Raw genomic sequence first — 57,671 nt, 5'->3', positions numbered from 1 at the left:
GTCGGTCTTGACCATGATCGGTGCGACCGCACTGACTAGCACGGCCTTTTTGACCCGCCCGGGCTTGGCGCGCGCGACATAGCGGGCGACCTCGCCACCGCCGGTCGAATGGCCGACATGAACGGCATCGTGCAGATCCAGCGCGTCGGTCAGCGCGATGACATCCGCGACATAGGTGTCCATGTCGTGACCGCCCGCGGACTGAGTCGAGCGGCCATGCCCGCGGCGGTCATGCGCGATGACACGATAGCCCTTCTGGACGAAGAACATCATCTGCGCGTCCCAGTCATCCGAACTGAGCGGCCAGCCGTGGTGGAACATGACGACGGGCGCGTCCGTGTTGCCCCAGTCCTTGTAGAAGATTTCGGTCTTGTCGACGGCGGTGACGAACGGCATTCGATTTCTCCTCGGGCTTGGTCGGGTACGCGGCACGCTACAGAGTGAAGGTGACAATCAGGCGGCGTCGACGAGGACGATCTCTGTATCCTTGTTAGCGGTCATACGCAGCACGGCCTAGTCGGCAACGGCGGCGCCCTCTCGCCGATCGAGGCGGGCGAAGTTGACCTTGATCAACCCGATCGCCGGTATCAAGTCGCTACGCTGGTCGGCGCCGACCGGATATTCGGCGATCGCCTTTGGCAGGGCCTGCACCGCGTCGGAATGCGCCGCCTCGCGCGCATCGCGACACCGAAGCAATAGACGTGGGCGAGGCAGAATTCGTCGGTCGCGAATTTGGGAAGCACGCAGACGTCGGCGGCCGTCAGGCTCGGTCCCCGCCGGGCAGCTGTTCAATGTCGGGCGAATGTGCATGATTGGCCATGACCGCAGCGCATCGGCAACGCCTTGTTCGCTACCTGGGCATTTGGGCCGCGTGGCTGGCGGTCGCGGTGGTGACTGCGTTCCAGACCTATGCCGCGGGTTTTGCGGGCGGCCCCAAACTCGCGCTGGGGCAGGCATTGGTCAATGGGCTGATCTGGTATTCGGCTTGGGCAGCACTGACGCCCGGGGTTGTGAGCGTGGCGCGAGCGTTCGCCGACGAGCGGCGGCTGGGCAGGCTGCTGGTCAGCCATCTGGCCTTCGGGCTGCTCTTCGCGGTGCTGCACGCGGCGCTCTACAGCGTGGTGAACGCGATGATCTATGTCCGCGCGCCCTGGGCGCCGTGGAGCAATGGGCTGCTGATCACGAAGCTGGCGACCAGCATCCACGTCCATCTGATGATCTACGCGCTGCTCGTCGCGATCGTGCTCGGCGCGCGCGCCTATCGGACGATGCGCGATCGCGAAGTCGCGGCGGCGCGGCTGGAGGCGCAGCTCGCAGAGGCGGAAACGGCGGCGCTGCGCGCGCAGTTGCAGCCGCACTTCCTGTTCAACACGCTCAACGCCATTTCCGCGCTGGTGCCCGACGATCCGATCGTCGCCCAGCGGCTGATCGCGCGGCTGGGCGATCTGCTGCGGCTGTCGATCGATCAGCGCAGGTCGCAGCACAGCGCGCTTGCCGATGAACTCGACTTTACCGACACCTATCTGGCGATCGAGGAAGCCCGGTTGGGCGAGCGACTGCGGATCGTCCGCGCCATCGCGCCTGGGTTGGAGACCGTCCAGGTGCCGGCGCTGCTGCTGCAGCCGCTGGTCGAGAACGCGGTGCGCCACGGGATTGCGCCATTGATCGAAGGTGGCACGCTGACGATCGAGGCGAAGCCCGCGGGTGACATGCTGCGGATCAGCATCGCCGACAACGGCAAGGGCGCGGGCGCGATCCGCGAGGGCGTCGGGCTCGGCAACGCACGCCTCAGGTTGCGCCACCTCTACGGCGAGCTCCAGTCGCTCGAGATCGACACAGCGCCGGGCGAAGGTTTCCGCGTCACCATCCTGGTGCCGCAGTGATCCGGACCCTCATTGTCGATGATGAGCCGCTGGCACGCCGCGCCGTGCGCCAGTCGCTGGCCGGGTTCGGCGATTTCGACGTGCTCGGCGAGGCTGGGCACGGGGCTGAAGCGGTTGCGGCAATCGGCACGCTGCGGCCCGATCTGGTGTTCCTCGACGTCCAGATGCCCGAGATGGACGGCTTCGGCGTGATCGAGGCGATCGGCGTGGATGCGATGCCGCTGACCGTTTTCGTGACGGCGTTCGATGCCTATGCGGTGCGCGCCTTCGAGGCGGAGGCGCTCGATTACCTGCTCAAGCCGTTCGACGACCAGCGCTTTGCCCGCGTTATCGAGCGGGTGCGGCGACACATCGACACGGGCGACGGCCAGCGCGACGGGATGCGATCGCTGCTCGGCGGGCAGGGCCGGCTAGTCGCGCGCGGCAATGGCGCGGCGCAACTGGTTCGGCTCGACGAGATCGACTGGATCAGTGCGGCGGGCGACTATGCCGAAGTCCATGCCGGCGGACGCAGCTTGCTGATCAAGAATCATTGACGTCGCTCGAGGCGCGGCTGCCCCATGCCGCGTTCGCGCGCATCCATCGCGCCGCGATCGTCCGGCTCGACCGATTGGTCGAAGTCCGGCCCGGCACCCATGGCGACGGCTCGGTGCGGCTGGCGTGCGGCGCGGAGCTCCGGTTCAGCCGTCGATATCGCGAACCGATCGACGTCTACCTTACCCGCTGATCCCGCTTGGCGATCCGCCGGACCCGCCCGGCGAAAATCCATTGCCGGCAAACCCCGTTCCGGGCCCGTATGCCGCTCAACCAAAACAGGGGGTGGGCATGGGTTTGCAGCACAGGGCATATGTACTTTTCAGGTTTCCGACGGCGGTATTCGCACTGGCGATCCTGTTCCACGCAAGCCCTTCAACGGCGCAACTCGCCAACCCCCGGGCCATGATCAAGCTTCACGCCGAAGGTCGCCAGTCCCCGCGTGCGACGATCGCCGACATGGCGTGGATCGAGGGCCACTGGATCGGCGACATGCCCGATGGCCCGGTCGAGCATGTGCTTCTCAGTCCTCGCTTTGGGCAGCTTCCGGGCTTCGTCCGCGCGCTCGCTCCCCAGAACCTGGCCTTTTACGAGATCGGCGTGTTCGCCGAGATTGGACATTCGCTCACGCTTCGGGTCAAGCACTTCACGCCGGAACTCGCCGGTTGGGAAGCGCAGGCGGCTTATATCGACCGTCCGCTGCTCGATCGCGATGCGACCAGCTTCTACTTCGACGGCGCGACTTTCTCGCGAACCGGGCCGGATAGCTTCACGGTTTATTTCCTCAATCGCTCGGAGGGCCAGGAACGCGAGACACTCGTGATTCCCTTCAGGCGTACATCAGGCCCCGCGCGGCGAAGCGATGGAGCACCGTCATGAGCGCGCTGTGCAAGCTTTACGCCGTAGCCTGTTGCTTGCTGGCGCTGTTCGTCGCTCCGGCGATGGCGCAGCCGCAGGGCCGGCTGGTTGTCAGCACGCTGCAATCGACCAGCTTCGCCGGCAGCAAGATCGGCATATCGCCAGTCCGCAACCTCACGGTCTATCTGCCGCCGCGCTACGCCGAGCCGGGCAAGCGATTTCCCGTCCTCTATTTCCTCAACTATTTCTTCGAAGATCACCGTGAACCCTTCGCTAGCCACGGCGCAAAGGCGCTGCTGGATAAGGCGATGGCGGTGGGGGTGATCGGCGACGTCATCGTCGTGACCGCGGACTTCACGACCCCCGCGGGCAGCTCATGGTATGTGAATTCGCCGGCGACGGGCAATTGGGAGGATTTCATGGTGCGCGAGCTGGTGCCGCACATCGATGCCACCTACCGCACGCTCGCCACCCGGGATTCGCGCGGGATCGCGGGGGACGGTCCGGGGGCGTATGGCGCGATCCGTTTCGGCATGCGCCATCCCGAAATGTTCGGCGCGGTCTATGGCATGCAACCGGTGGCGAGTGGCCCCAATATCCTACCGACGCACAGCCGCCCGAACTTCGAACGCATGGCCCGCGCGACATCGCTCGACGATCTGCGGGACGACGGCTTCTCGCTGATCTTCACGTCGATCTATCAGGCCTTCGCGCCGAACCCGAACCGACCGCCGCTGTTCTTCGATCCACCGGCGCGGCGCGTCGACGGGCGCATCGTAGTGGACAGCGACCGTACGGCGCGTCTTAAACAGGGATTCGCGCTGACGGCCTTGCTCCCCGCTTATGCCGACAATCTCAAATCGCTGCGGGGCTTCAAGTTCGACTGGGGGCGTCAGGACACGCTGGTCGATCATGTCTATGGCGCGCAGGCCTTTTCCAATCTCCTCGCCGAATATGGCGTGCCGCACGAAGCCGAGGAACATGGCGGCGGCTTTCGCGACCGGCATTGGGGCGATCAGGGGCGTTTCTACACCGATCTTCTGCCTTTCTTCGCGCGAGCTCTGCTGTTCGGGCCGCCCGTAACTCCTGTCGAACGCGTCAACGCCGCACAAGCAAAGCTGCGCGAGACGATACTCGCCAACGATGTCGATGCGCGCGCCGCGCTTTACCGCGCCGACGCGTTGAGCATGCCTGAATATCAACCCGTGCTGCATGGCACCCGCCAGATTGCCGCCTATCACCGCGCGATGCGCGAACGGCGGCAGGTGATCAGCTATGTGCCGGTCACGAGCGAAGTCTTCGACCTGGGCAACACACTGGTCGAGATCGGAACCTTCACGATCCGCTGGTCCGACCGCACCGATGAGGAGCGGGGAAAATACGCGCATGTCTGGGGCGTCGAGCGCGACGGCAGCCTCAGCCTCAAGGCCGACACCTGGGGCTATTTCCGCCCGCTGGCCGATCCCGCGGGCTTCTTCACCGCGATCCCGGAGCCGTCGTCCTCGCCCATCCCGCTAGCCGCAGGCGATCGGGCCATGGGCGACTTCCTACGGGCGCATAACGACCGCGACGCCGAGGCAGTGCGGACCAAGGATGTCGAGGCGAAACTCGTGGATTACACCGACGACGCCATCTTCATGCCCTTCGCCGAAACGCCCAAACGCGGCATGGCCGAGATCCGCCCCTATCTGACCGCCTATACCGCAGCGGGAAGCGGCGCGACCTTCCGCGACGTGCGGGTCTGGACCCTGGCGTTTGAAAATCACGGTGCGTGGGTGATCGAATATCCCAAATTCCGCGTCGAGTGGACCGCGGGGGGCCAGTCGGGCACCGTCACGGGCGGCGGCATCCGGTTGTGGCAGCGTCAGGCTGGCGGCTCGCTCAAGCTGCATCGCCAGATCGGAACACACGACTATGTCGTCCCGTCCCGTTGAGGCCGCCCCCCGCTCGGTCCGGATAGGAAGCAGGCATTCCGCTATCAGCCTGACATCGGAGCTCTTCGTTCGAGGCGAGCATCTACGAGCGTCGCGAGTTTCCCAGATCACGACGGGGCAAGGCTCAATAAACGTGGTTTGCTCAAAGAGATTACGGCATCGCGTATTCCAGCAATTGTGCACCGCTATCGGCGAACTAACCGGGCAGGAACGGATGTCCGACAATTGGGCGCGGACACGCCGCCTGGAATGTCCCGAAGGCGGTCGTCCTGGCCGTTGTTCAGGCGGGCACTCCTTGTGCTGCCGGCAGAGCAGTGATGTCAGATGATCCCGACCAGAGATTGACGCCGCCATCGTCGGCCGCGCTGTCGATCGCGGTGAGTTCGTCGGCGGAGAAATCGAGCGTCTTTAGCGAGTTCAGGGAATCGTCGAGCTGGTCGACCGTGCGGGCGCCGATCAGCGCCGACGTGACGCGCGGGTCGCGCAAGACCCACGCGATCGCCATCTGGGCCAGGGTTTGTCCGCGCTCACCCGCGATATCGTTCAAGGTACGGATGGCAGCAAGGTTCCGATCCGTGAGCAAGGCCTGCGACAGCGATCCGTCACGGGTGGCTCGTGCATCCTGCGGGACGCCCTGGAGGTATTTGTTCGTCAGCATGCCCTGCGCCAAGGGTGAGAAGGCAATGCAGCCGACGCCCAGTTCCTCCAGCGTCGCCAGCAGATCGCGCTCGATCCATCGGTTAAGAATCGAATAGCTGGGCTGGTGGATGAACAGCGGCACCTTTTCCGCGGCCAGGATCTCGGCCGCACGGCGGGTCAGCCCCGGCTCGTAGGAGGAGATGCCGACATACAGTGCCTTGCCCTGTCGATGGAGCTGCACCAGCGCGCCCATCGTCTCCTCGAGCGGAGTCGCGGCGTCCACCCGGTGCGAATAGAAGATATCGACATAGTCGAGGCCCATTCGCTTGAGGCTCTGGTCGCAACTTGCAATCAGGTATTTTTTGGATGAACCGACATCGCCATACGGTCCGGGCCACATGTCCCAACCCGCCTTGGTCGAGATGATGAGTTCGTCGCGATGGGCCGCGAAATCGGAGGCGAGGACGCGACCGAAATTCTCTTCGGCCGAGCCATAGGGCGGGCCGTAATTGTTGGCGAGATCGAAGTGGGTCACGCCACGATCGAATGCCCGCCGCAGGATGGCTCGCCCCGTCTCGAACACATCCTGTCCGCCGAAGTTCTGCCACAGCCCCAGGCTGATTGCCGGGAGCCTCAGCCCGCTTCGGCCGGTGCGTCGATAGGGCATGCCGCTGTCATACCGGAGCGGGGACGCGACGTACGGACGGGGAAACGACATTGGTGACTCCTTGTAAACGTCTTCGATGCGCAACGCGCTAACCGTTTCGGCGCAGCGTGCATCACTCTTCTGAACTGCCTCGATCGCGTTGGGCAGGTGCGCGATGCAGTGCTGCAGTTACGCACTTAAGCTGCGCTAACGCTGGCCTAGATCAGCCATTCGAAAGCACGTTTCAATCGTGCCGCACCATTGGTGTCGAACGGCCGACCATGAGCGAAGATCACCCGGTCAGGCTCGAGCGCCACAATTGCTCGCACCGCCTTTCTAGCGTCCGCGCCGCCTAGCCGTACTGGTAGCCGAAGGTACCGTGCGGTCGTGCCGTCCGTGGCGGCGGAAGCCTGCATCAATAGCCGCGTGACAGGCGGCAGCTTGTCCGGATCGAGGTTTTCGATGAGGTCGACGAGCACGAGCGTCCTGGTCTGCCGGTGGAAGAACCAAATCTCGTTGAAGCCAGCGCCCGCCGGCACCATGCCTTGATCAAGTGTGTCCGACCATTCCGCCGGGGCCGTTCCACCGAGTTCGGCATCGAACCGCACCGACGATGCGCGGACCTGTGCCCGGTCCCGCAGCCCTGGCGCAGCCCAGGTGGTCGCATCCGGGTAGGCCCGTTGCCAATCGGCAATGTATGCCCAGTGCGCGATGTTGGGGGCAACGAGATGCCGTACCCGGCCCAGCGCTTCGACCGCCTTGGCCAGCGCGGCCGAATAGGGGGTCGGCGAATGCAGCAGCAGATCGCCGTTTTCGAGGCGGACGATCGTCATGCGCACGGGCAGCGCTATCCCCATCGCGCTTATTGGTCCGCTGTCGACGATCCAGACACCCTCGGCAAAGACTTTCGGGACATCCAGTGGCGGGTAGGTCGCGCGATGCCGGGCTTGGGTATCGTCCCGGCATCGATGACTGTCCGCCAACGCCCAAAATCCAAGGGCGGCAACGCCGACGACACCCGCCGCGCCGGCGATCCGACGCCGTCTGCGCGCTTTCGAGGACGCCTGGTCGGCAAAGAAGCGTCGCATATCCGCCAGCAGGAGCCCGGGCTGTTCGAGCGCCGCGAAATGGCCGCCTGCCTCCATCTCGTTCCAGTGGACGATGTTGTAGGTCTTGCGTGCCTGTGAGCGCGGGGGCGGCGGGAAGACGGGATCGGGGAAGGCTGCGACGCCGGTCGGCACCTTGATACGGCTGCCTGCCGGAAGTTCGCCCGAACCCTCCAGCATGCGGCCGCGATACATCCAGGTGGAGGTGATGAAGGACCCCTCGACGAGGTACAGCATGATGTTGGTGAGGAGCGTATCTTCGTCGAACGCCTGCCAGAGATCGGGCCGACCCTGTTCATCACGCGGCACGTCTGCCCAAGCGCCGAACTTCTCCAGAATCCAGGCGGCAACGCCGACGGGGCTGTCCGACATGGCAATGCCGAGCGTCTGCGGACGCGTGCCTTGTTCGTGCGCGTAGCCGGTCTCCTCTTTCGCCAGCGTGGCCCGTCGGGCCGCCCAAGCGAGTTCGTCAGGCGTCTTCGGCGATATGTCCGCCGCCTGAAGGAGAACCATGTTGAGGTGCAGCGCGGCCACGGCTTCGGGATGATCGTGCGCCATCCAGCTCCCAATCGCCGCGCCCCAGTCACCACCTTGCACCAGATAGCGCGCATCACCGAAAAGCTCGGTCATCAGACCGTGCATCAACTCGCCCGTCCGGCGCGGTCCGATCGGCGCGGCAGGGCGCCCGGAAAAGGCGTAGCCCGGAAGCGAGGGCACGACGACGTCATGGCCGTCGGCGACCAATGGCGCGATGAGCGCCTCGAATTCCATGAACGAGCCCGGCCAGCCATGGAGCAGGAGCAGGGGTGCGCGCGACCCATCGCCCCGCGCATGAATGAAGTGAAGCTTTTCGCCCAGCACCTCCGTCGTGAACTGCGGTAAAGCATTCAGCCGACGTTCCTGCGCGCGCCAGTCGAACCGCATGCGCCAATGGTCCACGAGCCGCTTGAGGTCCGCAAGCCCGACCCCTGACGTCCAGCTCCCGGCGTCCGGCAGCGCACCCCAGTCGAACGATGCGACCTTGGCGTTGATGCCGGCGAGCCGCTCGTCGGGTACTGCAATCGTAAAGGGCTTTGCCATCTCGTGTCCTTGCGTTCCAAGGGCGCGCGCCCTGTCTCGAGCAACACCAACGCACGCACCTGCGTCGCGTTCAAATCGGCCGGCATTCAATAGCGAGAGTACCTCTCGAAGCTCGAGTCCGATACGGTAAGATAGGTTCTGCGGCGCTCGTGGGACACCGCAGCGCCTTAGAAACGTTGAGGGGCTATGCATGATGACAGGCCAGCCCCTCCGACGCGACAGCGTCCTCCCGCCGACGCTGTGCGGCCAAGCCCCCCGAGCATGGTCCAATGAGCGCGAACCACCCACTGGCGGGACACCGGGTGGTGATCACCGGTGCATCGAGCGGTATCGGCGCGGCGACGGCGGTGGCCTTCGCGGCGGCGGGCGCACGGGTCGTCCTGGGTGCCCGCGGCAGGGAAGGGCTGGACGACGTCGCTAGCCGCTGTGCCGCGGTGGGCGGAATTGCGATCGTCCGATCCGTCGACTGTACCGATGCAGCCGCGGTGGCGGCATTCGCTGCCGAGGCCCGCGACCTGCTCGGTGGCATCGACCTGTGGTTCAGCTGCGAGGGCGTCGGCGTGCTCGGCCGGTACGAGGACGTGCCGATCGCAGACCATGCGCGCGTCGTCGACGTGAACCTCGTCGCTCACATGAATGATGTGCACGCGGTGCTGCCGATCTTCCTGGCGCAGGATCGCGGCACCTGGGTCAACATGATATCGGCCGGCGGCTTCGTCGCCACGCCGTATGCGGCGGCCTATTCGGCGAGCAAGTTCGGGTTGCGCGGGTTCAGTGCGGCACTCCGCGGCGAGGTGTCGAAGCGCCCGCACATCCATATATGCGACGTCTGTCCGACCTTCGTCGACACGCCCGGCGTCGACCATGCCGGCAACTATACGGGCGCACGGCTCTCGTTGCCGCCGGGTTCGCTCGCACCCGAGACGGTAGCGAAGGCGGTCGTGGGGCTCGCGACGCGACCCCGCAATCTCACCGCAGTCGGCGCGCCGGCGATCGCCTTCAAGCTGGGGGAGTTCGCGGCACCGAACCTGCTGGCGGCGATCCTGAGCGGCTTCCTCGACACCTGGTCAGCGCGCGCACCCGACGGCGACGACAGCGACGGGGTATTGTTCGAGCCCGGCGTTCCCGCCGGTCCGGATGGCGGGCGGCGCGATCCGCATCGGGGGCGCAAGGTCGCGGCTGCGACGTCCGGTATCGCGGTCCTCGGCCTTGCGGGTATCGGCATCTGGCTCGGTCGTCGCCGGTGAGCGACAACGACCGCGATCCTTCACGCGCGCCCGGCCAGGAGAGCGTGTGGCGCTTTCCCCGCCCGGCCGTTGCCGAAGCGAGCGAGCGGTGGATCCGCATCGAGCATCGCGGCGTCCTGGTGGCCGATACGCGCCGGGCTGTTCGCACGCTTGAGACCAGCCATCCGCCAAGCTGGTACCTGCCGCCCGACGATCTGAGCCCAGGCCTGCTTCGCCGTTCGGAGCGACGCTCGTTCTGCGAGTGGAAGGGCTACGCAGTCTACTGGCACCTGACGATCGGCGCCGAAGTGCTGCGCGACGTGGCGTGGAGCTATCCGGAGCCGACGCCGGCCTTTGCGGTATTGCGCGACCATGTCGCTTTCTACGCCGGTCCGCTCGATACATGCACGGTGGACGGCGAGCAGGTGGTTCCGCAACCCGGCGGATTTTACGGCGGCTGGATCACGTCGGACCTTGTGGGGCCGTTCAAAGGCATACCGGGCAGCATGGGATGGTGACGGCCGTTCTGCCTGCCGGTCTTCGCGACTGGCGAGAAGCGCCGCGCGTGCGGGTGCTGAACGACCGCGCGGTGAACGTCAGCGGCCGTTACGTCCTGTGCTGGCTGCAGCAGGCGCTACGGGCTCGCGACAATCCGGTGATCGATGCGAGCATTCTGCTCGGCAGCGCGCTCGGTTTGCCGGTCCTGGTGTACCACGGCGTGCGCGAGGACTATCCCTATGCCTCCGACCGGCTGCACCACTTCATCCTGGCGGCGAGCCGCGACCTTGGTACCGGGTGCACGAAGCGTGGTCTGGCCTGCGTTCATCACGTCGATCGGGCTGGGCACCGTGAAAAGGGTCTCGTGCACCGGCTTGGCGCCGAGGCGGCGGCGATCCTAGTGGAGGACCAGCCGACCTTCGTCGCCCGCTGGCAGTCCGAGCGCGTCGCCGCCCGCGCCGCGTCGCCGGTCTATGCGGTCGAGGCTGCGTGCCTGGTACCCCCGGCCGTGCTCGGTGACGACATCCGGGGACGGTCGGGCTTCCTGCGACGCCACGAACCCGAGCGCTCCAACTGGGTGGAGACGGAGGAGGTGGTGCCGGAACAGCCCGCCTATGCCGGAACGCTGGCCTTCACGCCCGACACGTTGGACACATGCGATCTCGACGCGCTGGTGACGAGTCTGGAGATCGATCATACGGTGCCGGTCAGCGCCATGCACCCGGCCGGCCGGGGGGCGGCAGAGGACCGGTTGCGGCGGCTGGTGACCGAGGTGCTGCCCGGCTATGCATCAGCGCGCAACGACGCCACGCGCGCGGACGGCGCCAGCGGATTGTCGCCCTATCTGCACTTTGGTGTGCTGGGCCCGCGCGAGGTGATGGCCGCGGTCGCCGCGGCTGATGCAGGTAGCAGGCACAAGGCAAAGTTCGCCGACGAGCTTCTCGGATGGCGCGAGTGGTTCCACTATCAGGCGCAGGATCTTGCCGCGCCGGAGCGCTACGACCGCGTCGCCGGCTGGGCAGTCGACACGCTTGCAGATCATGCCGCCGATGGCCGCCCCGAGCTGGAGACGTTGAGCGCGATGCTCCACGGCGAAACGCGCGACGAGACCTGGAATGCCTGCCAGAAGCAATTTCTCGTCGACGGCTGGATGCACAACAATTTGCGGATGTACTGGGGCAAACGTATCATCGCGATGACGCCCAGCCCGGAAGTGGCATGGTCCACAGCCTGCTATCTCAACGACCGACTCAGCCTCGACGGTCGCGACCCGTCGACCTACGGCAACATCGCCGCGACGTTCGCGGGCTCGCCATCGGACCGCGAACGACCGATCTACGGGCGCGTCTCGACACGCAGTGACGGCTCCACCCGGCGCAGGGACGGCGGCGACGAATGGCTCGCTGCGGCAGCGTCAAGGGCGGTGCCGCGGGTATCGGTTCCGGCGGAGGTGCCGGTCGATCCATATCTCACCGGCGAGCCGACCGTCTGAGCGGTCGTGCGACAGGGGGGCTTTGACCTGCAGATGCGGCCGAACAAACGCCTGCATTCCCGGCCTCTCTGCCATAGCTTCCCATGCGTCACCACCGCGCCCGTCTTCAGAATGCCAATGATTTGCTGCTTTACCCGTCCATTCCGAGTGCGGATCCCGGTTCCAAATCGAGGGGAAAAACGGGGCGCGTCTCATCCGGCGCCCGCTGGCTTTCTCTCGCATTGGTTTGTCAGGATCGCGGATAGTCGATCGCCGAAAGTCGGAGCCGCCCGACCCGACCGAGCCTGCGTCCCACGAAAAAACGGGGCGGCCGTGCGCCGCCCCAAGGGGGGGTGTTAGCGACCAGTGTACCGGTCGATCGAGGGTGTCCGATCGGCACGCTGCTCGTTATTTGCGTTTTCCCCGTATCTGTTCGATCACGTCCGCAGCAGCATAGATTGTCGGCTGCACGTTGAGTCCTGGGAATGTAGCCTGGTCGCCCGATCCCATCTGGATCACGACCGTGGTCTGTGCAGACTGGCTCGGACGCCAGCGTTCCAACACCTGATAGGGAACGTCACCGCCGCCAAAACCACCCGTCGTAGGGCCATTTGGCACGGCTGCATCGGCCACCCCTGGAGGGCTGCCCGCCTGACTGGCCGAACCCATAGAAGCGCTGGCGCCGGTCCCTGTCGAGAAGCTCGGGCCGGTTTTGTCGCGCAGGTCGGAGCCGCCACCGGCAGCAAGGTCGCGCGTCTCGGCCTTGATGACGGCGAACCACTCCTTACCCGCATCCTGGGTGAGTTCCGCCGCCCGCAACATGGCGAATTTGGCGACATCATCGGGCTTTGCGCCCTTCGCGCCAGTATAGACGATGGTTACCCTGCCGTCAGCGCCAATAGACGACTGATAGCCGACGTCACTTGCAGCCTTCGCTGCCTTATACCCCTTTTGCGCAACAGCCGGGGTACAGATCAATGCCGCTACTATCACGACTGCATATTTCATCATGCCCTCCATCACGAAAGGAGATCGGGACGGTTTCGACCGTCCCGATCGCATAGCTTCAATACTGCAACAGGATGCCGAAGACGATTCGCCGATCGTTCAGGAAACTGAACCGATCATACAATTGTCCGCTCTGGTCGATTTGAACGCGCGCCTTGCTCTTCGTGTCGAGGATGTTGGCGACTGACGTGCGCAGCGTCAGGGGGCCGATCCTGTATCGAACCGAAGCGTCAAGGAACCCGGCCGCCGAGTTGTAGACGGGGTTGCCCGTCACATAGTCGCGGTAGGTCGTGAGATATTTCGAGCGCCAGTTATACGCCAGACGCATCTCGAGCGCGGAGTCCTGATAAATTCCGACCACGTTGAGGATGTGATCGGATTGTCCAAGAAGATCATCGACGCCGAACCGGAAAAAGGTCGTCTGGTCATCGACATTCCCGTCGCCATCACTGTCGACGCCGTTTGCAGGCGGTGTCGTCGACGAGTCGATATAGGTATAGTTTCCCTGGAAGCCGAGATGGCTCAGCACGCCCGGCAATTTGTCGAAGAACTGCTGGTAGCTGACCTCGATGCCTTTGACCTTCGCTTTGGCCTGATTCACCTGGCCATTGTAGATGATATTGACCGTCTGCCCGTCAAGCGTCGTCGTTCCCAGCGCCAGATCGCCATTCGTGACGATATTCGACAAGCTTTTGTAGAATCCGGCGACGGAGAAATATCCCCCGCGGAAATAGCGCTCGATCGAGAGATCGAAGCTGTCGGCCGTGGTCGGTCGCAGCAGCGGGTTTCCGCGATTCACGCGGATGTCGCCTGCCGTGATGTTCTGGGCACCACGATCGATGCCGAACAACGGGTCATTCTCATCGGTGATCGGCGGGAAGTTCACGCGGTTCGTGGTCACGACATATTCCTGCGACGCACGCAGATCCTGTACGTTCGGCCGGCTCAGCCCCTTGCTGTACGCGAACCGCACGAGTTGCTGCGAGTCGACATTCCAGCGCAGGTTGAAGGACGGAAGCCAGTTCTCGTTGGTCTGCTTGAAGCTGATCGGTACGGCCGCCTGAGCCCCGTACGCGATCGACTGGGGCAGGAAGTCCGCGGGATCGTCGCGGCTCTCCGCATCATCGGTTCTGGTCCGCTCCAGGACACCATCGCCATCGGTGTCCGCAAACGCGGGTGTCTGGGCATCGGCCACGAACGGCCGGAACGCCTGGAACCCGGTCGATCGCAATTTGGTGCGGACGTATCGGACGCCGAAGTTTGCGGCGATCGACATGCCGTTGTCGAACTCGTGCTTGAGATCAAGGCGAGCGTACGCGTTCGCCGTCTGCTCCGTGATGTTGGACGTGTCCTCGGGGCGGAATATGGGGACCCCGAATTTGCTGCCGTCGTCCGTACCCCTGGGCACCCAGTTGTAATTGCCGTTTGCCAGCTGCGGCTCTGCGTTCAGATATTTGCGGAATGCGGAATAGTCGTTGAGAAGTGCGGAGTTCGCAAAGACGAAGGTCTGGTTCGGACCTTCGACCACGCCGCCCCGGAAGAAGTTGGCGAAGCTGATGGCTTCTGCAGCCTTGGTCGGTTCCTGAAAGGTGCCGACCACGCCGTAACCGCCGCGGCCATCCCATGCAGGCGAGATGGCACCCCAGTTCAGCGCCATTTCCGAGTTCGTCTGGCTCCGCTCGGAGTAGCGACCGCCGAATTTGACGCTGTCGAACCAGCCGGCAAGTCCGTCACTCCCCGACACGTCGTACGCGGTATCGGCACGGAAGGCGTAGAGATCGCCCTTGCCGACCTGGAACTGGTCGGCCGCGAATTGCCAGGTCGCGCCGTTCAGATCGCCGGCGGATGTCGGCGATGCGAGCGGATTGGCATCGCTGTCGCCGCTGAACCGCGTATTGCCCGGATTGAAGCGATGGGCCGGATTGACGGAGAACGCGATCCGCGGATTGTCGAGATCGGGCGCAATCTGCCAGTCGAGATAGGTGTTGAAGCCGCCCCAGATCTGACGCTGCCGTGCGCTTGCCTTGGTATATTGTCCGTCGACCGTCACCAGCAGGCGTTCGGTCGGCTGCCACCGCAGATTGAGGCTGAAATCCTCGGTCTTGCTTTCTTCTGTCCTGCCGATGCCAAGCGATCCGACCGGCGATCCGACCGCGCCCGTCCAGGCATCGATCCTATTGGTCACGAAGCCTGATTCCATCAGACCGCCGCGGATCGGGATCAGCGTCTCGCAGTCGCCAGGGTTCGAGGGAAAGCCGCCCGCGCCGCTGCACATGGCGACACCATCAGATCCGAAACCAGGCTTCACGCTGAGGTTGCTGATTCCCGCCGTCGTGCCCGTATCGTGCTCGGGGAACCACTCGAACGTCCGCTCGATGCTGTCCGTGTCCTCCTCGACCCGGATATACTTGGCCGTGAGTTGCAGCGTATCATTCTTCCACTGCAGCGCGCCGTAGTAGCTTCGACGATCACGATCGACATCGTTTGTACGCAACTGAAATCCCGGCGTCGTACCAAGGATGCGTGACGGATCGACGCCCGTGAACTCGGACAGCTTCGCCGCGCCGGTCAGGCTTGTCTGCGGAACGTTGCCGGTCGCGTCGAGCACGCGCGGAAACGGCGAATTCTGCTGCCAGCCGTTGATACGCGAACTCAGCTTTGACCGCGAAACCGACGCTACCACGCCGAATTCACCGATCCCCGTCTTCCATCTGCTGCCGCCCGTGATGCTGCCCGACGGCGACGACTTTTTACGAAGGTCGGTGTAGGTATTGTCCGCCGAGATCGCGAGAAACGGCTTCTGGCGATCGAATGGTTCCAGGGTGCGCAGGTTGATCGTGCCGCTGATGCCGCCCTCGATGAGATCGGCCGTCTGGTTCTTGTACACATCGACTGCGCCGATGAGCTCCGGCGGAATACTCGAGAAATCGAGCACGCGCCCGCCATTGGCGCTGAACGCGTCGCGGCCGTTAAACTCGGAGCGGACAAAGCCCAGACCGCGGATCAGGTTGCCCTGGCCTTCGGGTGAGGGGAAGTCGGGTGACGCGCCGCCGGTCGCGAACCGCGAAATCGTCACGCCCGGGACGCGCCCGAGCGCCTCTGCCACCGACAGATCGGGCAAGGTGGCGATGTCGGAGGCTGTGATCGAGTCGACGACCGTGTCGGCGTTGCGCTTGATGTCCTTCGCGCTTTCGAGTGCGGCGCGGATGCCCCTTACGACGATGTCCTCGGTCGTCGTCTCGTCGAGCTCGGTCGTCTGAGGCGCGGTCGCCGGGTCGGTATCCGGCAAACCGGATTTCGGCGGCGAGGTCTGCTCGTTTGCCGGTGACGAAACCGTCTGGGCCATGGCTGGTGACCCGATCAACGCTATCGAGAGCGCCGAAGTCGAAAGCAGAAAGCGCTTGGTCGAGCTTGATAACGCCGGAAAAACCGAATTTTGCATCACAGCATCCCCTCTTTGTCCGGTTTGTTCCGGGCTTCCTCCTCACCTGCGCCAGCTTCTGAGTGATCTGAGCTTTTGAGCTCTTCATCACGACCGGTCGTCAAATGTAAGAGTAATGCTACGTCCGCTTTCTGCGACAATCAAGACCTGAATATTGCGACAGAATGCTTGTCTTTTAATCACTTGCCGACGTTCGCGACCGCGCTTGCCTTCCCGAGCTCAGGCTTTAATCAGGCGTAAGGCGCCAATAGGCGCGGGGAACAGGAGGGGCAGCGGCGATGCCATATTGTGGTGCACCCGCAAGATACGTGGTGGGCGTTCGTGGCAGAACAGTCTGACATTAGCAGCATCTGCATTGTCGGCGGCGGCACCGCAGGATGGATGGCCGCGGCCGCCCTGGCGGCCAAGCTGGCGGGCCTCCCGATAGCGATCACTTTGGTCGAGTCGGACGAGATCGGCACCGTGGGCGTTGGCGAAGCGACGCTGCCGCATATTCGAGCATTCAACCTCGCGCTCGGCATCGACGAAGCGGAAATGATGCGGGCGACGGAGGCCACCTACAAACTGGGGATCGAGTTTTGCGACTGGGGCCGCCGCGGCGATCGATATATCCACCCGTTCGGTGATTTCGGGCCGACGACCAACGACGTGCCCTTCTATCAATACTGGCTGAAGCTGCGCCAATCGGGAGACCGGAGCCGGATCGACGAATATAGTTACCCGGTCATCGCCGCGGAGCAGGGCCGCTTTCGACGGCCCTCTGGTGACCTGGACGCCGTCGAGTCGACCTTTGGTTACGCCTACCAGTTCGACGCGGGGCTCTATGCGAAATTTCTCCGAAGCTTTGCCGAGAAAAGGGGGGTGTCGCGCACCGAGGGGAGGGTGGTCAGGGTCGTACAGGACGGTGAAACCGGGTTTGTGCGCGATGTCGTGCTGACGAACGGCACGACGATATCCGCCGACCTGTTCATCGACTGCTCCGGATTTCGTGGACTGCTGATCGAGACCGCCCTGCAGAGCGGCTATGACGATTGGAGCGCATGGCTGCCGTGCAATCGGGCGATCGCGGTCCCGACGCAGAGCAATGGCGCGCTGCGCCCGTTCACCCGGGCGACCGCACGCACCGCTGGGTGGCAGTGGCGGATCCCGCTGCAACACCGTGTCGGCAACGGCCATGTCTATTGCAGCAGCTTCATTTCCGATGACGAGGCGCATGACCAGCTCGTTGCCGGGCTCGACGCACCGATGCAGGCTGAACCGCGCCGGCTGTCGTTCACGACGGGGCGGCGGCGCGAGTTCTGGAAAAAGAACGTCGTGGCGATCGGGCTGGCAGGCGGCTTCCTCGAGCCGCTCGAGTCGACGTCGATCAACCTGATCCAGGATGGCATCACCGAACTGCTCGCGGTCTTCCCGGACAAGGGGTTCGGGGCGCGCGACATCGCGGAATATAACCGGCGCATAGGCCTTCACTATGAGCGCATCCGCGACTTCCTGCTGCTGCATTACGTCGCGACGCAACGCGACGACTCCGAGATGTGGCGCCATTTCCGCAATCTCCGCCTTCCCGACAGCCTGTCCGAGAGGATCGATGCCTGGCGTACGCGCGGTCACCTGATCCAGTACGAGTTCGGCCTTTTCCTGTCGCCGAGCTGGGTCGCGGTGTTCCTGGGTCAGAATCTCGTTCCCGACCGGCATGATCCGCGCGTCGAGAGCATGAGCATCGATGCTCTGACGGCCAGAGCATCGGACGTGCGCGCCAAGGTAGATGCTGCGGTACGGCGGACACCCGAGCACACCGCCTTTATCCGGGAAAGCGGAGGAGCGGCGCGTCTTGCCGTTGCCGGGGCTTGATCGGCGCACCGGGAACACCTGTTGCATTTACGCCGGGTAACGACATCAGGCACATCGTGGTCTGCGGTGGAGGGCTTGCCGCCTGGATGACAGTGGCGACGCTTGCGCGCCATCTCCCGGACACGGTGCGGGTCACGCTTGCAGAGATCGATAGCGATCACCGCTGCGCCGACCTTTTCTACGGCACCGTCTCCGGTCCAGGCAGCTATGCGTTCAACCTGGCGGCCGGTGTCACCGAGCCCGCTCTCGTACTTGGCAGTTCCGCCGCCTTCTCCTGGGGTAGCAAATATGTGCACTGGGCTGAAGGCGGGCGATCCTGGATCCAGTGCTTCAACCTGGCGCTGCCGGTGATCGACGGCGTCCTGATGCACCAGTATCTGGTACAACAGGGCATGACGCGGCTCGACCCGTTTCTTCTCGGTGCCGTCGCCGGAAGCCGGGGCACGTTTGCGCATCCCCCGCGATCACCTGGTGCTGCCGGTCAGCAGCCGCTGGCGCGTGCGGAATATGGCTACCATTTCGACCCGGCAAGCCACGCCCGGTGTTTCGCCGCCGCCGTACCGCCCGGCCGCATCCACCATCTGAAGGGGGCGCTGACCCGGGTCGCGGTGGGCGACGGAGCGATCACCGGCATCGCACTCGATGGTGCCGACATGGTGACGGCCGACCTGTATCTCGATTGCAGCGGACCGTCGGCCGAACTTCTATCCCGGCTCGATCCCGCGTGGCTGGGCGGGCGCGCGCTGCAGATCTCCGCAGACGACGTGGCCGAGGCCCGGCTCGGCCCGCCGGTCCGCAGCGTGTCGTTTCACGACAAGGGCTGGGCGGCACAGACCCCGCTGCGTGGGTCGACGCGATCGCTGACGGTCTCCGATGCAACTGCGTCGTGCAACGCGAGAGGCGGGCTGAGCGCGTCTGCGACGCTCGGGCGGCGCCAACGGGCCTGGGCGGGGAACTGTGTCGGTATCGGGCACGCGGCCGGCATCGTCGAGCCCCTCACACCGGCGCCCATGATGCTGCTCGAACGCGACATCGAGCGGTTGATGACGCTGATCCCCGTTTCGACGGCGTCGATGACCGTCGAGGAACGCGAGTATAACCGCAGGCATGGCGAGGATCACCATCACGCGATGCGCTTCACCCGCGCGCTTCTCGAAACGTCCGCCTTGCCGGACAGCGATTTCTGGCGCGCGGCCCGCGACACGCCGGACGCGGAGCTCGAGCACAAGCTCGCAATGTTCGCCGAACGCGGGTTGCTCGTCTCCTACGATCTCGAGCCCTTTCATCCCGAGGACTGGCTGATCATGCACTTCGGTATCGGCCGACGTCCGCGACGCCATGATCGTCTGGCAGACCGCGCCGACGCGAAACGGGTACGCCGCTATCTCGACGATGCGGCACAGCAGGTCGCGAATGCCGCCGCCGCGTTGCCGTCGAACCACGTCTACATGACGCAACTGGAACGCTATCTCCGCCAGGATCCACGCAAATGACGCAGGCCCCCCTAGGATCCATCGTCATCGTCGGCGGCGGCTCGGCCGGCTGGATGACCGCCGCCGCGCTTTCCAGCCTTGTTCAAACCAAGGACGTGTCCATCACCGTTATCGAGTCCGATGCGATCGGCACCGTTGGTGTCGGAGAAGCCACCATTCCGGACATGCTGGTCTTCAACCAGATGCTCGGCATCAGCGAAGCCGAGTTCATGCGTGCCACCGAGGCGACGTTCAAACTCGGGATCGAGTTCGTCGACTGGGGTCACAAGGGCGACCGCTACATTCACCCCTTTGGCCAGCACGGTGTCGACATGGAGGGGATCGATTTCCACCAATATTGGCTGCGCCTGAACAGGGAGGGCGGCACTGCACCGATCGAGGACTACAGCCTCTCCGCGGTTGCCGCCGGCGCGGGTCGCTTCGCCCTGCCTGACCCGAACCCGCGATCGGTGTTCTCGCATCTTCGCTATGCCTATCATTTCGATGCGACGCTGTACGCGCGATATCTGCGGCGTTACGCCGAGAAGCGGGGCGTCAAGCGCATTGAGGGCGTGGTGAAAGAGGTTCATTTGACCGCGCAGGACGACGGCATCGCCGCCGTGACGATGGACTCGGGTGCGCACGTCAAGGGCGACTTCTTCTTCGACTGTACGGGATTTCGCGCGCTGCTGACCGGGCAGACGTTGGACATCGATTTCGTCGACTGGAGCGCCTGGCTCCCGTGCGACAGCGCGCTGGCGGTGCCGAGCGCGCATGTCGGACCGCCTCCGCCCTATACCCGGTCCACGGCGCGCCCCGCCGGTTGGCAGTGGCGGATCCCGACGCAACGCCGCGTGGGCAATGGCCATATCTACAGTCGAAGCTTCATGGACGATGACGAAGCGGAGAGGGTCCTGCGCAAGGGGGTCGAGGGCGCGCTTCTCGCAGAGCCCCGCTCGATCCGTTTCAAGGCCGGGCACCGGCGGCAGTTCTGGCGCGGCAATTGTATCGCTATCGGGTTGGCGGCTGGTTTTCTGGAACCGCTTGAGTCGACGTCGCTCTATCTGATCCAGGAAGGGATCAGCCGCTTCATATCGCTTTTCCCCAACGGGGATATTCCCGATATACTCAGAGTAGAATATAACCGCTACATGCAGAAGAAATTCGAGCAGGTGCGCGACTTTATCGTGCTGCACTATGTCGCGACGAACAGGGACGATACGCCGTTCTGGCACTATTGCCGGACCATGACCGTGCCGGACAGCCTCCGGCACAAGATGGAGCTGTTCCGCGAAACGGGGCGCATCTTCCGCTATGATGACGAGCTTTTTGCCCGCCCGAGCTGGGTGGCGGTCATGCTGGGCCAGGGAATCATGCCCGAACGATCCGATCCGATCGTCGCAGCGCTGCCCGCGCGCGACGTGGCGAACAGCCTGCAATCCATGGCGTCGGCGATGAAGGACGCTGCATCGCGCATGCCGACACATGCGAGCTTCATCGCGTCCTACTGCGCCGCGACGGAGGGCTGAGCGATGGACGAACTTGCCATTCGCAGGATCGTGGTGGTCGGTGGCGGCACCGCCGGCTGGATGGCGGCTGCAGCCCTGTCCCGCGTCCTGGGTCGCGCGGTCGAGATCGAGCTGATCGAGTCGGAGGCGATCGGCACGGTCGGCGTCGGCGAAGCGACCATCCCGCACCTGCAATATTTCAATCGGCTGCTCGGGATCGACGAGGACGACTTCGTCCGCCGCACGGCTGCGACGTTCAAGCTGGGGATCGAGTTCGTCGATTGGGGTCGCATCGGCGACCGCTATTTTCATCCGTTCGGCACCTATGGTCAGGAAATGGAGGGTTTGCACTTCCATCATTTCTGGCTTCGTCAGGCCCAGCTCGGCGGGGCCCTCGAACTGGACCGATTCAGCATCGGCGCCGATGCCGCGCGGGCCCAGCGTTTTCAGCGTCCCGACCACAGCCGCGCCGGCTCGCCGCTCGGGACGATCAGTTACGCGTTCCAGTTCGACGCCTCGCTCTACGCCCGCTACCTGCGCGAGCGGGCCGAGGCCAGTGGCGTACGGCGCACCGAAGGGCGCATCGTCGATGTCGCCCTCGACAGCGGCAATGGTCATGTCCAGGCGGTGACACTGGAGGACAGCAGCCGCGTTGCGGGCGACCTGTTCATCGACTGTTCGGGCTTTCGCGGCCTCCTGATTAGCAAAGCGCTTGGCGCCGGCTTCGAGGACTGGAGCCATTGGCTGCCCTGCGATCGCGCGGTGGCGCGCGCCTGCCGCCGGACCACCGACCCGCTTCCGTACACCCGCGCCACCGCCAAGGCGGCGGGCTGGCAATGGCGCATCCCGCTCCAGTCCCGCACCGGCAACGGCTATGTCTACTGCTCCGATCACCTGAGCGATGATGAAGCGCTCGCTGGGCTTAACGCCGCGCTTGACGGTGATCCTCTGTCGGAACCGAACTTCCTGAAGTTCAAGGCCGGCGTCCGGCACAAGGCCTGGGACCGCAACGTCGTCGCGCTCGGTCTGGCGAGCGGCTTTCTCGAACCGCTCGAATCGACGTCGATCCACCTGATCCAGTCGGCCATTGCGCGCCTGCTCACCAACTTTCCGGACCGTCGTTTCAACCAGCACGACATCGACTATTATAATCGCCGCACGCGCGTCGAATATGAGCAGGTGCGCGACTTCATTATCCTGCATTATGCCGCCACCACCCGCGATGACTCCCCGCTGTGGCGGTACTGCCGGAGCATGGCGTTGCCCACGTCGCTCGAAGAGCGCATCGCGATATTTCGCGAGAATGGCCGGCTATATCGCCACGACAATGAACTGTTCAGCGAGACGAGCTGGCTCGCGGTCATGCACGGGCAGGGGCTTGTTCCAAGGCGCTACCATCCGCTCGCCGATCTGCTGCCCGAAGGCGAACTCGACAAGCGCATGACGCACATCGCAAATGCGATGCGGCTGGCGGTCGACCGTATGCCGTCGCACCAGCAGTTCCTGGACCAGATCGGTCGCACTGCGGCCTGACGTCCGGGCGGCAGCGGTGACGCCGGGAAGGCTTATCGCGCGCCTAGTGCGTGGAGGAGATACTGCTTGATGCGATCCGTCCGCGATGGCGACGCCGCCCCGAGCACGCCGCGTGCTGCCTCGGGCAGGTGATCGGCGACCCGTTCGGCCGCGTCGTCGAACGCATAGTGATCGAACCATTTCCGCCATACCGCGCGTTCGCGCGGCGGTAGGTCGCGTACCGCCATCAGCGCATGGATCATCGCGGTAAACGGGCTCGTCGCCTCGTGCCCTTCGGCCCAATAATTAACCAATATGTTGAGCGGCTCGTACGAGCGCACATTATGCCACCACAGTGCCGGAATGAAGATCGCGTCGCCGGGCCCAAGGTCCGCGACCAGCGCATGGCGCATCGCCTCGGCAAAGCGCGGATAGCGTTCCAGGTCGGGTTCATCGGGGTCGACCATGCTCGCCGGCTGCCCCGCCATCGTATGATCGAGCGGCCCGACGTAAAGATTTTCGAGCTGTTCGGGCGGGAACAGGACGAAGCGGCGACGGCCTGCCACGACGCACGCCAGGTTCGCCGATCCGTCGTAATGGGTCGAAATCCGCGTCGCGTTGCCAATCCACACCCGCGCCTTCGCGCCCGGTAACGTCAGGTCGAGCGGGTTTGCCTCGCTCCAGCCGGGCAGGAGCTGTCCTGTCGGCGCAGACCCAGCATAGAGGACGGGCGCCGCGGGATCGTTTTCAAACCGAAGCAATTCCGGCAGCAGCAGCCGCAACGGAACCATCTGACGGTTGAAGTTGAAGCCCTGGACGGTATCGTCGTAGAAGAAGCGGCCCTGTATCTCGGGCCGCCCCGCCATCACCTGAACGGGGACACCACCATCGAACTTCTCCATGTATTGCGCCGCGTTCCGGGCGCCGCCGCGTGCCGCCGCGACGGACGGCCAGGCGGAGACTTGAGCACGCAGGACTACCGGCTCACCACGGTTGAGGATTTCGGCTTCGAACGTTGCTGAGTCCACCCGCGCACGCTCGGCAAGCGGGCGCGCCCAGTCCAGATTGCTCACCCCTCGTCATCCTTTCATCCCGCCCCGCCAAGACGTTTGGCGCTGCGCTACCCAGGTTTCTCCGGATCCGGATATAACTGGCTGGGAAGCTGGTGGCGACCGCGTATTCGGTCTTCGAACGTCCGCACGAGGGGGAGCAATGGCCGAGCCCCGAGAAACCCGACGCCCTAGATCAGGCCGCGGCCCTCGATTTTGACGACCGGAACGAAGCCGTCGCCGCGGTCGGCGGGCATTGCGAAATGCAGGCCGTGCGGGTCGCGGCGGTGCGCTATGCGGTCGCCGCCGAGCAACGTTATGCGCTCGACGACGCCGTCGGCGAAGCGGTGGCGTGCGAGCGCCTCGATCGTCACGTCGCCGCGTGGCCAGCCGAGGAACAGCGCATAGAGCGCGCCCTTGTTCGTGGTGAAGCGCACGTCGCGCGGCGTGAACACCCCCGCAGACTGCTCGTTCTGCATCCCCGTCTGCAGCTTGGTCGGGCCTTCGCCGTAGATCCGCCACGGTCGCGAGCCGAAGATCGCCTCGTCGTTGATCGCGATCCAGCGGCTCATGCCGTCGAGGATCTTTTCCTCTTCGCCGTCGATCGAGCCGTCACCGGGCTGCGGGATCGAGAGCAGCAGATTGCCATTCTTCGACACCACGTCGGCAAGCCGCTGGATGACCTGTTCGGCGGTCTTGTAGCTTTTGTCGTTCAGGCGCGCGACATTGTAGAACCAGTCGCCGATACACGTATCGGTCTGCCACGGCTCGTCCCACAGATGGTCGGTGAAGCCGCGTTCGACGTCCTGGACCAGGCCAAACCGGGCATAGGGTTTCAGCTGCTTGGCGGTCAGCACGACATCGATCTTGCCGTGCCAGGCGATCGACCGATTATAGTAATCCGCCGCCGCCTGGAGCCCGATCGGGCCGAACGGCAGCTCGTAATCGTCGAAATAGCAGAAGTCCGGCTTGTATTTGTCGATCAGGTCGGTCTGCCGGAGCAGCCATTTCGCGGCATAGGACGGGTCGTTCGGCGGCGGGGTCTCGATCCACTGGCCGTCATGCGCATCGTGCCAGGCGTTCATCGCCGCAATCGTGTCGATGCCGTTCGGCAGGACCGCGTGCGCGCCCGTATAGAGCTGTTGCGGATCGAGCCCGTCCCACCATGTACCGTGGCCATCGGCGGCCCGGAGCGTGAACGCGTCGTAGCGCTGTCCCTTGCGCGGCCCGATCGGATCATAGCCATAGGCGGTCTGATACCAGTGCCAGCTATGTGCCGCATGGTTCGAGACGCCGAACTTCAGCCCGACCTTGCGCGCGGCCTTCTCCCAGATGCCAACGACGTCGCGCTTCGGCCCGACGCGGAGCGAATTCCACGCGTGATAGCGACTGTCGTAGCAGTCGAGATTGTCGTGATGATTTGCGAGCGAGACGAAATATTTCGCCCCCGCCTTGGCATAGCGCGCGATCAGCGCGTCGGGGTCCCAGCGCGCCGCGGTCCAGCGGTTCATCACCTCCATCATCCCCGATCGGGTCGGATGGCCATAGGTCTTGAGGTGATGTTCGTACGCTGGATGGCCCTGCATATACATGAAGCGCCCATACCAGTCGCCTTGCTCGGGCACCGATTGCGGGCCCCAATGCGACCACAGGCCAAGCTTCGCATCACGAAACCACTCGGGGTAGCGATAGTGATCGACCAGCGATTGCCAGGTCGGCTGCACCGGGCCCCGCGCCAGCCCCATCGGGCTCTGTGCGAGCGCATGGGTTGCGGGTCCGAGTGCAGCAATACCGGCGAGAACCGACCGACGGCTGAGGTCGATGCTCACGGAGTTGCGACGGATCTGGCGGGCGCGCCGTCAACGCGCGCGCCCGCTGCCGTCGGCAACCCGGTCAGGAGCCGTGCGGTGACGCGGCTACCGATCACTTCGGTGCCACGATCTGGACCAGGGACCCGGCGTCCTGCCCGGTCGGCAGCTTGCCCGACGCGGTCAGGCGCCGGGTCTTGTCGTCCCAGCGGAGGGTCGCCTTGCGGCCGCCCTTGGTCCGATAGTCGTTGGTCACGCCGTCGTCGTCGTAGAGCGCGAAACTGGCATCCGCGCCGGGATAGACGCGAATGGCCTCAAGCGACTGCGCCGTCGCGGTGCTCGGGACCTGGACGCCCATCGGGATGATCGACCCGGCGCGCACGAACAGCGGGATCCTGTCGATCGCTGCGTTCGCGGTGACGGTCTGCCCACCGGTGAAGCGCTGGTTGGTCCAGTAATCATACCAGTCTGCCCCGGCCGGCAGATAGACCTGGCGACTGGTCTTGCCCTGTTCGGTGACGGGGGCGACGAGGAAGGCGGGCCCGAACATATATTCATCGCCCATGTCGGCGACGTTGGGATCGTTCGGGAAATCCATGAACAGCGCGCGCATCATCGGCGCATTGCTCTCATAGGTGTGGCGCCCGAGCGAATAGATGTACGGCATCAGCGAATAGCGCAGCTTCAGGAAGTTCGCGAGAACGGGTTCGGCCGCGGTTCCATATTCCCAGAGCGCGGTGGCCGGGCGCTGGCCGTGGATCCGCAAGGTCGGCGTGAACACGCTATAGGCGAACCAGCGCGTGAACAGCTCGGGATAATCCGCATAGTCGGGCGCCATCGCGGTCGCGCCCGCCGGATCGAGCAGCACCTGACGGGTCGCCTTGGGCCCGTTCGGCCATTGCCAGCCGCCGATGTCGCTGCCCCAATAGGCCATGCCGCTCGCGGTGAAGCCGAGTCCGGCGGGCACCTGCCGGTGCAGCGCCTCCCAGGTCGACTTGATGTCCGACGACCAGAACAGCCCGCCATTGCGCTGGGCGCCCAGATAGGCGGCGCGCGACAGGATCAGGTTGCGCATCGTGGGGCGATCCCGTGCCGACCCGTCCGCGACGCTCATCGTGTGGAGTAGCGGGAAGACGTTGTGATAACGGTCGCCCGAGCCGATCGAATAGAAGCTGCCGTCGGGCACGAGATCGGGCTCGGTCTCGTCGAGCCAGAACCAGTCGAAGCCCTGGCTGGCGATATTGTCGCGGATCCGCTCCCAGAACCAGTTGCGCGCGTCGGGGTTGGTGCTGTCGAGCAAGGCGCCTGCACGATCGGACCGGATCGGCAGGCCGTCGACGGCGTTGCCATCCTTGTCCTTCAGCAGCCAGGACTTGCTCGACAGCAGATTGAAGTAGCGCGATTCCTTTTCGAACCGGGGCCAGACGCTGATGATCGAGTGCATCCCCATCGCCTTGAGCTTGTCGTTCATGCCCTTGGGATCGGGGAAATAGGTTCGGTCGATGTCGAGCTGACCCATGCGCGACCAGTAGAACCAGTCGAGCACCATGATGTCGAGCGGCAGGCCGCGGCTGCGATACCCGTCGGCGATGCCGAGCAGTTCCTTCTCCGTCTCGTACCGCGCCTTGCTCTGGATAAGCCCGAACGCGGCCTTTGGCGGCAGCGGGGTCGTCCCGGTCAGCGTGGCGTAGCCGGCATAGATCTCGTCGGTGGTCGCGCCGGTGATGACGAAGAAGGAGACGCGCTCGCCGACTTCCGACTGCCAGTGCGTCGCACTGTGGAGGCCGGGGGACACGACGGTCGAGGATGGATTGTCCCAGACGATGCCATAGCCCTTGTTGGTGACCATGAAGGGCACGCAGACCGTCTCACCTGCGGGCGCATCGTAATTGTGGCGGCAGTCGATCGTGCGGCCGCGCAGGTCGAGCTTGCCTTCCTGGTTCTGGCCCAGCCCGTAATAATGCTCGTCGGCGGGCGAGGCGAAGCTTGCACCGACGCGGAACGTCTTTTCGCCGTTGACGGTATGCGGCCCCATCTCCCACCCGGTCATCTGCGTCAGCATCGTGCCGTCGGGCTTGCGGATCGTCACCGACACCGGCGGCAGCGATGGCGCGAAATAGCGCTCCATCTGCGTGGGGGCCTTGGGCCAGGGCTTGGCATCGACCGAAAGCGACAGCGCGGCGGACGTGAAGATATCGGCGCCTCCGTCGTTGCGGTACGTCCAGCCTGCGGCATTGGGCTTGGCGTTGGGACCGTCGCCCGGGGGGGCGTCGACCTGCCCGCGGTCGGTCGCGATCGTCACTCGGACGATGTTGGGGGCATAGGCCTCGATCGAAACCAGGCTGCCGTTGCGATCGACCGTCGCGATCGGCGCTGCGAACCCGCTCGTCGCAATCGTCGCCAGCGAAACCCCAACGGCAAATCGCGCGATCAGGCGCGACCAGCTCGGCGATACCGTGCTTCGGGAATCGTCGGACGGCTGCGTGACGACACGGGCTGGGGCGATATGCATTGAAATCCTCTCCGCGGGTCTGTGCCCGTTATGGTACCGCAAGCTTCGCCTAAGCGGCAAATTTGTCGTATAATTGCAGGTCCGCGCTACAGATCAACCGAATTCTCTGCCAAAAATATGACTTGTCAGACAATTCGTCCATTGATACCGATACCACACTGCGACCGCAGAGCGCTTCATGGCTCAAAATGCGGCACAAATTTCGAGCGGTGGTCCGTTCGGTATCCTGGGGAGATGGTGTTTGAACCGCGTAAAATTCCGTTCGGCTTGTGTGCTCAAGGCTCTGGCAAGCGGGGCATCTGCCCTCGCAATTGTCTCGGCATTCACGGTAGCCGCGAGCGCCCAGCAGGCGCCCGCTATCGTTCCCGACACGGCTGAAGAGGTCGCCCCGTCACCGATCGATCAGGGCGCGCAAGCGGGTACCGTCGCACCGAGCGGCGACGTTGCGAATGCGAATGCGGATGCAGACATCGTGGTCACCGGCGTCCGCGCCAGCCTTCGGAGCGCACAGGCGCGCAAGCGCAACGCCAGCCAGATCATCGATTCGATCGTTGCAGAAGATATTGGCAAGCTGCCCGACAACAATGTGTCCGAGGCGCTGCAGCGGATCAGCGGCATCCAGATCGAGCGCAACCAGGGCGAGGGCAGCCGGATCGCGATCCGCGGCCTGACCCAGGTCCGTACCGAGCTGAACGGTCGCGACTATTTCACCGCGGGCGACGGCCGCACGATCAGCCTTGAGGATATCCCCTCTGAACTGCTCGCCGGGATCGACGTCTACAAGAACCCCGCCGCCGACGTGATCGAGGGCGGTCTGGGCGGCACGGTCAACCTGCGCACGCGGATGCCGTTCGACTTTTCGAAGCCGACGATCAGCGGCAGCGCGCGGGTCACACATCACGATCTGGCGGACAAGACCAAGACCTCGTTCTCGGGTCTGATCACCGACACCTACCAGACCGGTCTGGGCGAGATCGGCTTCCTGCTCAACGGATCGCTCCAGCGCGGCGCCTATCGCACCGATGCCTTGTCGATCGAGCCCTATCAGCTGCGCACCGGCATCGTCGATCGGACCGGCAATGGCAGCACGGCTGATGCCGCCGACGCGGTGATCGTGCCCAACGGCGTCGGCCAGTTCAACAATGTCGGCGATCGCCGCCGCATCGGCATTTCCGCGGCCGTCCAGTGGAAGCCTGCCGACAATCTCGAAGTCTACGGCCAGTTCGACTATGCCAATTACAAGTTCAACCAGGTCGGCTATCTCGTCTACCCGTTCGGCCGCGGCGGTGCGCCCATCACGCCGGGGCCGGCGAGCAGCTTCTCGTTCGACGAGAATGGCGAGTTCCAGAGCGGCACGTTCCAGAACGTGTTCGTCGAGGGCAATACCTATCGCAGCGATCGCCGTTCGAAGACCGCATCCTATTCCGGCGGGCTCAAGTTCAATCCGTCGAGCCAGCTCACGCTGACCACGGATGTCAGCTATGTCGACAGTCGCACGAAGACGGAATTCTTCGCGCTCGGCGTCGGCAGCGACCAGCCCAACACGCTCAGCGTCGACATTACCGGCAAACTGCCCGTGATCGGCGTGACCGGGGCAGGGTCGCCCAGCTTCCTCACCGATCCGGCGAACTTCTCCTATCTCTACATCCTCGATTCCAGCAGCCGCAGCCACAACGACCAATGGTCGGTACGGCAGGACGTCGAATATGAGACGGATGGCGGCTTCTTCACGTCGATCAAGGCGGGTGTGCGGTACACCAAGCTGAACGCGGTCGTCGAAAATCCGGTGTTCGGCTATGTCGACTTGTTCGATACGCCACGCGTGCCGCGTACGCCACTCTCGGCGATCCCGGGCTATTACAACCCCGTGCCGGTGAAGAACTTCTTCCGCGGCGATGCGGCCGGGCTGGGCAGCTTCCTGATCCCGCCGTTCGACGTGATCCGTGGCGATCTAAATGCGGTGCGCCAGACCTTCGCCTCCTATTATCCCAATGGCCAGGTCGCCGTTCCGGAATATCTGCCGACCGGTCGCAACGACGTTTCGGAACAGACGATCGGCGGCTATTGGGTCGCGCGGTTCAAGTCCGAGACCATCCTGCCGTTCGACGGCAACCTCGGTGTGCGCATCGTGAATACCAAGACCAACGTCGCCGGCTTCCAGACGCCGTCGGGCGGTCCGACCATTCCGATCGACCAGACCAACAGCTACACCTCGGTCCTGCCGAGCCTGAACATCCGCTTCCCGATCACCGAGACCTTGCAACTGCGCCTGGCCGCGTCGAAGGGCCTGACGCGACCGGATTACAATCTGCTCAACTCAGTACTGACGTTCGATCCCGTCAGCCGGCGGGGCTCGTCGGGCAATCCCGATCTGAAGCCGCTGCGAGCCGATCAGCTCGACGTCTCGTTCGAATGGTATTTCAACAAGACCAGCTCGGTCTATGCCGCTGCCTTCTACAAGGCGGTCAACGGCTTCATCGCGCGCGTGGACGATCCGGTGGTGATCGACGGCACGCAATATCAGATCAACCGGCCGGTCAACGGCGCGAACGGCAAGATCAAGGGGTTCGAAGTCGGCTATCAGCAGTTCTTCGATTTCCTGCCGGGGCCGCTGTCGGGCTTCGGAGTGCAGGCCAACTACACCTATGTGGATTCCAAGGCGCCCAATCCGAGCGCCGGTGCGATCCCCGGCGCGCCGATCTCGGTGCCGCTCGAGGGGCTGTCGAAGAACAGCTACAATCTGGTCGGCATCTACGAAAAATACGGACTGTCGGCGCGTGTCGCATACAACTGGCGCGACGATTACGTCCGCACCACGTCCGCCAGCGGCACGGGCAATCTGCCGATCTACGACCGGGCGTTCGGCCAGCTCGACGCCTCGATCAGCTACGACGTCACGCCCAACATCACCGCGTCGGTGGATGCCACGAACCTGCTCAACACGCGGCGTGAGACGTTCTTCGGGCTGGACAGCCGGCCGCGTGACTATTCGGTCGTTGATCGCCGCTTCGGCGCGACGCTCCGCGTGAACTACTGACCGGCTGAAGCCCGGGGGTCTCGAAAGGCTCCCGGGCTTCAGGCGCGATCCCGTGCGATGTCGCCACCTGAACCTGTAGCACAGCACCGCGATCCGCGCCGTGGGGGTTGCAATGCCGTCGCCAGGGCGCCCACCAGTGTCCGACGAATGCGAACGCCAGCATTGACGGCGCAACGAACGGGGCTCGCCCGGCAGCGATGGATAGGAAGCCAGAGATGACGGATGCGCACGAGACGGGTCGGCTGAACCGGCGGCATTTCCTGGGAAGCGGAACCGCGATCGGCGTGGCGCTGGCCGCGGACGGTGTCGCGCAGGCTGCACCGGTGCGGGCGCCAGCGATCGGCGCATTGCCGATGCCGGCGACCCGCGACGACCTGCCGCTGCGCGCGACGGTCGAGGATCCCAGCCGGCTGCTGCTCGATCGCAGCTGGCGCTTCCATATCGGCGATATCCCGATGCCGGAAATCCGCGGCCATGGCTGGTCCTACAACAGCGCCAAGGCGGGGCAGGCGCAGGGTGCGGCGGCGATGCAATATGACGATTCGGACTGGTCCGAGGTCGATCTGCCGCACGACTGGGCATCGACGATGCCGTTCGAGGAAAGCGCCAATGTCTCGCAAGGCTATCGCCGGCGCGGCTTCGGCTGGTACCGGCGCGCGCTGCGGCTCGATCCCGCGGATCGGGGGCGGTATCTGGAGTTGCAGTTCGGCGGGATCGCGACGAATGCGACGATCTGGTTCAACGGATCGATCGTCGCGCACAACTGGAGCGGCTATAACTCGGTCTATGTCGACATCACCGATCTGGCGCGGTTCGGCGACGATCTGAACAGCATCGTCGTGCGGGTCGATGCGCAGACGATGGAGGGCTGGTGGTACGAGGGCGCCGGGCTGTACCGCCATGTCTGGCTGGCGAAACGCGATGCGACCTACATCGCGACCGATGGCATCCACGCCGACCCGCGCCGCGCCGCCGATGGCACATGGAGCGTGCCCGTCACCGCGACGCTCGGCAATATCGGCAAGATCCCGGCCGAAGCGAGCATCGAGGTGTCGCTGATCGATCCCGACGGCCGCACGATCACGACGCAGACCGCAGCGGCGCGTCTGCCGTCGCTGAAGCCGGGCAGCGCGACGCTGACCATCCCGGTTCCCGCGCCGCTGCTATGGTCGATCGACGCGCCGACGCTCTACACGCTGCGGACGCGGCTGATGCGCGGCGGCAAGCCCGTCGACGAACGCACGCTGCGGATCGGGTTTCGCACACTGCGCTTCGACGCCGCGACGGGCTTCCATCTCAACGACCGTCCGCTCAAGATCAAGGGTACGTGCAACCACCAGGATCACGCCGGTGTCGGCGTCGCGGTGCCCGATGCGCTGTGGGACTGGCGATTGCGGCGTCTGAAGGACCTGGGATGCAACGCGATCCGCTTCGCGCACAGCGCGATCGCGACCGAGGTGCTCGACGCGTGCGACCGGCTCGGCTTCCTGGTGATGAGCGAGAACCGCAACTTCAACACCAGCCCCGATTACATGGACCAGCTCGAATGGCTGGTCCGCCGCGATCGCAACCGGCCGAGCGTGTTCATGTGGTCGGTGTTCAACGAGGAACCGATGCAGGGGACGCCCGCCGGGTACGAGATGGTCCGCCGCATGTCGGTCGCGGTGAAGGCGCTCGACGACAGCCGACCGGTCACCGCGGCGATGAACAGCGGGATGTTCGCGCCGGTCAATGTCAGCCAGGCGGTCGACGTGGTCGGCTTCAACTATCAGCGCGACCAATATGACCGGTTCCACGCCGCCAACCCGACGCTGCCGCTGACGAGTTCGGAGGACACCAGCAGTTTCATGACGCGCGGGGCGTGGGAGACCGACCGCGCCGCGCACGTGATGGCGTCGTATGACGAGGAACCGGCGGACTGGGGCAGCACCCACCGCGAGGGCTGGAAATCGGTTGCCGAGCGGCCGTTCGTCGCGGGGACGTTCGTGTGGACCGGGTTCGACTATCACGGTGAGCCAACCCCGTTCGAATGGCCGTCCGCGGGCAGCTATTTCGGGATCATGGACCTGTGCGGCTTTCCCAAGATGGCCTTCTATCTGCACCGCGCGCAGTGGGTCGACGACGTGCCGCTGCTCGATCTGATGCCGCACTGGAACTGGCCTGGCCGCGAGGGGCAGGCGATCAAGGTGATGGCGCTGACCAATGTCGAGTCCGTGCGGCTGATGCTTAATGGCGGTCTGATCGGCGAGCAGAAGGTCGATCGCTACACGATGCCGAGCTGGCAGGTGCCCTATGCGCCGGGCCGGCTCGAGGCGATCGGCTATCGCGGCGGACGCGAGGTCGCGCGCAGCGTGGTCGAGACGACCGGCGCGCCGGTGGCGCTGCGGATCACGCCCGACCGGCGTGCGATGGCGGCGGATGGCGAGGACGTGCAGCCCTGTACGATCGACGCGGTCGATGCGCGCGGACGGCATGTGCCGACCGCCAATCTCGACGTCACCTTTGCGGTAAGCGGCGGCGCGATCATCGGCCTCGGCAATGGCGATCCGGTCAGCCACGAAGCCGAACAGGGCAATCGCCGCCGCCTGTTCAACGGCCTGGCGCAGGTCATCGTTCGCGCGGGCGGCGGCGGCGCGGGTACCGTCAAGCTCTCGGCCAGCGCGGCGGGATTGCGCCCTGCCACCAGCACCGTGCGCCGCCTGGCGACACCGGCCCGTCCGTCCGTCGCGCCCGCCCGCATGACGCTGACGGTGCAGGACTGGCGGCAGTCGCCTGCCGCCACCGCCAAACCGTCGCCCGATATCGTGCTGGCGGACAATGACATGAACAGCTGGCTGTATGTCCGCGCGGGTGAGATCCAGCCGCCGCAGGGCAGTGGCCGCTGGACCGTGCTGCGCGCCAAGCTCACCCCGCACCGCGGCACGCGCGAACGGGGCGGGACGATCGTGTTCAAGGATCTGGTCGGTCGCGGCGAAATCTGGATCGACGGCAAGCGCGCCGCGACGAAGCCCGATTTCGCCGCCACTACGCTGCGCGCCGCCTTCCCGCCAGGCCCCGGCGAGCGGATCGTCACCCTCCTGCTCGAAAGCGACGGCACGGTCGCATCGGGCCTGGGCGGACTCGTCTTCGTCGAGGACTGATCCGTGCCGGCTTTCCCGTTTCCCGTTCGAGGTACTGCATCATGATCTTCCGCTCCTCCCGCACACTCGCCGGCCTGACCCTCGCCGCCACGCTGTTCGCCGGCACCGCGCACGCGCAGACCGCGACCGAGGTACCCAGGTTGGTGACCCGCGACGGGCATCACGCGCTGATGGTCGATGGCGCGCCGTGGCTGATGCTTGGCGCGCAGGTCAATAATTCGAGCAATTATACGGCAATGCTGCCCAAGGTCTGGCCGACGATCCACGCGATGCACGCCAACACCGTCGAGGTGCCGATCGCATGGGAGCAGATCGAGCGAACCGAAGGGCAATTCGACTTTTCCTTCCTCGACCAGCTGCTTGCCGAGGCGCGCCAGAACAAGGTGCGCCTCGTCCTGCTGTGGTTCGCGACGTGGAAGAATACCTCGCCCAATTATGCGCCCGCCTGGGTCAAGCTCGACAACGCGCGGTTCCCGCGGATGACGAACGCCAAGGGCGAGACGCATTATGCGCTGTCGCCGCTTCATCGGTCGACGCTGGAGGCGGACAAGCGCGCCTTCGTCAAGCTGATGCAGCATCTGAAGGCCGCCGATCCGCAGAACACCGTCATCATGGTCCAGCCCGAGAACGAGGCCGGTACCTATGGCAGCGTCCGCGATTTCTCGCCGGTCGCGCAGAAGCTCTTCGACGGTCCGGTCCCGGCGGCGCTGCTCAAAAAATTCCGCAAGCCCGCGGGCAGCTGGAAACAGGTGTTCGGCGCCGATGCCGACGAGTATTTCCACGCCTGGTCGATCGCCCGCTACATCGAGGAGATCGCGGCGGCGGGCAAGGCGGTGAAGCCGGTGCCGATGTACGTCAATGCCGCGCTCGCCTCCGCCTTCGGACGGCAGGCGGCAACGACCTATTCGAGCGGTGGGCCGATCCATCACGTGATCGACGTGTACAAGGCCGCGGCGCCGTCGCTCGATCTGGTCGCGCCCGACATCTATGCGCGCGATCATGCCGCGTTTCTCGAATATCTGAAGCTCTACGGCCGTGCCGACAACGCCCTGCTGATCCCGGAGACGGGCAATGCGCCCGAGTTTGCACGATATTTCTATCCGGTGGTCGGCAAGGGCGGCCTCGGCTTCGCGCCGTTCGGGATGGACGATAGCGGCTATTACAACTTCCCGCTCGGTGCGAAGACGCTGGACGCGCCGACGATGGAGCTGTTCGCGCGCAACTACCGCGTGTTCGCGCCGATGATGCGGGAATGGGCAAAGCTGGCCTTTGCCGGCAAGACCTGGGGCGTGGCCGAGCCGACCGATCCGAAGGCCGAGCACAAGCAGATCATGGACCTCGGCAAGTACCGCGCCACCGCGACGTTCGGCCAGTATCAGTTCGGCACCGACAAGCCGACCGGCAACCCCCAACCGACCGGCGGTCTTGCTGTCGCCGAGATCGGCCCCGACGAATATCTCGTGACCGGATTCGATACGCGCGTCTCGTTCGCGCTGGCGGATGCGAACAGCGGGCGTTCGATGCTCTACGATCGGGTCGAGGAGGGGCATTACGACGCGCAGGGGCACTGGGTGTTCGACCGTGTGCTGAACGGTGATCAGACCGACTACGGGATCAACTTCACCGATCGTGCACAGGTGCTCCACGTCAAGCTTGGCAGCTACAAGGGGAATCCGGTCATCCCGGTCGGCAATCCGAATTAGGAGGCACCGCGGTCGCCAGACCCGGCATGTTCGATGACCGGCCACGAGAGCCGTCATCTTATTGGAACCATGTCATAATCGTTGCATCGAAAGCTATCGTCGGCCAGATCGGTTGTTCAACATCCTGTTAACTGGCGACCATTGAGAACAGCCCAAATGGAGGGCTGTTTTATCATGATTTACCGTAAGATGACGAGCAGGGTTCTTAGCATTGCGGTCGGCATGATCGCGGTGTCTGGCGTGGCGACATCGGCACATGCACAAACCGCCAGCGGCACGATCGGCGTGTCCCTGAACATCCTCGCGGCCTGTGCGGTGAATGGCGGCAACAGCGCCGCGACCATGGGGCGGATCGGGACGATCGCCTTTGCCGATCAGTCGGGCGTCTTCGGCAATGCCGATGCGACGATGGTCGCGCAAGGCAGTACGAATGCGGTCACGGTGTTGTGCACACCAGGCCTCGCGCCGAAGGTCACGGTCGGGGCGGGCGCGAACGACGCGGGCAATGTCCGTCAGCTGGCCTATCTGGGGCAGACCGTCGCGTATCGGCTGTATACGGACGCGTCGCGGCAGGATGAAATCACCATCGGCAGGCAGATCAGCCTCGGCACCGCGGCCACCTCGGCGTTGACGCTGCCGATCTTTGCCCGCGCGTCGAGCAACGGCCTGGCGCTGCCGGCGGGCACCTATACCGATACGGTACAGGTGACGCTCAGCTGGTAGCGGCGGTGCGCGCCGTCCGGGCTTTCCTCGCGGTGTCGGCGATTGCAGGCTGTGCGTCGGGGAGCATGGCCGAGACCAGCCGCACCTTCAGGGTCGGCGCGGTCATCGCCAATGGTTGCGCGATCAGCGCCGATACCGGGGGCAGTTGGGGATCGATCGACCTCGGGTCGGTGAACGGGGTCGATGGGGGAGCCGCGCAAGGCAGCCTGGTCACCGCGGTTGCCGCCGGATTGCAGATCGACTGCACCCCGGGAATGAGCGTCACCCTCACCGCGGACAATGGCAGTCAGCCGTCCAACGGGGTGCGCCAGCTCGTCCACGCAACCCGGCCTGCCGATCGCATGCCCTATCAGCTGTTCGCGAACGGCAGTCAGACGCCCTGGACGTCGCAGGCGATCGCGCTGGCATTCCCGCTCGGGACGTCGCGACTCTCCGTTCCCGTCCAGGCCCGTGCCGTCGTTCAGCGCAGCGTGGCAGCGGGGCGATATTCCGATGTGGTTCGCATCACCGTCACCTGGTGATGCAGCAAGGACAAGTCATGAAGATCCTGCGTATCTTGACCGCCATCGTCTCGCCGCTCCTGCTGCTGCCGGGCACCAGCCGAGCCGCGGCGGTCATCATCTGGCCGGTCGATCCGAAAATCGCCGCCACCGAGCGCGCGACCGCGCTGTGGATCGAGAACAAGGGTAACGAACCGATCACGATGCAGGTCCGGACTTTGCGCTGGTCGCAGGGTCCGCAGGGCGATCTGTACGACGACCAGGACGAGATCGTTGCCAGCCCGCCGATCGCGGTCATCCCGGCGGGGGAACGGCAGATGATCCGTGTGCTGCGGCGCGAGCGGCCTGCTGTCGCGGCGAACGACCAGACCGGCCCGGGGGAGCGCAGCTACCGCCTGTTGATCGACGAAATCCCCACCGCGAACGCGCCGAATGCGAGCCGGCTGCCGGCGGCCGAGCTTGCGGTACAGATGCGCTATTCGGTTCCGCTCTTCACCTATGCGGGGTCCGTCACCGCGGCCAAGCCCGAACTGACCGCGACGGTGGAACGGAGCGGCAGCGGTCGGACGCTGGCGATCCGCAATACCGGCATGCTGCATGCGCGCCTCGTCGATATCCGGACGGCGGACGACAAGAAGACCAGTCTTGCTTCGGGGCTCGCGGGTTATGTCCTTGCGGGTCAGACCATGCGCTGGCCGGTACCGGACGGCGTGCCGGACACTAGTCAGATCATCGCAAACGTCAATGGCGCCGATCAGCGCCTTGCAGCGCGTTGATCCGTCCGACACGCCATGATCCGCGGTGCGCTCCTGCTGACGACCATGCTGGTCTGCCTGCCACAAATGGCACGCGCGGGTGACCCGGTGCAGCAGCTGTTCGTCGAGCTGGTGGTGAACGGCCGTGCCACCGGTGACCTGGTGCCGCTGCGGATCGTCGGCACACGCATGCTCGTGCCGACCGAGGCGCTCAGCCGAAATGGCGTGACGCTTGAGGGGGAGGGCGGAGGGACGGAGCGCGACGTCGCGTCGCTGCCGCACACCCGCGCCCGCTATGATGCCGCGCTCCAGGCGCTCCATCTCGAAACCGCGCCCGAATTTCTACCGACCACCCGGATCGCCGCGGGTGACAGGCCCCGCGCCGCCACGCTCGCCAGCTGGGGCGCGATGGTCAACTACCAGTTCTATGCGCAGCGCGCCGACGGAGGCTCCCTTGCCTCCTTATGGTCCGAACAGCGGCTGTTCGGGCCGGTCGCGACGCTGTCCAATTCCGGCGTGCTGCGGGTCGGGTCCCGCATCGGCGGCTATCTGCGCTACGATACGCATGCGAGATTCATCAACGAGGATCGCGCGCTGACCGTCACGGCGGGTGACCTGATCACGCGGTCCTTGCCCTGGAGCACGTCTGTCCGGCTGGGTGGTTTGCAGCTTACGCGCGATTTCAATACGCGGCCGGACCTGTTGACGATGCCGCTGCCGAGCTTTGCGGGCAAGGCGGCGGTGCCGTCGGCGGTGGACCTGTTCGTCGACGGCTATCGGCAGCAGGGCGCGGACGTCGCGCCCGGTCGGTTCGTGCTGCAGGATGTCCCGTCGATCAACGGCGCTGGCGAGGCCGTGATCGTCACGACGGACGCCGTGGGCCGGCAGATCGCGACCACGATCCCCTTCTACGTCTCGTCGACGCTGCTGCGCGCCGGGCTCACCGATTTTGCAGCCGAAGCCGGCGCCATCCGCCAAGGCTATGGCATCCGCAACTTCGATTACGGCACGCTCGCCGCCAATGGCTCGATCCGACGCGGCATGACGTCGTTCCTGACGCTCGAGGCGCATGCCGAGGCGACCGCCCGGCTTCGGCAGATTGGGGGCGGGCTTGTCGTGGCGCCGTGGCGATTTGGCACCATAGCGCTGTCGGTCAGTGCGTCGCGTTCGGGTCAGGCCGTGGGCCATCGTTGGTCGCTCGGCTACAGCTATACCGCGCGTCACTTCAGCGTTGCCGCACAATATGACGATCGCAGCAGGGGCTTTCGCGAGCTGGCAAGCTTCGACCTCGCAAATCCCGCGACACGGCGGCGGACCTATCGCGCGATCGCCAACGTCAATCTGGCGCGGCTGGGCACATTGGGGGCTGCGTATATTTCGGGGCGAACCTTGGGATCGGTCGACGAACTCACGCTACGTTCGCGCCTGCTGTCCTTGTCCTATGGTCGTCCGGTCGGATCGCGGGCGAACCTGTTCGTGACTGCGGATCGCGATTTCGAACGGGGCGCGACTAGCGCCCAACTGCGCCTGTTCATCCCGTTCGGACGCAATGCGGCCAGCGGCGGGATTAGCCGTTCGGCCGGGCGCAATCTCTATCAGGTCGGTTATACCCGGGCGACGCCGACCGATGGCGGCCTTGGCATCGATGCCGGGATAGCAGCGGCAAGCCGGGGGCCGGCATCGGGGCAGGTGACCGGGACATGGCGCGCGCCCTTCATCGAAGTGCAGGCCGGGGGCGCGACGGCCCAGGCGCGTAGCTCGGCCTGGGTTGGCGCATCGGGTTCGATCGTGGCGATGGACGGCGGCCTGTTCGTCGCCAACCAGGCAAGCGATGCCTTTGCGGTCGTCGAGACTGGCGTGGCGGGCGTTGGCGTCAGTTACGAAAACCAGCCGGTCGGCGTGACGAGCCGCAAGGGCCATCTCTTCGTGCCCAATGTCGTGCCCTATCTTCCGGTCCGCTTCGCGATCGATACGCTGTCGCTGTCGGAGAATCACGTCGCGTCCGCGGTGGAGCAGCGGGTTGCCGTGCGGCAGGGCAGTGGCGCCGTCGTGCGCCTGAACGTTCGCATGACGCGCAACATCCTCGCCGTGCTCGTCGACAGGAACGGGGCGGCGCTCAAGCCGGGCGGTCGCGTCCGGCGTGAGGGACATCCCGACGTCGCCATCGGCTGGGACGGCATCGCGTATCTGGAGGATGTCGGCGAACAGGTGTCACTCTCCGCGCTGACGTCGGACGGGACGGTGTGCCAGGCGACGTTCGGCGTCTCCGCAGACGTCGCGGCGCTGTCACGGATAGGACCGGTCTCGTGCCGGTGATGGTGTCGCTGCGGCTGTTCTTCGCACTGGTGGTCCTGAGCATCGTCACGGGCCCTGCATTCGCCGCCTGCACGACATCGTCCGGGGCACTCACCTTCTCGCCGGTGTCGTCGTACGACGTGCGAGGGGGCACGGTGCCGCAGGTTGCCGGATCCGCCGGTCTTTCCTGTACGGGGTCCGTGCTGACCCTGATCGGCGGCAATTCGGCGCGCGCGACCATCACCAGCCTCAACCAGTTTCGCCTGGTCAAAGGCGCCGACGCGATCGCCTATCAGGTGTCGGCAGATGCCAGCGGCACCACGCCGTTCACGCAAGGATCGACCGTCAACTATATGAGCGGCAGCCTGCTGGCGCTGCAGGGCGGTGGAAGCAGTTTCACCACGCCGTTGTTCGCGCGTTTGACGGCGGCTCCCAATGTGGCCGCCGGGACGTATAGCGACACACTGACGGTGCAATGGGACTATAGCGTCTGCAACGGGGTGAATGTGCTCGGTGTCGTCTGTACGGGCTATGATAGCGGGAAGGTCGTCGTAACGCTTCAGGTGACGCTGGTGGTCGGCAACGACTGCAAGATCACCGCGCCCGACCTGTCCTTCGGCAGTGCGGCGCTCGTTACGCAGTTCGGGCCGGTGACCTCGGCCGTCCAGATCGATTGCACCCGCGACGCCGTCTACCGGATCGGTTTCACACCCGGCGGCGCCGGCACGGGCGCGGCGTGGCGGCAGATGACCAGCGGCGCGGGCGCGACGTTGCAGTATCAGATCTATCATGCGGATGGCGTCACCGTCTGGAACGAAGCCAACCCGCTTACCGGCGCAAGCCCCGGAACGGGCAGCCTGACCCCGGTCAGAACCTATCCCTATGTCGCCAGGATCAATCAGGCGCAGGTCACGCCAACGGCGGGAAGCTACCAGGATACCGTCAGTGTGGTCGTGACATTCTGATCGATCGGCCACTGACCTTTGGCGGCAATCCTGCGATCGCGGCATCGCGCATCACGCGGGGCGGATGATGTCGCCGACACGAACGTCAGACAGGCCGAGCCATTGCGCCATCCGCTCCAACTCGACCTGCAGGCGCGGCAGCGTGTCGTCGGGCGCCCCCGGTTCGAACGTTATGCGCTTCGCCAGCAGCGCGCCCGCTTGCCGGTCCGCCTTGAGATCGACCCGCGCGACCAACGCCTCGTCCATCAGGAAGGGCAGCACATAATAGCCGTGGGTGCGTTGCGCCTGCGGCACATAGATCTCGATACGGTACCGGAAGCCGAACAGGCGTTCGGTGCGGCCGCGTTCCCAGATCAGCGGATCGAAGGGTGCCAGCAAGGCCGCACCGCGCACCCGGCGGGGCACCGCGGCGTCGCGGTGGAGCCAGACCTTCTGGCTGCAGCCGTCCACGCGGACGGGCACCAACACCTGATCCTCGACCAGATCGGCAATGGCATGATCCGCCTCGACGGGCTTCAGCCGGAAATAATCACGCAACTCGGCAGCGGTCGCGATGCCGAGCGCGCGGGCGCTCCGCTCGATCAGCGCCCGCTGCGCCTCGGCGACGCTCGGCGTGGGCATGGCGAGCACGGCAGGGGGCAGCACCCGCTCGGGCAGGTCATAGACCCGCGCGAAACTGCCGCGCCGCGTCGCCGTCGTGATCCGGCCCGACCAGAACAGCCATTCTAGCGCGTGTTTGACGTCGCTCCATTCCCACCAGCCGCTGCGGCTCGTCCCGTTTTCGAAATCGGCGGCGGTCAGGGGGCCCTCGGCTGCGATGCGCGCCAGCACGGCGTCGGCTTCGCTGCGATGCTCTGTCGCAAAGCGGCGAAGCGCGGCGTAGCCGATCTCGCCTCGTTCAGCGCGGGCCATCCGCCATCGCAGCAGCGGATGAAGCTCGAGCGGCAGCAGCGACGCCTCATGCGCCCAATATTCGAAGAACCGGCGATGCGGCTTCGGGCCCCAGGCGGCGCGCTCGAGCAGCGCCCGGTCGTAGCCGCCAAGCCGGGAAAACAGTGGCAGGTAATGCGCACGGGCCAGCACGTTGACGCTGTCGATCTGGAAAAGGCCCGTCCGATCGGCGACCTTGCGGACATGCGCCGCCGTGACCCGAGACGGCAGTGGACGGTCGAACCCCTGGGCTGCAAGGGCAATGCGGCGCGCATCGGCCTGCGAGATGATCATGTGGTGATGATGGTCGCAAATGACAGCGACGGTCAATGTCACCGCGGTTGCCCCCGCCGGGCTACGGCGTAGTCCGTGTGATCCGGAAGACGCGGGGCGTACAGGCAATCGCGGAACGCCGCGAGCGCCTTTGTCGCTACTGGTCGGCGACCTTGATCTCGGTGATTTCCGCGTTTGAAAGACCTGGTTTTTCCGTGCGGAGATAGTGGAGGAGTTCGCCGATCTCCCGCGCATCGAAGCGGAGGTCGAGAGCGTCCATATGGATAGCGACGGAACGCTGCCGCGCCTCCGACAGGCCAGCGACGATATCGACGCACGCCTCGAGCGTTCCGCGTCCGACTTCCGTCGGTGTCGCGCCGGCGGACGATGCGTCAGCGAAGATCCGGGCCGGCTCGCTCAAGGGGTAGGTGGTCATGACTGTCGCGTCCGTCGTCTACGGGGCAGGACATCGCCCGCCGGGGTGAGCCGGCGGGCGATCGTTTCAGGCGTCTTCCGCGTCGATGTTGACGCTCGTCTCGGCGAGCTTCGTCATATATTCGTCGCCACCGTAAATGTCCTTGGTGGCCGCGTTCAGCGCCTTGTGATCATTCTTGAGACCCAGCGCCTTGGCATAGGCTGCGGCCGTGCCGAAACCGGCGATCCCGTAATGCGTCATCCGCTGATATTGGGCGATGATCATGACATCGAGCAGCGGACCCTTTGACGGACCCTCTTCGACGACATGCTTGGTGGCTTCGGCAACCAGCCCTTCCATGCCCTTGCAATGCTCCTTCGAGACCTTCTCGTCGTTCGACGCGATCAGTTCCTTGAGGAGATCGGTATGCTTCTCGATATCCGCCTGCGACTTGGTCAGCATGTCCTTCAGCGCGGCATCGCTGGCCTTCGACGTGATCTTCTTCAGGACCTTCTTCATCTGGTCGTTCGCCGACCACAGGTCCTTCAGCTCGTCGGTGTAGATGTCTTTCAGATCTTCAGGTGCAGACATGGGATGGTCCTTGCTGGACCACCAGACGAAATGTCCGGTGGCGTGGTTGACGTTGAATAAGGGGGTAGCGTGCCGTCCTGGCGTCAGCCGGCGCCGGGCTTTGCCTGTTCGTGCTCATAGCGTGCATCGGTGCCGACCTTGCCCGTCGCCTCGGCCTCGGCGATACCGGACGTCTCGACGACCTTGATCGTGCCATGCTCGGCCGCGATCGAGTGCGGGGTCCGATCGGCATCGGGGTCGGCCGCGATCGTCGTGCCGCCGCCGCCGCTGGAGCCGGCGACGGCGTTGCCGGCGCTGCCCCCGTCTTCACCCGCCTGACCGCCGCCATGATAGGCGATGTCCGTCTGGCCGCCCTGCGACGCGGGGCTGGTATCGGCGTCGATCTTGCCTTCGTGCGGGTTGGGATAGGCGCCGCCCGCGCTCTCACCGCCGTCGCTGCGACCGTGAACGCGGCCGTCGGTATCGCTGCGAGGCGACTCCGAGACGCCATCCGGCGCGCCCTTGCTCGCGGGATTGCCCGGGACGGGGGTATGAACCTTGTCGCTCATGGAAACTCCTCGTGACGGTCGTGGATAGGAAGCGGCCACCCCGATTGGCATGCCGAGCGGACCGGGGTGGGGCAGGGTTACGGCCGCAGCACGACCTTGATGACGCCGTCCTGCTTGTCGCGGAACTTCTGATACATTTCGGGCGCATCCTCGAGGCTCGCCGGGTGCGTCACGACAAAGCTCGGGTCGATGTCGCCGGCTTCGATGCGCGCCAGCAGCGGCTTCGTGTAAGCCTGGACATGCGTCTGGCCGGTCTTGATCGTCAGCCCCTTGTTCATCATCGCGCCGATCGGGATCTTGTCACCCATCCCGACATAGACGCCGGGGATCGAGACCGTGCCACCCATCCGGCAGCTCATGATCGCCTCGCGCAGGACATGCACGCGGTCGGTAGCGAGGAACGTCGCCGCCTTCACCTTGTCGATCACGGCATCCATCGCGCCATGACCCGAAGCCTCTGCACCGACGGCGTCGATGCAGCTGTCCGGGCCGCGGCCCTTGGTGCGGAACTGGAGTTCGTCATAGACGCTGTCGACCTCGGCGAAGTTGATCGTCTCCGCACCGCCGGCCTCGGCCATCGCCAGACGCTCGGGCACCTCGTCGATCGCGATCACGCGGCCTGCGCCGAGCATCAGCGCCGATCGGATCGCGAACTGGCCGACCGGACCGCAGCCCCAGATCGCCACGGTGTCGCCCTCTTCGATGTTCGCATTCTCGGCGGCCATATAGCCCGTCGGGAAGATGTCGGAGAGGAACAGAGCCTGATCGTCGGTGACGTTGTCGGGCACCTTGATCGGGCCGATATCGGCCATCGGCACGCGCAGATACTCTGCCTGGCCACCGCAATACCCACCGAGCATGTGGCTGAAGCCGAACAGGCCGGCAGGCGAATGGCCCATCGCCTTGATCGCCATTTCGGCATTCGGGTTGGTCCGCTCGCACGCTGAGAACAGGCCCTTGCGGCAGAAGAAGCAATCGCCGCAGCTGATCGTGAACGGCACGACGACGCGGTCGCCGATCTTCAGGTTGGTGACCTCGGAGCCCAGTGCGACGACGACGCCCATATTCTCATGGCCGAGAATGTCACCGGCCTGCATCGTCGGCTGATACCCGTCGAGCAAATGAAGATCGGACCCGCAGATCGCGCAAGACGACACCTTGATGATCGCGTCGCGCGGATGCTTGATCTCTGGGTCCGCGACAGTGTCGACCCGAACATCGCCTTTTCCATGCCAAACCAGTGCGCGCATCTGAAAGTCTCCGTCTTTTAATTGGCGTGCCGCACTTTCGAAGAGTACATTACGCCGTCAAAAATAATAAGCAGTAGACCAAGCCCGACGGACGATAGACTTCGCGATGCCAGCAAAGGCGTTGGTCAGCGTGGTTCAGTTGGGCGTCGTGCCGTCAAGCTTTGGATATTGATGGAGACATAGCGATCCGAACCTCCTCATCGTTCCTGACGATTTCCAGAATTCGACGGGTATATTTCGTATTGATCCTTATCAGGGTAGGTAAAGACAGGATATCATTGGAAAATTCCCGAAAGCCACGATCATTCGGGGGTCCTTCCTAGCGAAAACCGCGTGCGAAAGGATGTCGCGGTACGATGGAGACAGGGTTGGATGCTCGGTTAAGCGCAGTGCGCACCGTCAAATTCGCCGTCGACGGGGCCAATTCGGACAGTCAACCGTTTGGATATCATCATCTCTTGCCGACGCTTAGCGCCACGCCTGTCACGGCGCTGGCGTGCTGGTTGGCGAATACACGACGTCAGACCCGGGATTGAACTATGCAAATCAAGGCCATCCTCTTCGACATTGACGGCACGCTGGTCGATACCAATGACATGCATGTGCTAGCCTGGGAGGAGGCCTTTGCAGGCGTCGGGGCGTCCTTCGACCGGCAGGTGATCCACGATCAGATCGGCAAGGGGACCGACATGCTCGTGCCGACCCTGTTGCCGGGTGCCGACACAGACGAGCAAGAAAAGCTAGGGGATACGCATGGCGCGATCTTTAAGGCAAAATATCTGGAGACCGCCAAGCCGTTTGCATGCGCGCATGATCTGCTGGCGCACGCGCATGGTCTTGGGCAGCAGGTCGTGCTCGCCTCGTCTGCGTCGGGATCGGAGCTCGAGCATTACATCGCGCTGCTCGAGGCGCGTGATCTGATCGGCGCGACGACGAGCAGCGACGACGTCGAGCGCACCAAACCCGCCCCGGACATTTTTGCGACCGCGCTGAAGGCGCTGCCGGGGATCGATCCTGCAGAGGTGATCGTCGTCGGCGATACGCCCTATGACATCGAGGCAGCGGCCAAATGCGGGATCGCCGCGGTTGGTGTCCGATCGGGCAAGTTCAGTGACGAGCGGCTGAATGCCGCGGGCGCGGTCGCGATCTATGACGATGTCGCGGCCCTGCTCGCCGGTTACGCCCAGTCGCCGCTGGGGCGCTGATCGCCATGGCCATCACGCTGAAACCCCTTCGCGACCAGGTCATCGTTGTCACTGGCGCTACCAGCGGCAACGGGCTCGCGACCGTCGAGGCTGCCGTGCACCGCGGGGCCGCCGTCGTAGCGACCGCGCGGAACGAAACCGCGCTCGAGGCCCTCCGCGCCCGTCTGTCGGCCGATGGCGGACGCATCGCGGTGTGCGCTGCCGACGTCAGCGACATGGCTGCGGTCGAGCGTGTCACCGCCGTTGCAGTCGCGGCGTTCGGCGGCTTCGACAGCTGGGTCAACAATGCCGCGACAGGCACGTACGGCACACTCGATCAGGTGCCGATCGCCGATCACCGGCGCGTGTTCGACGTCAACTATTTCGGCATGCTGCACGGATCGCTGGTCGCGGCCCGCCATCTGCGCGGGCGAGGCGGCGCGATCGTAAATATCGGCTCGATCCTTAGCGACCGCGCGATCGTCGAGCAGGGGCCCTATGGCGCGACCAAGCATGCGGTGCAGGCGCTGACGGACACGTTGCGGATGGAGCTCGAGCGGGAGGGGGCCGGCATCTCGGTCACGCTGATCAAGCCCGGCGCGATCGACACGCCGTTTCCCGAACATGCGCGCAATTTCATGGATCAGCCACCGCGCCTGCCACCGCCGCTCTACGCCCCCTCCGTCGTCGCCGACGCGGTGCTGTTCGCGTGCGAGACGCCGCGGCGGACGCTGTATGCTGGCGGTGGCGGGCTGCTGGCATCACTCCTCTCGCGCGCCGCGCCGCGGGTGAGCGGCCGGATCATGGAACTGGTCGGTACGTTCGCGCAGCAGAAGCCCGGGGATCCCGGTGATCCGGCACGCCGCGACAATCTCTATGATCCGCGAGTCGACGCGCTGCGCGGGACCCAGAATGTCCACGCGCGCACGTCGAGCAGCGCGCTGCAGGTGCAGAAGCTTCACCCGGCGGTTGTGATGCTCGGTGTTGTCGGCGCTGGTATCGTCGTCGCGCTCGGCCGACCAAAGGATGCCCGCCGGTAAGATCAGGCACGGAAAGGGCAGGGAGCGTGCGTGGCCTCGCCACGCGCGTCCTTCCCCCTCATTCTGCAGTCTATATCAACCGGACGCCGGCTGCGCGGAACTGCGCCTCCGCTACGTCTACCGTCGTTCCATCACCTGCCGGCATCGCGATCGCTTGCGTGCAGTCCGTCAGGATAGACGCTTCGAAGCCCTCGCGCCGCGCATCGAGTGCCGACCAGGCAACGCAGAAATCATAGGCCAGCCCAACGAACACGCACCGCCGAACCTGCTTGTCCCGCAAATACCCGGCCAGACCCGTCCTCGTCGTCTTGTCGTTCTCGAAAAAGGCCGAATAGGAATCGATCTCCGGATTATAGCCCTTGCGAACGATGACGTGTGCGCGGCGGATGGTGCCCTCCACCTCGGGATGGAACTCGGCACCAGCGGTTCCCTGGACGCAGTGATCGGGCCAGAGGACCTGCTCGCCATATGGCATCGCCACGGTATCGAACGGCTTTCGACCGGAGTGGCTGCTCGCAAACGACAGGTGCCCGGCCGGATGCCAGTCCTGCGTTACGACGACATGCTGGAACCGCGGGGCAAGTAGCTCGATCTCGGCCATGATCTCGGTTCCGCCCGCAACGGCCAGCCGGCCGCCCGGGCAGAAGTCGATCTGCGGGTCGACCACGATGAGCGCGTCCGACCCCGTGATCGCTGCGTCGCCGGTGAACTGCTCGATACCCAATGTCATCTCCTGCAAAGCCGACAGGTCGCGTCAAAGGCGGCCTATTACAAGAATGATCGTATCGCCGAATTCCTATCTGCGAACACTGGTCGACGGCCGGGCCAGGTCCGGGAAGCGATCGACGATCGCGCTGGTCACGCCGTTGGTCCAGCCGAACCCGTCCTGGACCGGATATTCGCCGCCTCCGCCCGGTATGCGCTGTTCAATATTATACTTTTCGAGCATCTTGCCGGTGTCGGCATAGGCCGCGCCAACCGTTCCGAGCCAGCGTCTGGCGATGTCCTTGGCCAGCGCCGGTTCGCCGTTTCGCTCGAGCCCTGCGATCGCGACCCATTGCAGCGGTGCCCAGCCATTGGGTTCGTCCCATTGCTGTCCGGTGTTGAGCGTCGTCGTGCGCAGGCCACCCTCGGCCACCAGCGAGTTGCGCACCGTCGCGGCGACGGCCTTCGCCTGTGCCGACGATGCAAGCCCGACGAACAGCGGGTGCAGCATCGCCGCATTGATGCTGGTCGTTGGCATGCGCGACGACAGGTCCCAATCGGCGTAGCGCGCGGTCGTCGCCTGCCAGAGATAACGGTCGATCGCGGTCTTGCGCTTGGTCGCCAGGGTCGTGAATTCGGTCACGCAGGGGGTGTCGCCGGCGGTCTGGCAGCGCGCGGCGATGCGGCGTTCCATCGCCCAGATCAGGCTGTTGAGATCGACGGGCACGATGTCGGTGGTGTGAATTGTGGCGAGCGACCGGGGATCGCGAAGCCAGCGCGAGCTGAAATCCCATCCGCTTTCCGCGCCCGCACGCAGGTTGCGCTGCGTATCAGCGGCGGCGCGGGGTGCCGCCCTGGCCGCGGTCTCGACGTCCTCGGCATAGGATTCGTCGCGCGGCGTATCGCGGTCGTCATAATAGCGGTTGAGCACGCTGCCGTCGGGCATCCGCACCACGCGGAGACAGGCCGGCTTGCCGTCGAGACAGGTTCCGCCCTTCATCCAGAAGGCGTGCTCCGCGCGCAGCGCCGCCAGTCTACGCTTTGCGACAGCGGGATCGGTGTTGGTCGAGAGATCGAGCATCAGCGCATAATAAGGCGGCTGCGACCGGCTGAGATAATAGGTCCGCGTCCCGTTCGGGATATGCCCGTAGCGCTCGATCAGGCTGGTGAAATCGTCGAGCATCGATTCGACGAGCGGCTGCTGGCCATCGACCTTCAGCCCGAGCATCGTGAAATAGCTGTCCCAGTAATAGATTTCGCGGAAGCGCCCGCCCGGCACGACATAGGGCGCCGGCAGCGGCAGGGCGGAGCTGCCTGCGACGGGGGCGACCGGCTGACGGACGAGTTGCGGCCACAAGGCCCGGACATGCGACCTCACATCGCCCGAACCCCGGTCATTCTCGCCGGGCACCACGAAATTGGCGAGTACGAACGCCTTCAGCGCCGGGCCGGCGGGTCTGGCCCGCGCATAGTCCGCCATGATCGCCGCGGCGGCGCGCTTGGGGACGGCATCGACGAACGTCTTGCCGTCCGCGAAGACGTGACCCTGCTGCACGGCCTGGAACAGCGGACCATAGATAGCGGCGGGCGACTGTGCCTTCGCGGCAGAGAGGGCGGGAGAGGCGGCCGGTCGGGACGGAGCGGTCTGGGCGGGCGCCATCGCGGCGACCGAGGCCAGGGCGGCAAAACGGCAAAGGGTTTTCATGAAGATCGCAACCATTTCGCCAGGGTGATCGATCCCCCGACGGGGCGGGATCGATCACCCTGGGCTGTGTCAGAACTTGAACGCGGCGGCGAAGCGGATCGAGCGACCCACGATCGGCCTCGCGAGGATCGTGCCGCTGCCCTGCGATCCGAGCGTGCGCGGATTACCTTCGGTCAGCCCGATCTCGTCGCTCAGATTGTCACCGATCACCTGGAACTGCACCTGCCGGTTCAGATCGAGCGTGATCCCTGCGTCGAGCTTGTAAAAGCTCGGCAGCACCTGCGCATTCTGGACGTCGGAGAAGCGGTCGCCGATATAGCCGATCGTCGCATAGACGCCCGCCTTCGCATCGCCGCCGAGCTCGAGATCATAGGCGGGGGTCACGCGCCATTGCCATTTCGGCTGGCGCTGAACCCGATTGCCGGTGAGATCGGTCCGGCCGCCATCGGTGAAGAAGTCGCGGTAGCTGGCGTCGAGATAGGTCGCCGACCCGCTGAGCGTGAAGCCGCCGAACGGCCGCAATTGCCCCTCGAACTCGACGCCGGTCGCCTTGGCGCCACCGATCGACGCGATCGGGGCGCCGCTGGTGATGACCGTCGTTGCGAGGCCGTCGAACGTATTGTGGAACAGCGTAGCGTAGAGGTTGGCGATGCCGGTCGACACCTTCACGCCGCCTTCATAGCTGTCGACCTGCGGTGCGACGTCGATCCCGTCGCGCAGATTGTCGAAGAACGGGAAGCTGTTGCCGCGGCTGTAGCGGACGAACGCACCGATCTGCCGGGTCAGGTCGTAATTGACGCCGCCGGTCCACGACCAGGCATCGCCGCGATAGCGGATCGTGCGGAAGGTGCCGTTCAGCTGCGCATCGCCATTGTCGTAGAGCGTCAGCGGATTGCCGTCCGTACCCGCCGCCGGGACCGTCGCCGCGAGGTTTTCGAGCGTGCCGTCGACCGAGTGATGCTGCCACCGGATGCCGCCGTCGATCCGCAGCTGGTCGGTGATCTGCAATTCGTCCACGGCATAGCCCGCGACGTCTTCGCCGGTGTAGCGCGCGTTGACCTTGAACGTCGATCCGCCCGAGAAGCCGTCGCGCGCGACGATCCGGCCATCCGCCAGCGTCAGATTCAGCCGCCGGGCGTTGGGTTCGGCGGTGAGCAGCATGCTGTTGCCGAGATTCCACCGGTCGCGCGACTTGTACCGCGTGTAATAGACGCCACCGGTCAACGTGTTGCTGCCCGTTTTCCATTCCAGCGCGAAATCGTTGACGAAGGCCTGGATGTGCTTTTCGACGCTCCACAGCCCGGCCTCGACGACCGCCTGGTTGGGCGAGGCCGCCGCACCGCCGGTGGCAAAGGTGAGCGATCCGATCGTTCCGCCCCGGCCGGCCGCATAGGCTGCGGCGGTGACCGGCGCAGCGCCGCCGGGGACGAGACCGATCGTGTCGGCATCGCCCTCCATCCAGCTGCCGCGATCGCGCACCGTGATCCCGCTGCCGAGTTCGTAATCGAAATTGCCGCCCAGATTGTAGATCTTCGCGCTGCGGCCATCCGCCAGATCGACCCGGCTGCCGTCGTTGCGCACGCCGATCCGCGTGTCGCGTCCGACGAGCGTCCCGGTACCGGCATCGAAGCCGGGATATTCGCGGAGCTTGTCGCCGTCCTGGACGACCGGGATGGGCAGCAGCCACTGGCCGCGATCGTCGAGATAGCGACCGAAGAGCAGGATCGAGCCCTTGTCGAAGTCATGGCGAATATTGCCGGTGATCTGACCACCGCGCTCCGCCTCGAACTGCGCGTCGCGGATCCCGCGCGAGGTCGAGTAATAGCCGCCCAGCATATAAGTGGTGCTGTCGTCGATAGGCCCCGAGACATAGCTGTCGACGCGGAACTCGCCGAAATCGGTGCCGCTGAGCTTCAGCAATCCGGCCGGCGTCTGCTTGCCCTCGCGCTGGACGAGGTTGACGGTCAGGCCGGGCTGGCCGTTCGAGAACAGCGCGCCGGTGCCGCCGCGCACCGCTTCGACGCGCTGGATCGTCTCGTCGATGCGGATCAGCTGCGTGTTTTCGAGGAAAGACAGCGTCGGCGGCGGGAAGAAGGGCACGCCCTGCGTCTGGAAGGTGACATATTCCGCATCGCCACCAGATGGATAGCCGCGCACGAAGATGTTCGCGCCGGTCTTGCCGCCCGAACTTTCGGTGCTGACGCCCGGCACCGCACGAAGGACTTCGGCGGTGCTGGCAGTGCCGAGCCGCTGCGCCATGCTGCTGTCGATCGTGGTGACCGCAAACGCCGCATCCTGGCGCCGGGTGCCGGCGCCCGCGGTGCCGATCACAACGATATCGGGGGCGGTTTCCTCGGGCGCCTGCGTCGCGGCGGGATCAGCGGCCGCCTGTGCCGGGGCGACCTGAACCGCCACGGGCGTGGCTTCGGCCGCCTGAGCGTGCGCGTCGATGATCAGATAGGCCCCGCTCGGCGTCAGCCGGTGGCCGAGCCCGGAGCCTTTCAGGATCGTCGTCAGCGCAGCGCCGACGTCCATCCGGCCGGCCACCGCGCGCGCGGTCTTGCCGCGGACGAGGCTGGGGGAGAACAGGATCTGCCTGCCGCTCTGGCGCGAGAAGGCGAGCAATGCGGTGCTCATGTCCTGCCGCGCGATGCGGATGCCGATAGCGGCCTGCGCGGTGACGCCGATCGGGATCCCGCCTGCGCCCAGCACCAATGCGGTCACCATCACGCCGCGTACCAGCACGGCCCTGCCTGTGGATGTCATGCAACCCTCCCTGTTCGTGCGATCCCTCTGCCGGGGTCGATCTGACGATAAAGACGCGGGACGTCGGAAAACCCGAACCGGGTTTTGCCGTCGGGTCGATTATCTTTTCGACGCGATCGTGATGCTGCCGTTAGGGTGCCGATCGACGCTGACGGGAAAGCCCAGTTCGAGCGCGTCGAGGAACGACTGGACCTCGCCCGTCCGGAACGCGCCGCTGATCCGGACCCGGCCCGCAGCGGCGTCGGCGATCGCGATCTGCTGGACGCTGTAGCGATTTATCTCGGCGACGGCCTGACTTAATCCCTCGTCCTCGAACACGAGCCGGCCTTCGCTCCAGCTTGCCAGCCGCTGCGCGCTGCCGGGCATGTGGCGAACCGACACGCCGCTGGCCGATGCGGTGAGGACGTCGTCCGGCACCATCGCTACGGGCTTGCCGGGCGCGCCCTTGCCGGCGACGCTGACCAGCCCTTCGAGCAGCGCGACGCGCACCGCGCTGGTCTCGAGCCGCACGTCGAACGCGGTGCCGTGCGCGGTCACCGCCTGCGCGCCGGCAGTGACGACGAACGGCCGGGCCTGATGCTTCGCGACCTCGAACAAGGCCTGTCCGCGTTCGAGCACCAATCGACGCTCGGCGTCGGTATAGGCCATCCGGACCCGCGTGTCGGTATCGAGAGTCAGCCGCGACCCGTCGGACAGCGTGACCACGAGGCGCTGACCCGTCGCCGTCCGGTACACGGGTGTTTCGGCGACCCGCACGGCGGGCGTATCATCCGCGAAGCGCCACAGCGCCAGCGGCGCGACCACCGTGGCACAGGCGGCGGCGGCCAGTATCCACGGCGCGACTCGTCGCGGCTCGCGGCGTAACGCAGCGCGCGCCACGGCCGCGTGCCGCAATGCCAGCAGGTCGGGATGGTCCGCCAGCGCTGTAGTCGCGGCCCGTGCTTGGGCGATCACCGCCCAGGCTGCAGCGTGATCCGGTCGCGCATGCCAGTCCTCGAACCGCGCACGCATTACGGCGCTCGGGTCGCGGTCGAGCCGTTCGGCCCATTCCGCGGCTTCGATCATGACCGGATCGCTCACCGACGCCAGTCCTTCAGGCGTTCCGCGACATGCGCGAGCGCGCGCGCCTGGTGCTTCTCGGCGGCGCGCGTCGAGATCGCCATGGCATGCGCGACATCGGCCATCTTCAATCCCTCCAGCATCCTGAGCACGAACACGTCACGTGTCCGTTCGGGCAGTTCGGCAAGCGCACGCCGCAACGCGTCCGCGATGTACTTACTCGCCAAGACGCGGTCGGGCGCGAAATCCGAACCTTCAAGCGAATGATCGTCGATCGGATCCGACAATCCCGCGCCCCGCGCCTGATTGCGCCGGGCCTGATCCTTCAGGACATTGGCCGCAGTGACGAAGATGAAGCTGTCATGCTGGCGAATGCCGTTCGGGTCCTCCAGCCGACTTAGCCTCAGGAAAACCTCCTGGATCAGGTCGGGGACGTCGTGCGGCGCGGACACACGCCGCGTGAAGTACCGGCTCAGCGGCCGGGTATAGGTCTCGACCAGCGTGCGAAGGATCGTTGTCCTTTCGCCAAGGCCGGACACTCGCTCCCCCTCCATAGCCATGACCGGTTTTTAATAGCAGGGTCTGTTACGTCAATGAGTCCCGCTGGTCGGTATTTGACGTGGTCAATCTCACGGCACTCGAAATCTATATCGATGCAGGCGATCGCGCAGTGTTTTAGAAGCCGTGAACACCGTTTTCTGGGTCGCTCCACGAGCCGTAGCTCGTCAGCGTTGCTTCTTTGTCGTCGTCGCGGTGAAATCAGGATCCTTCTTTGCGACCCAATCCACGAATTTGCGGACCGTGGGATCGGCCAGCAGCGCGTCGACATTCATGCCGTGGCGTTGCAGTTCGGAATTGGTGAAGTTCGCCATCAGGGTCTGCTGGCAGATCGGATGCATCGGCACGACATCGCGACCGCCGCGGCTCTTGGGCACGGGATGATGCCAGACGATGGTCTTGCCGAGCGCGCGGCCGCAGAGCCAGCACGGCGCGACCGGTGCCGGACCTTCCTCGTCTTCGCGATCGGGCTCCTCATACGGGGCGTGTTTCGAATGTTTGCGGGCCATGTCGCTGTATAATCTCTCGGTGGATGTCTGCACGCTGTAGCGGCGCGCCCGGCACCACTACACCTGCGACACGCAGGATGACCACAGGAACGGATGTCGGGATTGGGTCGCGAAGGCCCCGGGCCAGACGCTGTGCGTCACACGGAGCGAACCCGCACGCGCGTTAAGACAGAGATCGTCGAGCGGCAGATCGGCCTTGGGGAGCGCCTGAGAAACCGTTCGTTTAAACTTCGTGGCTAAGACGACGCGATGCCGACGTCCTCCCCAGCGCCCCTGACGGCACCATCCGACCATGGGCATAATGCACTGGCGCGTGCCGTCCTTGGGTGTCGAAGGCATCTGGTCTTCGCCGGTCTGTTCTCCGGCCTCGTGAACATCCTCTACCTCGTGCCGTCGATCTTCATGCTGCAGGTGTATGACCGGGTCGTGCCCACGCGGGGCGGGACGACGTTGCTGCTGCTGACGCTGATCCTCGTGCTGGCGCTGGTCGTGTTCGCGATCCTCGACGCGGTGCGCATGCGGTTGCTGTTGCGCGCCAGCATGCGGCTGGAGCGTCAGGCGGCACCGGGGATCCTGCTGCGGATCCTCGGCACCGATGCCGCGACGACCGGCCAGCGCAGCCAGGCGATGCGCGATTTCGACACGGTGCGCGGGACCCTGACCGGGCCGACGATCATCGCGCTGTTCGATGCGCCATGGGCGCCGATCTATATCGGCATCGCGTTCCTGCTCCATGTCTGGATCGGCGTGCTGGCGCTCGTGAGCGCGCTGCTGCTCGGGGGGATCGCGATCCTCAGCGACCGCGTGACCGCGGGGGCCGCGCGCGACACGCAGGCCCGCGCGGTTCTCGCGACGCGCGAACAGGATGTGTCGATCCATGGGTCGGAGGTCGCGCGGGTGATGGGGATGCGCAACGCGCTGATCACCCGGCATCTGCTCGAGCGCGCCGATCTCGTTCGCCGTCAGGCCGCGCTCGCCGGGACCTCGGGGCAGTTTCTCGCGATCACCAAGTTCCTTCGCCTGCTGCTCCAGTCCCTCGCGCTCGCGCTCGGCGCGCTGCTGGCGATCCGGCAGGATATTTCGGGCGGCGCCATCTTCGCGGCGTCGCTGTTGCTGGGGCGGGCGCTCCAGCCCGTCGAGCAGATCCTCGGGGCGATGAAGCCGCTCGCCGCGGCGCGGAACGGCTATCGGGATCTCGATGCGTTCTGCCGGATGCCGGGGCCCGCGATCTACGCGACGACGCTGCCCGTGCCGACCGGCCGGATCGACGTCCGCGGTATCACGGTGCGCGCGGAAGGCAGCGATCGCGCGCTTTTGTCGGACATAAGTTTCGCGGTCGCGCCCGGCGAGATCGTCGCGCTGGTCGGCCCGAGCGGTGCGGGCAAGTCGACGTTGCTGCGCGTATTGTCGGGTGCGCTGTCGCCGGACGCGGGCGAGGTGCGGATCGACGATGCGAGTCTCGCGGACTGGAACCGCGAACAGCTCGGCCGGTACGTCGGCTACATGCCGCAATCCCCGTCGCTGTTCCCGACCACGGTGCACACCAACATCTCACGGTTCCAGTCGGTGCTGGCGGGCGAGAGCGAGCAGCTCGACGCCGCGGTGGTCGAGGCGGCACAGGCGGCGGGTGCGCATGAGGTGATCCTCGGCCTGCCCAATGGCTATGCGACGATGCTGAGCATGGCGGACGGGTCGGGGCTGTCGGCGGGGCAGAACCAGTCGGTCGCGCTGGCGCGCGCGCTGTTCGGTACGCCGACGATCCTGTTCCTCGACGAGCCCAACGCGCATCTCGACAGCGATGGAGAAGCGCGGCTGGTGACGACGCTCTCGACCCTCCGCGCGCGTGGCGCGACGGTGATCGTGTCGACGCATCGGACCGGGCTTCTGCAGGCGGTCGACAAGATCATGGTGCTGCGCAACGGCACGATCCAGCTGTTCGACGACCGCACCAAGGTGTTGCGCCCGCCCAGCGCGGGACCCGTCGCCGCAACCGGAGGCGCCCGATGATTCCCGCCGAACTGGCCAGCCCGGTCCCCGCCGCCGGTGGCGCAAGCCTCGCGGATCGCCTCCGCCTCGACGACTCCCCGCGGCATGCGATTCTTGTCGGCGGGCTGGTCGCGATCCTGTTCTTCGTCGTGGGGCTGGGCTGGGCGGCGTTCGCGCGGCTCGATGCGGCGGCGGCGGGCGAGGGGCAGGTGGTCGTCGCGGGCAATCGCCAGACCGTCCAGCACCGCGAGGGCGGGATCGTCGCGGCGATGGCGGTGCGCGACGGCCAGCACGTCCGTGCGGGCGACGTCCTGTTCCGGCTCGAAGGCGCCGAGGTCACGGCAGCCGAGCGTGCGCTGGCCGCCAGCGTCATCGACCTCCAGGCGCAACGGGCCCGGCTCGAAGCGGATGTTCGCGGCGGCGCGGTCGTCTGGCCCGCGGATTTCGCGTCCGCACAGGGCGACGACCTTCGTCTCGTCGAGCGGGCGAAGTCGCTCCAGCTTGCACAGCGTTCGGCACGATCGGCCGCGCTCGCAGCAAACGGGGCGGTCCTCCGCCAGCAGGAGGCGACCGTCGCGCAGCAGACGACCGGCTTCAATGCCCAGGCACAGGCGACCGCCCGCCAGCGCGCCTCGCTTCGCCAACAGCTCGACAGCACGCGGTCGCTCGCCGACCAGGGCTATGTGTCGCGCAACACGGTCCGCGCGATCGAACGCTCGATCCAGCAGCTCGAAGGGACCGATGCCGACTATGTCTCACGCTCGGCGGCGGCGCGCGAACAGATCGGCCAGACCCGCGCGGAAGGCGTGCAGACCCGCCGCAAATATGTCGAGGAAAGCGCGACGTTGCTGCGCGACACGCAGTTCCAGTTGAACGAGGTCTTGCCCAAACTGGCCGCGGCGCGCGAACAGCTGGCGCGCACGATCATCCGTGCGCCGGTGGCGGGCCGCGTGGTCGGCCTGCGCGTCTTCTCCGTAGGGGGCGTGATCCAGCCGGG

The 57,671-nt window shown here is 65.3% G+C and carries 44 protein-coding genes (2 of these 44 only partly in view); 24 read left to right on the top strand and 20 right to left on the bottom strand.

Going from position 1 to position 57,671, the window contains the following annotated elements; translation table 11 throughout:
* Positions 1 to 396 carry the 5' portion of an alpha/beta fold hydrolase gene (locus C8J24_RS16340; protein WP_107934023.1) on the bottom strand. 432 nt of this gene lie to the left of the window's left edge, so the window shows 396 of its 828 coding nt (coding positions 1–396); its start codon is at positions 394 to 396; the stop codon falls past the left edge of the window.
* 117 nt (positions 397 to 513) lie between these two features.
* Positions 514 to 810, bottom strand: coding sequence for a hypothetical protein (locus C8J24_RS17435; RefSeq protein ID WP_146163728.1), 297 nt, complete (start codon positions 808 to 810; stop codon positions 514 to 516).
* An 8-nt stretch (positions 811 to 818) separates the two neighbouring features.
* Here C8J24_RS17435 and C8J24_RS16330 point away from each other — a divergent pair, with 8 nt between their 5' ends.
* From C8J24_RS16330 to C8J24_RS16315, 5 genes are all read left to right on the top strand, one after another.
* Complete coding sequence (locus tag C8J24_RS16330) at positions 819 to 1,883, top strand: sensor histidine kinase (protein ID WP_107934019.1); 1,065 nt, start codon at positions 819 to 821, stop codon at positions 1,881 to 1,883.
* The gene (locus C8J24_RS16325) at positions 1,880 to 2,419 is read left to right on the top strand and encodes a LytR/AlgR family response regulator transcription factor (RefSeq protein WP_208620978.1); all 540 of its coding nucleotides are present in this window, start codon (positions 1,880 to 1,882) and stop codon (positions 2,417 to 2,419) included. The genes C8J24_RS16330 and C8J24_RS16325 overlap by 4 nt, the downstream gene beginning before the upstream one ends.
* Positions 2,416 to 2,610: a LytTR family DNA-binding domain-containing protein gene (locus tag C8J24_RS17750; protein WP_208620977.1), complete on the top strand. Its 195-nt coding sequence runs from the start codon at positions 2,416 to 2,418 to the stop codon at positions 2,608 to 2,610. The genes C8J24_RS16325 and C8J24_RS17750 overlap by 4 nt, the downstream gene beginning before the upstream one ends.
* A gap of 98 nt (positions 2,611 to 2,708) precedes the next feature.
* Positions 2,709 to 3,296, top strand: coding sequence for a DUF6265 family protein (locus tag C8J24_RS16320; RefSeq protein ID WP_146163727.1), 588 nt, complete (start codon positions 2,709 to 2,711; stop codon positions 3,294 to 3,296).
* On the top strand, positions 3,293 to 5,209 hold the full coding sequence (locus C8J24_RS16315; RefSeq protein ID WP_107934015.1) for an alpha/beta hydrolase-fold protein: 1,917 nt from the start codon (positions 3,293 to 3,295) through the stop codon (positions 5,207 to 5,209). The genes C8J24_RS16320 and C8J24_RS16315 overlap by 4 nt, the downstream gene beginning before the upstream one ends.
* Positions 5,210 to 5,489: 280 nt before the next feature.
* On the opposite strand, the gene mgrA is transcribed toward C8J24_RS16315, so the two are convergent.
* Positions 5,490 to 6,566 (bottom strand): L-glyceraldehyde 3-phosphate reductase, encoded by a 1,077-nt coding sequence (mgrA, locus tag C8J24_RS16310; protein ID WP_107934013.1) that lies wholly within the window; start codon positions 6,564 to 6,566, stop codon positions 5,490 to 5,492.
* A gap of 146 nt (positions 6,567 to 6,712) precedes the next feature.
* Positions 6,713 to 8,680: an alpha/beta fold hydrolase gene (locus tag C8J24_RS17745; protein ID WP_208620976.1), complete on the bottom strand. Its 1,968-nt coding sequence runs from the start codon at positions 8,678 to 8,680 to the stop codon at positions 6,713 to 6,715.
* 269 nt (positions 8,681 to 8,949) lie between these two features.
* On the opposite strand from C8J24_RS17745, the gene C8J24_RS16300 reads away from it, so the two are divergent.
* From C8J24_RS16300 to C8J24_RS16290, 3 genes are read left to right on the top strand one after another with little or no spacing between them, the layout of a single operon-like run.
* Positions 8,950 to 9,927, top strand: coding sequence for an SDR family oxidoreductase (locus tag C8J24_RS16300; RefSeq protein WP_107934011.1), 978 nt, complete (start codon positions 8,950 to 8,952; stop codon positions 9,925 to 9,927).
* Complete coding sequence (locus tag C8J24_RS16295; RefSeq protein ID WP_037527583.1) at positions 9,924 to 10,424, top strand: DUF427 domain-containing protein; 501 nt, start codon at positions 9,924 to 9,926, stop codon at positions 10,422 to 10,424. Before C8J24_RS16300 ends, C8J24_RS16295 begins: the two co-directional genes overlap by 4 nt.
* Positions 10,421 to 11,896, top strand: coding sequence for a deoxyribodipyrimidine photo-lyase (locus C8J24_RS16290; RefSeq protein ID WP_244180795.1), 1,476 nt, complete (start codon positions 10,421 to 10,423; stop codon positions 11,894 to 11,896). The genes C8J24_RS16295 and C8J24_RS16290 overlap by 4 nt, the downstream gene beginning before the upstream one ends.
* A gap of 387 nt (positions 11,897 to 12,283) precedes the next feature.
* On the opposite strand, the gene C8J24_RS16285 is transcribed toward C8J24_RS16290, so the two are convergent.
* Both C8J24_RS16285 and C8J24_RS16280 read right to left on the bottom strand, forming a co-directional pair.
* The gene (locus tag C8J24_RS16285; protein ID WP_167396793.1) at positions 12,284 to 12,883 is read right to left on the bottom strand and encodes a CC0125/CC1285 family lipoprotein; all 600 of its coding nucleotides are present in this window, start codon (positions 12,881 to 12,883) and stop codon (positions 12,284 to 12,286) included.
* A 58-nt stretch (positions 12,884 to 12,941) separates the two neighbouring features.
* On the bottom strand, positions 12,942 to 16,229 hold the full coding sequence (locus C8J24_RS16280; protein WP_208620975.1) for a TonB-dependent receptor: 3,288 nt from the start codon (positions 16,227 to 16,229) through the stop codon (positions 12,942 to 12,944).
* 417 nt (positions 16,230 to 16,646) lie between these two features.
* Here C8J24_RS16280 and C8J24_RS16275 point away from each other — a divergent pair, with 417 nt between their 5' ends.
* The 4 genes from C8J24_RS16275 to C8J24_RS16260 are packed head-to-tail and all read left to right on the top strand — an operon-like array spanning position 16,647 to position 22,689.
* Positions 16,647 to 18,176 (top strand): tryptophan halogenase family protein, encoded by a 1,530-nt coding sequence (locus C8J24_RS16275; protein ID WP_244180793.1) that lies wholly within the window; start codon positions 16,647 to 16,649, stop codon positions 18,174 to 18,176.
* On the top strand, positions 18,173 to 19,669 hold the full coding sequence (locus C8J24_RS16270) for a tryptophan 7-halogenase (protein ID WP_146163726.1): 1,497 nt from the start codon (positions 18,173 to 18,175) through the stop codon (positions 19,667 to 19,669). The genes C8J24_RS16275 and C8J24_RS16270 overlap by 4 nt, the downstream gene beginning before the upstream one ends.
* A complete protein-coding gene (locus C8J24_RS16265) occupies positions 19,666 to 21,177 on the top strand; it encodes a tryptophan halogenase family protein (RefSeq protein ID WP_107933998.1) in 1,512 nt (503 codons plus the stop codon). Before C8J24_RS16270 ends, C8J24_RS16265 begins: the two co-directional genes overlap by 4 nt.
* 3 nt (positions 21,178 to 21,180) lie before the next feature.
* On the top strand, positions 21,181 to 22,689 hold the full coding sequence (locus C8J24_RS16260) for a tryptophan halogenase family protein (protein ID WP_107933997.1): 1,509 nt from the start codon (positions 21,181 to 21,183) through the stop codon (positions 22,687 to 22,689).
* 32 nt (positions 22,690 to 22,721) lie between these two features.
* On the opposite strand, the gene C8J24_RS16255 is transcribed toward C8J24_RS16260, so the two are convergent.
* From C8J24_RS16255 to C8J24_RS16245, 3 genes are all read right to left on the bottom strand, one after another.
* Positions 22,722 to 23,741, bottom strand: a complete 1,020-nt coding sequence (locus tag C8J24_RS16255; protein ID WP_244180791.1) for a cupin-like domain-containing protein — start codon at positions 23,739 to 23,741, stop codon at positions 22,722 to 22,724.
* Between the two features lie 167 nt (positions 23,742 to 23,908).
* Positions 23,909 to 25,540, bottom strand: coding sequence for an alpha-L-fucosidase (locus C8J24_RS16250; protein ID WP_244180843.1), 1,632 nt, complete (start codon positions 25,538 to 25,540; stop codon positions 23,909 to 23,911).
* Positions 25,541 to 25,640: 100 nt separating this feature from the next.
* On the bottom strand, positions 25,641 to 28,037 hold the full coding sequence (locus C8J24_RS16245) for a glycoside hydrolase family 31 protein (RefSeq protein WP_107933992.1): 2,397 nt from the start codon (positions 28,035 to 28,037) through the stop codon (positions 25,641 to 25,643).
* Positions 28,038 to 28,278: 241 nt separating this feature from the next.
* On the opposite strand from C8J24_RS16245, the gene C8J24_RS16240 reads away from it, so the two are divergent.
* The 8 genes from C8J24_RS16240 (at position 28,279) to C8J24_RS16205 (ending at position 41,155) form a co-directional block, all read left to right on the top strand.
* A complete protein-coding gene (locus C8J24_RS16240) occupies positions 28,279 to 31,074 on the top strand; it encodes a TonB-dependent receptor (protein WP_162235436.1) in 2,796 nt (931 codons plus the stop codon).
* 215 nt (positions 31,075 to 31,289) lie between these two features.
* Complete coding sequence (galA, locus tag C8J24_RS16235) at positions 31,290 to 34,214, top strand: beta-galactosidase GalA (RefSeq protein WP_107933990.1); 2,925 nt, start codon at positions 31,290 to 31,292, stop codon at positions 34,212 to 34,214.
* A 41-nt stretch (positions 34,215 to 34,255) separates the two neighbouring features.
* Complete coding sequence (locus C8J24_RS16230) at positions 34,256 to 35,917, top strand: DUF5597 domain-containing protein (protein WP_107933987.1); 1,662 nt, start codon at positions 34,256 to 34,258, stop codon at positions 35,915 to 35,917.
* Between the two features lie 174 nt (positions 35,918 to 36,091).
* Positions 36,092 to 36,640, top strand: coding sequence for a Csu type fimbrial protein (locus C8J24_RS16225; RefSeq protein ID WP_167396792.1), 549 nt, complete (start codon positions 36,092 to 36,094; stop codon positions 36,638 to 36,640).
* Between the two features lie 65 nt (positions 36,641 to 36,705).
* Positions 36,706 to 37,161, top strand: coding sequence for a spore coat protein U domain-containing protein (locus C8J24_RS16220; RefSeq protein WP_107933982.1), 456 nt, complete (start codon positions 36,706 to 36,708; stop codon positions 37,159 to 37,161).
* 17 nt (positions 37,162 to 37,178) lie between these two features.
* Positions 37,179 to 37,916, top strand: a complete 738-nt coding sequence (locus C8J24_RS16215; RefSeq protein WP_167396790.1) for a fimbrial biogenesis chaperone — start codon at positions 37,179 to 37,181, stop codon at positions 37,914 to 37,916.
* 15 nt (positions 37,917 to 37,931) lie between these two features.
* Positions 37,932 to 40,211 carry a fimbria/pilus outer membrane usher protein gene (locus C8J24_RS16210; RefSeq protein WP_107933977.1) on the top strand — a complete coding sequence of 760 codons (2,280 nt, stop codon included), beginning with the start codon at positions 37,932 to 37,934 and terminating at the stop codon, positions 40,209 to 40,211.
* Positions 40,211 to 41,155 (top strand): Csu type fimbrial protein, encoded by a 945-nt coding sequence (locus tag C8J24_RS16205; RefSeq protein ID WP_107933975.1) that lies wholly within the window; start codon positions 40,211 to 40,213, stop codon positions 41,153 to 41,155. The genes C8J24_RS16210 and C8J24_RS16205 overlap by 1 nt, the downstream gene beginning before the upstream one ends.
* A 51-nt stretch (positions 41,156 to 41,206) precedes the next feature.
* Here the strand turns inward: C8J24_RS16205 and C8J24_RS16200 are convergent, their stop codons facing one another.
* The 5 genes from C8J24_RS16200 to C8J24_RS16180 all read right to left on the bottom strand — a co-directional run bounded on the left by C8J24_RS16200 (position 41,207) and on the right by C8J24_RS16180 (position 45,162).
* Positions 41,207 to 42,379, bottom strand: a complete 1,173-nt coding sequence (locus C8J24_RS16200) for a winged helix-turn-helix domain-containing protein (RefSeq protein ID WP_107933972.1) — start codon at positions 42,377 to 42,379, stop codon at positions 41,207 to 41,209.
* A 136-nt stretch (positions 42,380 to 42,515) separates the two neighbouring features.
* On the bottom strand, positions 42,516 to 42,794 hold the full coding sequence (locus C8J24_RS16195) for a hypothetical protein (protein ID WP_056677111.1): 279 nt from the start codon (positions 42,792 to 42,794) through the stop codon (positions 42,516 to 42,518).
* A gap of 66 nt (positions 42,795 to 42,860) precedes the next feature.
* Positions 42,861 to 43,364, bottom strand: coding sequence for a ferritin-like domain-containing protein (locus C8J24_RS16190; protein WP_056677099.1), 504 nt, complete (start codon positions 43,362 to 43,364; stop codon positions 42,861 to 42,863).
* A gap of 83 nt (positions 43,365 to 43,447) precedes the next feature.
* The gene (locus C8J24_RS16185) at positions 43,448 to 43,912 is read right to left on the bottom strand and encodes a hypothetical protein (protein ID WP_107933969.1); all 465 of its coding nucleotides are present in this window, start codon (positions 43,910 to 43,912) and stop codon (positions 43,448 to 43,450) included.
* A 77-nt stretch (positions 43,913 to 43,989) separates the two neighbouring features.
* A complete protein-coding gene (locus tag C8J24_RS16180; RefSeq protein WP_031395504.1) occupies positions 43,990 to 45,162 on the bottom strand; it encodes a zinc-dependent alcohol dehydrogenase in 1,173 nt (390 codons plus the stop codon).
* Between the two features lie 539 nt (positions 45,163 to 45,701).
* On the opposite strand from C8J24_RS16180, the gene C8J24_RS16175 reads away from it, so the two are divergent.
* Together C8J24_RS16175 and C8J24_RS16170 are read left to right on the top strand one after the other, a co-directional pair.
* Complete coding sequence (locus C8J24_RS16175; protein WP_107933967.1) at positions 45,702 to 46,367, top strand: HAD family hydrolase; 666 nt, start codon at positions 45,702 to 45,704, stop codon at positions 46,365 to 46,367.
* 5 nt (positions 46,368 to 46,372) lie between these two features.
* Positions 46,373 to 47,386 (top strand): SDR family oxidoreductase, encoded by a 1,014-nt coding sequence (locus C8J24_RS16170; protein WP_107933965.1) that lies wholly within the window; start codon positions 46,373 to 46,375, stop codon positions 47,384 to 47,386.
* Between the two features lie 70 nt (positions 47,387 to 47,456).
* On the opposite strand, the gene C8J24_RS16165 is transcribed toward C8J24_RS16170, so the two are convergent.
* From C8J24_RS16165 to C8J24_RS16140, 6 genes are all read right to left on the bottom strand, one after another.
* Positions 47,457 to 48,110, bottom strand: coding sequence for a nicotinamidase (locus C8J24_RS16165; protein ID WP_244180789.1), 654 nt, complete (start codon positions 48,108 to 48,110; stop codon positions 47,457 to 47,459).
* A gap of 72 nt (positions 48,111 to 48,182) precedes the next feature.
* On the bottom strand, positions 48,183 to 49,796 hold the full coding sequence (treF, locus tag C8J24_RS16160) for an alpha,alpha-trehalase TreF (protein WP_244180787.1): 1,614 nt from the start codon (positions 49,794 to 49,796) through the stop codon (positions 48,183 to 48,185).
* 69 nt (positions 49,797 to 49,865) lie between these two features.
* Positions 49,866 to 52,562, bottom strand: a complete 2,697-nt coding sequence (locus C8J24_RS16155) for a TonB-dependent receptor (RefSeq protein ID WP_244180785.1) — start codon at positions 52,560 to 52,562, stop codon at positions 49,866 to 49,868.
* 99 nt (positions 52,563 to 52,661) lie between these two features.
* Positions 52,662 to 53,642, bottom strand: coding sequence for a FecR family protein (locus tag C8J24_RS16150; protein ID WP_146163724.1), 981 nt, complete (start codon positions 53,640 to 53,642; stop codon positions 52,662 to 52,664).
* The gene (locus C8J24_RS16145; protein WP_244180783.1) at positions 53,639 to 54,160 is read right to left on the bottom strand and encodes an RNA polymerase sigma factor; all 522 of its coding nucleotides are present in this window, start codon (positions 54,158 to 54,160) and stop codon (positions 53,639 to 53,641) included. Before C8J24_RS16145 ends, C8J24_RS16150 begins: the two co-directional genes overlap by 4 nt.
* A gap of 186 nt (positions 54,161 to 54,346) precedes the next feature.
* On the bottom strand, positions 54,347 to 54,688 hold the full coding sequence (locus C8J24_RS16140; protein ID WP_031439936.1) for a hypothetical protein: 342 nt from the start codon (positions 54,686 to 54,688) through the stop codon (positions 54,347 to 54,349).
* A gap of 249 nt (positions 54,689 to 54,937) precedes the next feature.
* Here C8J24_RS16140 and C8J24_RS16135 point away from each other — a divergent pair, with 249 nt between their 5' ends.
* A complete protein-coding gene (locus C8J24_RS16135) occupies positions 54,938 to 56,695 on the top strand; it encodes a type I secretion system permease/ATPase (protein ID WP_107933955.1) in 1,758 nt (585 codons plus the stop codon).
* Positions 56,692 to 57,671, top strand: partial view of an HlyD family type I secretion periplasmic adaptor subunit gene (locus C8J24_RS16130; protein WP_107933953.1) — the 5' portion only. It continues 394 nt past the right edge of the window; 980 of the gene's 1,374 nt are visible here — the first part of the coding sequence; it begins with the start codon at positions 56,692 to 56,694; the stop codon falls past the right edge of the window. The genes C8J24_RS16135 and C8J24_RS16130 overlap by 4 nt, the downstream gene beginning before the upstream one ends.

It is taken from the genome of Sphingomonas aerolata, assembly GCF_003046295.1.
Taxonomy (GTDB): Bacteria; Pseudomonadota; Alphaproteobacteria; order Sphingomonadales; family Sphingomonadaceae; genus Sphingomonas; species Sphingomonas aerolata.
This window is presented reverse-complemented; position numbering and strand designations above follow the sequence as displayed.

Coding starts and splice junctions, on each gene's coding strand:
- C8J24_RS17435 (WP_146163728.1), bottom strand. CDS start 810: ATGCACATTCGCCCGACATTGAACAGCTGCCCGGCGGGGACCGAGCCT.
- C8J24_RS16330 (WP_107934019.1), top strand. CDS start 819: ATGACCGCAGCGCATCGGCAACGCCTTGTTCGCTACCTGGGCATTTGG.
- C8J24_RS16320 (WP_146163727.1), top strand. CDS start 2,709: ATGGGTTTGCAGCACAGGGCATATGTACTTTTCAGGTTTCCGACGGCG.
- C8J24_RS16315 (WP_107934015.1), top strand. CDS start 3,293: ATGAGCGCGCTGTGCAAGCTTTACGCCGTAGCCTGTTGCTTGCTGGCG.
- mgrA (WP_107934013.1), bottom strand. CDS start 6,566: ATGTCGTTTCCCCGTCCGTACGTCGCGTCCCCGCTCCGGTATGACAGC.
- C8J24_RS17745 (WP_208620976.1), bottom strand. CDS start 8,680: ATGGCAAAGCCCTTTACGATTGCAGTACCCGACGAGCGGCTCGCCGGC.
- C8J24_RS16300 (WP_107934011.1), top strand. CDS start 8,950: ATGAGCGCGAACCACCCACTGGCGGGACACCGGGTGGTGATCACCGGT.
- C8J24_RS16285 (WP_167396793.1), bottom strand. CDS start 12,883: ATGAAATATGCAGTCGTGATAGTAGCGGCATTGATCTGTACCCCGGCT.
- C8J24_RS16280 (WP_208620975.1), bottom strand. CDS start 16,229: ATGGCCCAGACGGTTTCGTCACCGGCAAACGAGCAGACCTCGCCGCCG.
- C8J24_RS16265 (WP_107933998.1), top strand. CDS start 19,666: ATGACGCAGGCCCCCCTAGGATCCATCGTCATCGTCGGCGGCGGCTCG.
- C8J24_RS16260 (WP_107933997.1), top strand. CDS start 21,181: ATGGACGAACTTGCCATTCGCAGGATCGTGGTGGTCGGTGGCGGCACC.
- C8J24_RS16245 (WP_107933992.1), bottom strand. CDS start 28,037: ATGCATATCGCCCCAGCCCGTGTCGTCACGCAGCCGTCCGACGATTCC.
- galA (WP_107933990.1), top strand. CDS start 31,290: ATGACGGATGCGCACGAGACGGGTCGGCTGAACCGGCGGCATTTCCTG.
- C8J24_RS16230 (WP_107933987.1), top strand. CDS start 34,256: ATGATCTTCCGCTCCTCCCGCACACTCGCCGGCCTGACCCTCGCCGCC.
- C8J24_RS16225 (WP_167396792.1), top strand. CDS start 36,092: ATGATTTACCGTAAGATGACGAGCAGGGTTCTTAGCATTGCGGTCGGC.
- C8J24_RS16220 (WP_107933982.1), top strand. CDS start 36,706: ATGGCCGAGACCAGCCGCACCTTCAGGGTCGGCGCGGTCATCGCCAAT.
- C8J24_RS16215 (WP_167396790.1), top strand. CDS start 37,179: ATGAAGATCCTGCGTATCTTGACCGCCATCGTCTCGCCGCTCCTGCTG.
- C8J24_RS16210 (WP_107933977.1), top strand. CDS start 37,932: ATGATCCGCGGTGCGCTCCTGCTGACGACCATGCTGGTCTGCCTGCCA.
- C8J24_RS16205 (WP_107933975.1), top strand. CDS start 40,211: ATGGTGTCGCTGCGGCTGTTCTTCGCACTGGTGGTCCTGAGCATCGTC.
- C8J24_RS16200 (WP_107933972.1), bottom strand. CDS start 42,379: ATGATCATCTCGCAGGCCGATGCGCGCCGCATTGCCCTTGCAGCCCAG.
- C8J24_RS16195 (WP_056677111.1), bottom strand. CDS start 42,794: ATGACCACCTACCCCTTGAGCGAGCCGGCCCGGATCTTCGCTGACGCA.
- C8J24_RS16190 (WP_056677099.1), bottom strand. CDS start 43,364: ATGTCTGCACCTGAAGATCTGAAAGACATCTACACCGACGAGCTGAAG.
- C8J24_RS16185 (WP_107933969.1), bottom strand. CDS start 43,912: ATGAGCGACAAGGTTCATACCCCCGTCCCGGGCAATCCCGCGAGCAAG.
- C8J24_RS16180 (WP_031395504.1), bottom strand. CDS start 45,162: ATGCGCGCACTGGTTTGGCATGGAAAAGGCGATGTTCGGGTCGACACT.
- C8J24_RS16175 (WP_107933967.1), top strand. CDS start 45,702: ATGCAAATCAAGGCCATCCTCTTCGACATTGACGGCACGCTGGTCGAT.
- C8J24_RS16170 (WP_107933965.1), top strand. CDS start 46,373: ATGGCCATCACGCTGAAACCCCTTCGCGACCAGGTCATCGTTGTCACT.
- treF (WP_244180787.1), bottom strand. CDS start 49,796: ATGAAAACCCTTTGCCGTTTTGCCGCCCTGGCCTCGGTCGCCGCGATG.
- C8J24_RS16155 (WP_244180785.1), bottom strand. CDS start 52,562: ATGACATCCACAGGCAGGGCCGTGCTGGTACGCGGCGTGATGGTGACC.
- C8J24_RS16140 (WP_031439936.1), bottom strand. CDS start 54,688: ATGGCCCGCAAACATTCGAAACACGCCCCGTATGAGGAGCCCGATCGC.
- C8J24_RS16135 (WP_107933955.1), top strand. CDS start 54,938: ATGCCGACGTCCTCCCCAGCGCCCCTGACGGCACCATCCGACCATGGG.